This window comes from Anaerococcus sp. mt242, from assembly GCF_016798225.1.
In the GTDB taxonomy this organism is placed as follows: Bacteria; Bacillota; Clostridia; order Tissierellales; family Peptoniphilaceae; genus Anaerococcus.
Genome location: NZ_JAEUYX010000004.1, coordinates 57,672 through 115,342 on the forward strand (window position 1 = coordinate 57,672; position 57,671 = coordinate 115,342).

At 35.2% G+C, this 57,671-nt stretch carries 53 protein-coding genes and 1 tRNA gene (2 of these 54 cut by a window edge); 11 read left to right on the top strand and 43 right to left on the bottom strand.

Annotated features, from left to right (window positions below):
* A protein-coding gene (locus JNO63_RS03200; protein WP_203127050.1) for a glutamate-cysteine ligase family protein crosses the window boundary here: on the bottom strand, window positions 1–1,068 show its 5' portion. Its footprint begins 222 nt before the window's first position; only the first 1,068 of its 1,290 coding nucleotides appear in the window; its start codon is at window positions 1,066–1,068; its stop codon lies beyond the left edge, outside the window.
* Between the two features lie 102 nt (window positions 1,069–1,170).
* Between JNO63_RS03200 and JNO63_RS03205 the strand changes: the two genes are divergently transcribed.
* Window positions 1,171–1,626: a methylated-DNA--[protein]-cysteine S-methyltransferase gene (locus JNO63_RS03205; protein WP_203127051.1), complete on the top strand. Its 456-nt coding sequence runs from the start codon at window positions 1,171–1,173 to the stop codon at window positions 1,624–1,626.
* A 34-nt stretch (window positions 1,627–1,660) separates the two neighbouring features.
* Here JNO63_RS03205 and JNO63_RS03210 read toward each other — a convergent pair whose 3' ends face one another.
* The 9 genes from JNO63_RS03210 to JNO63_RS03250 form a co-directional block, all read right to left on the bottom strand.
* Window positions 1,661–2,284, bottom strand: coding sequence for a Type 1 glutamine amidotransferase-like domain-containing protein (locus tag JNO63_RS03210; protein WP_203127052.1), 624 nt, complete (start codon window positions 2,282–2,284; stop codon window positions 1,661–1,663).
* Between the two features lie 32 nt (window positions 2,285–2,316).
* The gene (locus tag JNO63_RS03215) at window positions 2,317–2,742 is read right to left on the bottom strand and encodes a hypothetical protein (RefSeq protein ID WP_203127053.1); all 426 of its coding nucleotides are present in this window, start codon (window positions 2,740–2,742) and stop codon (window positions 2,317–2,319) included.
* 107 nt (window positions 2,743–2,849) lie between these two features.
* Window positions 2,850–5,282, bottom strand: coding sequence for an ATP-dependent Clp protease ATP-binding subunit (locus JNO63_RS03220; RefSeq protein ID WP_203127054.1), 2,433 nt, complete (start codon window positions 5,280–5,282; stop codon window positions 2,850–2,852).
* A complete protein-coding gene (locus JNO63_RS03225) occupies window positions 5,264–6,250 on the bottom strand; it encodes an ATP--guanido phosphotransferase (protein WP_203127055.1) in 987 nt (328 codons plus the stop codon). Before JNO63_RS03225 ends, JNO63_RS03220 begins: the two co-directional genes overlap by 19 nt.
* Entirely contained in the window at window positions 6,247–6,831 is a 585-nt protein-coding gene (locus JNO63_RS03230) for a UvrB/UvrC motif-containing protein (RefSeq protein ID WP_203127056.1), read from the bottom strand. The genes JNO63_RS03225 and JNO63_RS03230 overlap by 4 nt, the downstream gene beginning before the upstream one ends.
* 2 nt (window positions 6,832–6,833) lie before the next feature.
* Window positions 6,834–7,295 carry a CtsR family transcriptional regulator gene (locus JNO63_RS03235; protein WP_203127057.1) on the bottom strand — a complete coding sequence of 154 codons (462 nt, stop codon included), beginning with the start codon at window positions 7,293–7,295 and terminating at the stop codon, window positions 6,834–6,836.
* 436 nt (window positions 7,296–7,731) lie between these two features.
* Window positions 7,732–8,427 (bottom strand): zinc metallopeptidase, encoded by a 696-nt coding sequence (locus tag JNO63_RS03240; RefSeq protein ID WP_203127058.1) that lies wholly within the window; start codon window positions 8,425–8,427, stop codon window positions 7,732–7,734.
* Window positions 8,428–8,713: 286 nt separating this feature from the next.
* Window positions 8,714–9,367, bottom strand: coding sequence for a potassium channel family protein (locus JNO63_RS03245; RefSeq protein WP_203127059.1), 654 nt, complete (start codon window positions 9,365–9,367; stop codon window positions 8,714–8,716).
* 8 nt (window positions 9,368–9,375) lie between these two features.
* A complete protein-coding gene (locus JNO63_RS03250) occupies window positions 9,376–10,725 on the bottom strand; it encodes a TrkH family potassium uptake protein (protein ID WP_203127060.1) in 1,350 nt (449 codons plus the stop codon).
* Between the two features lie 171 nt (window positions 10,726–10,896).
* Here JNO63_RS03250 and JNO63_RS03255 point away from each other — a divergent pair, with 171 nt between their 5' ends.
* Window positions 10,897–12,606, top strand: coding sequence for a DUF2207 family protein (locus JNO63_RS03255; protein WP_203127061.1), 1,710 nt, complete (start codon window positions 10,897–10,899; stop codon window positions 12,604–12,606).
* A gap of 70 nt (window positions 12,607–12,676) precedes the next feature.
* Complete coding sequence (locus tag JNO63_RS03260) at window positions 12,677–12,868, top strand: ferredoxin (RefSeq protein ID WP_203127062.1); 192 nt, start codon at window positions 12,677–12,679, stop codon at window positions 12,866–12,868.
* A gap of 42 nt (window positions 12,869–12,910) precedes the next feature.
* On the opposite strand, the gene JNO63_RS03265 is transcribed toward JNO63_RS03260, so the two are convergent.
* Window positions 12,911–13,366: a hypothetical protein gene (locus JNO63_RS03265; protein ID WP_203127063.1), complete on the bottom strand. Its 456-nt coding sequence runs from the start codon at window positions 13,364–13,366 to the stop codon at window positions 12,911–12,913.
* A 76-nt stretch (window positions 13,367–13,442) separates the two neighbouring features.
* Between JNO63_RS03265 and JNO63_RS03270 the strand changes: the two genes are divergently transcribed.
* Both JNO63_RS03270 and JNO63_RS03275 read left to right on the top strand, forming a co-directional pair.
* Window positions 13,443–13,949, top strand: a complete 507-nt coding sequence (locus JNO63_RS03270) for an LURP-one-related/scramblase family protein (RefSeq protein WP_203127064.1) — start codon at window positions 13,443–13,445, stop codon at window positions 13,947–13,949.
* 11 nt (window positions 13,950–13,960) lie between these two features.
* Window positions 13,961–14,983 (top strand): M42 family metallopeptidase, encoded by a 1,023-nt coding sequence (locus tag JNO63_RS03275; protein WP_203127065.1) that lies wholly within the window; start codon window positions 13,961–13,963, stop codon window positions 14,981–14,983.
* 601 nt (window positions 14,984–15,584) lie between these two features.
* On the opposite strand, the gene JNO63_RS03280 is transcribed toward JNO63_RS03275, so the two are convergent.
* The 5 genes from JNO63_RS03280 to JNO63_RS03300 all read right to left on the bottom strand — a co-directional run bounded on the left by JNO63_RS03280 (window position 15,585) and on the right by JNO63_RS03300 (window position 21,589).
* On the bottom strand, window positions 15,585–15,887 hold the full coding sequence (locus JNO63_RS03280) for a GIY-YIG nuclease family protein (RefSeq protein ID WP_203127066.1): 303 nt from the start codon (window positions 15,885–15,887) through the stop codon (window positions 15,585–15,587).
* A 545-nt stretch (window positions 15,888–16,432) separates the two neighbouring features.
* The gene (locus JNO63_RS03285; RefSeq protein ID WP_203127067.1) at window positions 16,433–17,443 is read right to left on the bottom strand and encodes an NAD-dependent epimerase/dehydratase family protein; all 1,011 of its coding nucleotides are present in this window, start codon (window positions 17,441–17,443) and stop codon (window positions 16,433–16,435) included.
* A 3-nt stretch (window positions 17,444–17,446) separates the two neighbouring features.
* Entirely contained in the window at window positions 17,447–18,052 is a 606-nt protein-coding gene (locus tag JNO63_RS03290; protein ID WP_203127068.1) for a DJ-1 family glyoxalase III, read from the bottom strand.
* Between the two features lie 1,166 nt (window positions 18,053–19,218).
* Window positions 19,219–20,658, bottom strand: a complete 1,440-nt coding sequence (locus JNO63_RS03295) for a hypothetical protein (RefSeq protein WP_203127069.1) — start codon at window positions 20,656–20,658, stop codon at window positions 19,219–19,221.
* 394 nt (window positions 20,659–21,052) lie between these two features.
* On the bottom strand, window positions 21,053–21,589 hold the full coding sequence (locus tag JNO63_RS03300; protein ID WP_203127070.1) for a hypothetical protein: 537 nt from the start codon (window positions 21,587–21,589) through the stop codon (window positions 21,053–21,055).
* An 897-nt stretch (window positions 21,590–22,486) separates the two neighbouring features.
* On the opposite strand from JNO63_RS03300, the gene JNO63_RS03305 reads away from it, so the two are divergent.
* The gene (locus JNO63_RS03305; RefSeq protein ID WP_203127071.1) at window positions 22,487–23,383 is read left to right on the top strand and encodes a hypothetical protein; all 897 of its coding nucleotides are present in this window, start codon (window positions 22,487–22,489) and stop codon (window positions 23,381–23,383) included.
* Window positions 23,384–24,266: 883 nt separating this feature from the next.
* Here JNO63_RS03305 and JNO63_RS03310 read toward each other — a convergent pair.
* From JNO63_RS03310 to JNO63_RS08690, 4 genes are all read right to left on the bottom strand, one after another.
* Window positions 24,267–25,049 carry a hypothetical protein gene (locus tag JNO63_RS03310; RefSeq protein WP_203127072.1) on the bottom strand — a complete coding sequence of 261 codons (783 nt, stop codon included), beginning with the start codon at window positions 25,047–25,049 and terminating at the stop codon, window positions 24,267–24,269.
* Between the two features lie 77 nt (window positions 25,050–25,126).
* Window positions 25,127–26,509 (bottom strand): hypothetical protein, encoded by a 1,383-nt coding sequence (locus JNO63_RS03315; RefSeq protein ID WP_203127073.1) that lies wholly within the window; start codon window positions 26,507–26,509, stop codon window positions 25,127–25,129.
* A 128-nt stretch (window positions 26,510–26,637) separates the two neighbouring features.
* Window positions 26,638–27,321, bottom strand: coding sequence for a peptidoglycan amidohydrolase family protein (locus JNO63_RS03320; RefSeq protein WP_203127074.1), 684 nt, complete (start codon window positions 27,319–27,321; stop codon window positions 26,638–26,640).
* 9 nt (window positions 27,322–27,330) lie between these two features.
* The gene (locus JNO63_RS08690; protein WP_308669832.1) at window positions 27,331–27,519 is read right to left on the bottom strand and encodes a YvrJ family protein; all 189 of its coding nucleotides are present in this window, start codon (window positions 27,517–27,519) and stop codon (window positions 27,331–27,333) included.
* 1,032 nt (window positions 27,520–28,551) lie between these two features.
* Between JNO63_RS08690 and JNO63_RS03330 the strand changes: the two genes are divergently transcribed.
* Window positions 28,552–28,646: transfer RNA gene (locus JNO63_RS03330), tRNA-Sec, on the top strand.
* On the opposite strand, the gene selB is transcribed toward JNO63_RS03330, so the two are convergent.
* The 17 genes from selB to prdC all read right to left on the bottom strand — a co-directional run bounded on the left by selB (window position 28,647) and on the right by prdC (window position 47,499).
* A complete protein-coding gene (gene selB, locus JNO63_RS03335; protein ID WP_203127076.1) occupies window positions 28,647–30,506 on the bottom strand; it encodes a selenocysteine-specific translation elongation factor in 1,860 nt (619 codons plus the stop codon). It abuts the tRNA gene before it with no gap.
* Window positions 30,496–31,848, bottom strand: coding sequence for an L-seryl-tRNA(Sec) selenium transferase (gene selA, locus JNO63_RS03340; protein ID WP_203127077.1), 1,353 nt, complete (start codon window positions 31,846–31,848; stop codon window positions 30,496–30,498). Before selA ends, selB begins: the two co-directional genes overlap by 11 nt.
* 637 nt (window positions 31,849–32,485) lie before the next feature.
* Window positions 32,486–33,733, bottom strand: coding sequence for a glycine/sarcosine/betaine reductase component B subunit (locus JNO63_RS03345; RefSeq protein WP_203127078.1), 1,248 nt, complete (start codon window positions 33,731–33,733; stop codon window positions 32,486–32,488).
* A gap of 142 nt (window positions 33,734–33,875) precedes the next feature.
* Complete coding sequence (locus tag JNO63_RS03350; RefSeq protein ID WP_203127079.1) at window positions 33,876–35,018, bottom strand: aminotransferase class V-fold PLP-dependent enzyme; 1,143 nt, start codon at window positions 35,016–35,018, stop codon at window positions 33,876–33,878.
* The gene (locus JNO63_RS03355; RefSeq protein ID WP_203127080.1) at window positions 35,008–35,283 is read right to left on the bottom strand and encodes a DUF3343 domain-containing protein; all 276 of its coding nucleotides are present in this window, start codon (window positions 35,281–35,283) and stop codon (window positions 35,008–35,010) included. The genes JNO63_RS03350 and JNO63_RS03355 overlap by 11 nt, the downstream gene beginning before the upstream one ends.
* Window positions 35,264–35,872: a sulfurtransferase-like selenium metabolism protein YedF gene (gene yedF, locus JNO63_RS03360; protein WP_203127081.1), complete on the bottom strand. Its 609-nt coding sequence runs from the start codon at window positions 35,870–35,872 to the stop codon at window positions 35,264–35,266. The genes JNO63_RS03355 and yedF overlap by 20 nt, the downstream gene beginning before the upstream one ends.
* Window positions 35,873–35,885: 13 nt before the next feature.
* A complete protein-coding gene (gene selD, locus JNO63_RS03365) occupies window positions 35,886–36,899 on the bottom strand; it encodes a selenide, water dikinase SelD (RefSeq protein WP_203127082.1) in 1,014 nt (337 codons plus the stop codon).
* A gap of 10 nt (window positions 36,900–36,909) precedes the next feature.
* Entirely contained in the window at window positions 36,910–38,061 is a 1,152-nt protein-coding gene (locus JNO63_RS03370; RefSeq protein WP_203127083.1) for a double-cubane-cluster-containing anaerobic reductase, read from the bottom strand.
* Window positions 38,058–38,831: an acyl-CoA dehydratase activase gene (locus tag JNO63_RS03375; protein WP_203127084.1), complete on the bottom strand. Its 774-nt coding sequence runs from the start codon at window positions 38,829–38,831 to the stop codon at window positions 38,058–38,060. Before JNO63_RS03375 ends, JNO63_RS03370 begins: the two co-directional genes overlap by 4 nt.
* 239 nt (window positions 38,832–39,070) lie before the next feature.
* Window positions 39,071–40,006 carry a sulfite exporter TauE/SafE family protein gene (locus JNO63_RS03380; protein ID WP_203127085.1) on the bottom strand — a complete coding sequence of 312 codons (936 nt, stop codon included), beginning with the start codon at window positions 40,004–40,006 and terminating at the stop codon, window positions 39,071–39,073.
* 490 nt (window positions 40,007–40,496) lie between these two features.
* Window positions 40,497–41,471, bottom strand: a complete 975-nt coding sequence (locus tag JNO63_RS03385; RefSeq protein ID WP_203127086.1) for a sulfite exporter TauE/SafE family protein — start codon at window positions 41,469–41,471, stop codon at window positions 40,497–40,499.
* 12 nt (window positions 41,472–41,483) lie between these two features.
* Window positions 41,484–42,491 carry a proline racemase gene (locus tag JNO63_RS03390; protein WP_203127087.1) on the bottom strand — a complete coding sequence of 336 codons (1,008 nt, stop codon included), beginning with the start codon at window positions 42,489–42,491 and terminating at the stop codon, window positions 41,484–41,486.
* A gap of 261 nt (window positions 42,492–42,752) precedes the next feature.
* Entirely contained in the window at window positions 42,753–43,469 is a 717-nt protein-coding gene (prdB, locus tag JNO63_RS08695; protein ID WP_274379860.1) for a D-proline reductase (dithiol) protein PrdB, read from the bottom strand.
* A complete protein-coding gene (locus tag JNO63_RS03405) occupies window positions 43,469–43,702 on the bottom strand; it encodes a CBO2463/CBO2479 domain-containing protein (RefSeq protein WP_203127090.1) in 234 nt (77 codons plus the stop codon). Before JNO63_RS03405 ends, prdB begins: the two co-directional genes overlap by 1 nt.
* Complete coding sequence (gene prdA, locus JNO63_RS03410; RefSeq protein WP_203127091.1) at window positions 43,695–45,629, bottom strand: D-proline reductase (dithiol) proprotein PrdA; 1,935 nt, start codon at window positions 45,627–45,629, stop codon at window positions 43,695–43,697. Before prdA ends, JNO63_RS03405 begins: the two co-directional genes overlap by 8 nt.
* A 132-nt stretch (window positions 45,630–45,761) precedes the next feature.
* Window positions 45,762–46,184 (bottom strand): hypothetical protein, encoded by a 423-nt coding sequence (locus JNO63_RS03415; protein WP_203127092.1) that lies wholly within the window; start codon window positions 46,182–46,184, stop codon window positions 45,762–45,764.
* A gap of 10 nt (window positions 46,185–46,194) precedes the next feature.
* On the bottom strand, window positions 46,195–47,499 hold the full coding sequence (gene prdC, locus JNO63_RS03420) for a proline reductase-associated electron transfer protein PrdC (protein ID WP_203127093.1): 1,305 nt from the start codon (window positions 47,497–47,499) through the stop codon (window positions 46,195–46,197).
* A gap of 455 nt (window positions 47,500–47,954) precedes the next feature.
* On the opposite strand from prdC, the gene JNO63_RS03425 reads away from it, so the two are divergent.
* Window positions 47,955–50,624 (top strand): cation-translocating P-type ATPase, encoded by a 2,670-nt coding sequence (locus JNO63_RS03425; RefSeq protein WP_203127094.1) that lies wholly within the window; start codon window positions 47,955–47,957, stop codon window positions 50,622–50,624.
* Window positions 50,625–50,712: 88 nt separating this feature from the next.
* Here JNO63_RS03425 and JNO63_RS03430 read toward each other — a convergent pair whose 3' ends face one another.
* The 4 genes from JNO63_RS03430 to JNO63_RS03445 all read right to left on the bottom strand — a co-directional run bounded on the left by JNO63_RS03430 (window position 50,713) and on the right by JNO63_RS03445 (window position 53,620).
* Window positions 50,713–51,633 (bottom strand): nucleoside hydrolase, encoded by a 921-nt coding sequence (locus JNO63_RS03430; RefSeq protein ID WP_203127095.1) that lies wholly within the window; start codon window positions 51,631–51,633, stop codon window positions 50,713–50,715.
* A gap of 72 nt (window positions 51,634–51,705) precedes the next feature.
* Window positions 51,706–52,461 (bottom strand): hypothetical protein, encoded by a 756-nt coding sequence (locus tag JNO63_RS03435; RefSeq protein ID WP_203127096.1) that lies wholly within the window; start codon window positions 52,459–52,461, stop codon window positions 51,706–51,708.
* A 66-nt stretch (window positions 52,462–52,527) separates the two neighbouring features.
* Window positions 52,528–53,088, bottom strand: coding sequence for a chromate transporter (locus JNO63_RS03440; protein ID WP_203127097.1), 561 nt, complete (start codon window positions 53,086–53,088; stop codon window positions 52,528–52,530).
* Window positions 53,081–53,620 carry a chromate transporter gene (locus JNO63_RS03445; RefSeq protein ID WP_203127098.1) on the bottom strand — a complete coding sequence of 180 codons (540 nt, stop codon included), beginning with the start codon at window positions 53,618–53,620 and terminating at the stop codon, window positions 53,081–53,083. Before JNO63_RS03445 ends, JNO63_RS03440 begins: the two co-directional genes overlap by 8 nt.
* Before the next feature lie 139 nt (window positions 53,621–53,759).
* On the opposite strand from JNO63_RS03445, the gene JNO63_RS03450 reads away from it, so the two are divergent.
* The 3 genes from JNO63_RS03450 to JNO63_RS03460 are packed head-to-tail and all read left to right on the top strand — an operon-like array spanning window position 53,760 to window position 55,849.
* Window positions 53,760–54,212 carry a hypothetical protein gene (locus JNO63_RS03450; RefSeq protein ID WP_203127099.1) on the top strand — a complete coding sequence of 151 codons (453 nt, stop codon included), beginning with the start codon at window positions 53,760–53,762 and terminating at the stop codon, window positions 54,210–54,212.
* Entirely contained in the window at window positions 54,205–55,179 is a 975-nt protein-coding gene (locus JNO63_RS03455; protein ID WP_203127100.1) for a CehA/McbA family metallohydrolase, read from the top strand. The genes JNO63_RS03450 and JNO63_RS03455 overlap by 8 nt, the downstream gene beginning before the upstream one ends.
* Window positions 55,180–55,189: 10 nt before the next feature.
* Entirely contained in the window at window positions 55,190–55,849 is a 660-nt protein-coding gene (locus tag JNO63_RS03460) for an HAD family hydrolase (RefSeq protein ID WP_203127101.1), read from the top strand.
* A 72-nt stretch (window positions 55,850–55,921) separates the two neighbouring features.
* Here JNO63_RS03460 and JNO63_RS03465 read toward each other — a convergent pair whose 3' ends face one another.
* Both JNO63_RS03465 and JNO63_RS03470 read right to left on the bottom strand, forming a co-directional pair.
* Entirely contained in the window at window positions 55,922–57,283 is a 1,362-nt protein-coding gene (locus JNO63_RS03465) for a class II fumarate hydratase (RefSeq protein ID WP_203127102.1), read from the bottom strand.
* Window positions 57,284–57,292: 9 nt separating this feature from the next.
* Window positions 57,293–57,671: the 3' portion of an aspartate ammonia-lyase gene (locus JNO63_RS03470; protein ID WP_203127103.1), read on the bottom strand. Its footprint extends 1,034 nt past the window's final position; the window shows 379 of its 1,413 coding nt (coding positions 1,035–1,413); its start codon lies off the right edge, out of view — the gene reads right to left on this strand; its stop codon occupies window positions 57,293–57,295.

Genomic DNA, 57,671 nt, shown 5'->3' on the forward strand with positions numbered 1-57,671 from the left:
TGCCTTATCTTTTAGTTTTTGTGATCTTTCATAAGTCATATCAGCAAATAATTGAGATAAAAACTGTAAAATTTCCTCATCATAGAACATATTTTTAATAAGGGCAACTGCTGCAAAATTGTAAGGATAAGGAACATTATCAGGCATCCTTACTTCTATATATGTTTTAACCCTTACATCAGGAAATACTATAGAAAGAGCGTGGTTAATCATATCTAGGCTCATATCTTCATTATCAAAAATTTCTTCAAAAGGAGTATTGCCTGTGTAAATATCCTTGCCATCTTTATGAATAAATATACTATCAGTAGCTAATATTTTTGCTGCATATTTTTCGTATGATAAGTCGCTATCAAAGGCAAAATCATAGATGCCAGAACGATTTTTGTCACAATTATCCCATATACTTTGGCGAAGATTGTGTTTTGGATAAACCTCTCCCTCAAAAATATAGGCATTATCAAAAGTACTATATAAAAATATAGAAACTGCATTGGCAACAAAGAATTTCTTCTTAAAATCTGCCTCATCTTTGTAATCTATTGCTACCTGTAGGCTTCCAGAGCCTTTCATCATATTAAATGGGCTTGATCCTCCAAAATCCTTAAAATATTGCGCCATATACTTATATCGTTCTTTAGGAATGAATGGTAAGTCATCAATCTTTGACTTTGGTTGGTAGCCTACTTGGGCTAATAATTGATTTTTCTTATCAAAAATAGGAACAATCTGTCCCATAACTTTTTTATAATTATCAAAAAGTTCATCAACAGTTTTTTTAGCCCCATAAGCTACTTCAAATTGGGCAGCAGGCTCTATAGAAATAGCAAAATCACTTGCTGAAATACCCATGATATTCTCACCCTCATAAACTCCCTCATAGCCAAGTTTTTCAATCTCAGTTAGAGAATCACGGACACCACCCTTTTCTCCATAAGTGATAGTTTCCATAGTTTCAGCATTTATAGGAAAGTGCTCCACCTCAAAACCTACTTTGAAGTCTTCCACACTCTTTTCCCCAGATTTTATATAATCAACAATCGCATCAATTTTTTTATCGTAGTTCATAATAGCCTCGATTCTTAAATTTCATTTATATTATTATACATTAATATTTAAAATTTTTTATTAATGCTTTTTATATTTAAAATTATATATTAAAATATAGCTATGAAAACAGCATTTTACACAACAGATATTGGGATAATCAAAATATCCTATAAGCAAAAAATAACAAAAATAGAATTAGTTGACCAAATTAACGAAAATAATGATAAAAGCAAAGAAACTAACGAAATTATTGACCAAATAAATGAATATTTAGACGGCAAAAGAAAAGAATTTAGCATTTATGATTTATGTAAAACCCATGGCACGGATTTTCAGCAAAAGGTCTGGCAAGAACTTTTAAATATCCCCTATGGACAAACAAAAACCTATAAGGATATAGCAAAAAATATAGGTAATGAAAAGGCAGTCAGAGCAGTTGCAACTGCCATCGGCAAAAATCCCCTAATGATAATCACCCCCTGCCACAGAGTTATTGGCAGTGATGGAAAAATGCACGGTTATGCTTATGGACTTGATGTGAAAGAAAAATTACTTGACCTTGAAGATAATAATTAAATCACAGACAAAAAAGTAAGATAACCCTACTTTTCTAGTACTCCACCCCAAAATCTACACTAAATTTATCTCCTCCTTTATGAATAATGGCGCTTTTGTTATCTATTGCTATTAGCTGGAGCCTTTGGCTATAAATCGTGTGGATTTTTTCTGCTGCTTCTTTGAAAGGTTCTTCGCCCCAGTGTGGGAGGGGATAAAAATTTACTAAGTTTAGGGCCTTTGTTGATTTTAATTCGGAAGCGGCTTTTGGATCGTCCATGTATTTTATATATGCTATATCAGGGCTTGCAATTACTGATCCTGCTGATTCTCCAATATAGAGCATGCCCTCATCTACTTTTTCTTTGATTAATTCTAATAAATTTTTCTTTTTTAATTCTTGAAGCAAATAAAAAGTATTGCCGCCAGATACATATAATATTTTAGTATTTTTTATAATTTCTTTGACTTTTTTCTCATCTGTTTGACTTACTTCAAGCTCTGTTATTTCAAATCCCTGCTCTTTAAAATATTTGCGTGCATCCTCTACATACTGGGTGTATGGCGAAACTTCTGCTGCTGTTGCTATAAATGTTATTTCTTTTGCTTGATATTTTTTAATAAATCTTTCAAAGGCATTTTTTGATCCTACTAGACTTGATGATAAAAATATGTTCATTTTCTCTCCTTACTTATATATAGAAATTTCGATCAATTTTTCCTGATTCTTTTTCTACTTAGCATAATTATGACAAATAATATTATTAATAACAGCTCTACTATCCTTGCAAATATTGTATGTGGGGTAAACTGGACTTGCATTATTGCAAGTGATAATAGGGTCAAAAATCCATTTAAGATTTTATAAATAATGCCAAAACTTGTTTTGGTGTAGCTATAAATTGTATAAATTATCAGCATTATGGGATAGACTATTATAGAGTTTCGATAAAAGTTCACATTTGCCAGATAGTGCTCATAGTCTAACTTATAATAATTTGCCAGGTATTGTTCAAAAGATTGAGTACTCGATATAGCTCTTGCATGAAAAATGGTAAAAATAATTATTAGTATGGATATAATTAAAATCCCAATGCTTAATTTTCTTTCCTTTTCTATGTTTTTTATTCTTTGCATATATTCACCTTTTTAGTATTTTCTAGTCTATTATTACCCAAAAGCAGGTATTTATTTGTAAAATAAAACCACCCCATAGGGTGGCTTTGAGTAGCTATTTCTCATGATTATTCTGCTGTTTCAGTAGCTAAGGCTTCCTTTTTTTGCCCTGCTACATTTTCAAAATTTAGTTCATCATCTTTTACTGATAGGTGGATGATTGCATCTCTGTTGAGTTTATTATCTAGGATATCTTCTGCTAGTCTATCATCTATCATTTTTGTGATGTGGCGTTCTAGTGGTCTTGCACCGTATTCTTCGTTAAATCCTTCTTTTGCTAGTAGTTTTACAACTTCATCATCATAAGTAATGTCAATATCTATGTTGTTTAATCTTTGTCTAGTTTTTTCTAACATTAGTTTTGTGATTTCTTCAATGTTTGCTTCACTTAGTGGGTTAAACATAATTACTTCATCTAATCTATTTAAAAACTCTGGAGCAAAGGCATCTTTTACCTCACGTTCTATGATTTCACGGGTACGATCTGCATTTTTTTCTTCAGTTTTTCCTGTTTCAAAACCTATTGCTTGTTTTTCGTTTAGACTTGATACACCAACGTTACTTGTCATGATTATGATTGTATTTTTAAAGTCTACTGTGCGGCCTTGACCATCTGTTAGCCTACCGTCATCTAAGATTTGTAATAATAAATTAAATATATCTGGGTGGGCTTTTTCGATTTCATCAAATAGAATTACAGAATATGGATGATTTCTCACTTGTTCTGTTAATTGTCCGCCTTCTTCATAGCCTACATATCCTGGAGGAGATCCTACTAGACGTGATACTGCAAATTTTTCCATATATTCACTCATATCCATACGGATTAGGTGCTCTTCTGATCCAAATATATTTTCAGCTAAGGATTTTGCAAGATAAGTTTTTCCTACACCTGTTGGTCCTACAAATATAAATGATCCAATTGGTTTGGATGGGTCTTTTAGTCCAACTCTAGCACGTTTTATAGCATGGGCTACTGACTCTATTGCTTCTTCTTGACCAATTACTGTGCCTTCTAGTTCCTTATCAAGGCTAGCGTATTTTTCTTTTTCATCTTCAGTTAATTTTGTAACTGGGACTTTGGACCAAGATGCAACAATGCTTGCAATATCATCAAAGCCTATAAATAAGTTTGGTTTATCCTTATTTTTCTTTTCGATTTCTGCTTCGATTTCAAATCTGGCTTGGTTGATTTGATCGCGCAGTTCTGCTGCTTTTTCAAAGTCTTGGTCTTTTACAGCTTGCTCTTTTTCATGAACTAGCTCATCAATTTTAGCTTGTGGATTTGTATCTGTTTCTTCTTCTTGATAAGCCTTAATGCGTACCTTACTCATAGCTTCATCGATAACATCTATTGCCTTATCTGGCAAAAATCTATCGTTTATATATCTATCTGTTAGCTCAACTGCAGCCTTTATAGCTTCATCAGTCATTTCTACCCCATGGTGGGCCTCGTATTTATCTTTTACACCATAAATAATTTTTCTGGTGTCTGATAATGATGGCTCTTCTACTTGGATAGGTTGCATACGACGAGTTAGGGCGCTGTCTTTTTCTATATATTTTCTGTATTCTTCTATAGTTGTAGCACCGATTATTTGGATATCGCCTTTAGCAAGGACTGGTTTTAGGATATTTGCAGCATCCATTGATCCTTCTGCCGCTCCTGCACCAAGCACCATGTGAAACTCATCTATAAACAATATTATGTCATCACGGGTTGCTAGCTCATCAAAAAGTTTTTTAAGTCTATCTTCAAAATCCCCACGGTATTTTGTTCCTGCAATCATGCTTGCAAGATCAAGGCTTAGTATGGTTTTATCCTCTATTATTTTTGGGACTTCCCCTTCTACAATTCTTTGGGCAAGACCTTCTGAAATAGCAGTTTTACCTACACCTGGCTCACCGATTAGGATAGGATTATTTTTTGTTCTACGCATCAAAATTTGGATGACACGTTCTATTTCATTATCTCGGCCTATAACCGGGTCGATTTTGCCTGACTCTGCTTCTTCGTTCAAGTCACGAGCAAATTTCGAAACATTTTCTGTTAGCTCACTTGCTGCTCCAACCATTTCCGGTTGGTCATTTAGTAACTCTTTTAGATTTCTTTTTACTACTTCTTTTTCAACTCCTGATAACAAAAACATAATGTTTGTTAGGGAGTCTTCGTCTTCTAGGATTGCAAATAATACATTTTCTTCTCCTGCAGAAGATTGACCGTATTTATTTGCATTTAGCCTTGCTAGTTCTAATATTTGTCTTACTTTTTTGCTGTATTCTGTTGCAGGGCGCATGGCTTGACCTTTACCAATGTTATTAATTACAACTTGGCGTAGCAAATCATAGTTTGCCCCAGCAGCCTCTAATGCTTTTGTCGCAACAGAACCTGTTTTCATTAATGCAAGGAGCAAATGCTCTGCACCTATATAATCGTGGTTTAGAGAGTAGCTTTCGCGCCTTGCCTGTTGGGTCAATTTATTTAATCTATTAGCTTCCATTGCCTCTCCTTAATATATGAGTTTAAAAACTCTGATCTTTCCGGGTCTTTTTTGCCCTTGTACTTATCTTTTGTTAAGTTAAAGATTAAATAATCTAGCTCATTGCTTGTTAAGTCAGTATTAAATCCAAGTTTGTTATATTTTTTTAGCTTATAAAGCTCATTTGCGATTGTATTTAAACTGCTTAGTTTGCCCGAGTTTAGAATATTTAAACTTATTGCTATTTGTTCTATTATGTCATCATCAGAAATATTATTTAGTAACTGATAATCTCTTCTAAATCTTCTTTCATTTCTTACAAGGGCATCAATATTTGCACTCATTTGTAGGACATAATCATCCATATCATCGCGATAATTACCAAAATTTTTTACAAGATAGATATCATCTACATATCTATCATAATATCTTGGGATATATCTTGTGCCGTACATGCCATGGCTAAGTAAACCTTGTTTGAAACCATAATATGATTCTTCAGCATCTACTAGGGCAAATAAAAACATTTTTAATCTGATTTCTAGTCCTGCACCATTATTTCGCCCATCACTAGTCAGATACCCATATTTGGCCTTAAAGGCAAAGTCAAATTTATTATCTAATTCCTTTTCAACCTCTATTGCTTTTTGATATGCTTTTTTGACATCCATATCAAAATTACGAATATTTATGGCAATATGATCGCGATCATTGATTGTTAAGATGTAATCATCTTTAAAAACTACTGCAATTTGCGCAAGTTTACTAGTCACATCTTCTGATAGGACCATATCATTTATTAGTTTATTTAAAGTATTATCATCTATTTCATTTAGCAAAACTAATTCATTTGGATAAATATCCCTCATCATTTCCACAATCTTTTCACTATCTTCATAGGTCATAGTCGTTGGAAAATCAAAACCATTTATATTTCGTCTAATAGAAAGATTTGAATTTAGAATTATATCTTTTGCATAATCTATCAATTTTTCACCTTCATATTTAAATCATCTAATTGCTCTTTTAAGTCAGCTGCTTGTTCATAATCCTCAGTTGCTATTGAATGGTCTAGCTTTTCTTGGAGGGTTTTAATCTCAAGAGCTATTTCCTTAAATTCACGGTCTTTTTTAGGTAGTCTACCTGTGTATTTATCATAGTTATTATAGGTTTTTAAAACTTTTTGGGTTAGACTTTCATTTAATTTAAAACACTCTTCACAGCCAAATATGCCTTGGCGGATATTTGACTCAAGATTGCCACAATTTGGGCAAGTTTTCTCATTTAGTCCCTCCACATATGAATATGGTTGGTTATTTTGATTGTATTTATATTCATAATATCCATCGATCATATCATCCAGTGATGGTACAAACTTTTGGATAAGACTTTCTAACTTTTTGTTATTTATATTAAGATTATGAAATCCTTCTTCGTTTAGATCAGCACCATCTCCCATATCTGTGTAAGATTTTAAACAATCATTGCACAAATAAAAGTCATGCTCATGTCCATTTACTATAGCCTTAACGCTTACAGCAGCGTCTTTGCCACATTTTTCACATTTCATAATTAACTCCTCGCTAAAACACTTAAAAGAATATTTTTTATGATATCAGAACGTATGCCATTGCGATTTTTGCTATCAACTCCGCAAAGAGCCTTATCGCTAGTGGCATATTTTGCTAATAAAAACTCATCCTTGGTAAAGTATTTTTTACTATATAAATCCTTAAACAAGCTATCGGCATTTGCTTCAGTCATCTGCCCATTTAAGTTTTTTATTAAATATGATATATAATTATCTTCTTCTACTATGGTAATAATTTTTATAAAACCATTGCCGCCACGTTTGCTTTCTATAAGATACCCGTTGTGAGGGGTAAATCTTGTTGAAAGCACATAATTTATCTGGCTAGGTGCACAGTCAAATTGCAAAGCCAAATCATTGCGTCCAATCTCAAGCATCCCATCAGTAGATTCTTCAAGCATAGCCTTTAAAAATCTCTCAATATCTGATGTAAGACCTGCCATAAACTCACCAACTTTCCTAAGTGTCTTTTTATTTTACAATTATATATTGAAAGGTCAAGAAAAATCTCTGACCTTTTGACTATCTCTGACCTATTTTGTTAAAAAATAAGAATCACTAATTTGATTCTATATAAATTGTACTTTTTTACTAGTATTTTTCAAGATAACTGTATGGGCAATTATAATTTAAACTCTCTAAATCAATGTATTATATAGGCCAAATTTAATAAAAACCGGCTAAAAAAATGCCGGCTCTTACTATAGGTTGGTTTTGTTTAATTTTCACCATTTAAAAAGTCAATCGCATCTTGGCGTAGCTTGCAGCTCCATTTGCAAGAACTGATTCATCTACATTAAATCTCTCATTGCGGTGTGGATAGTCTGCTCCAATTCTTTTGCGAAATATCCAAATGGTTGGTTAGAATTTGTCTATTTATCAATCTCTGTTTCTATTGCCAAATAGTAAAAACATTCTTAAAAATTGTAAGGCTGTGGCAAGGGTTGCAGCAACGTATGTGAAAGCTGCTGCCTTTAACATACCAGCAGCATATTGATTTTCTTCTCCAACTAGCATTCCTGATTCTTCTAGTACTGCTAAGGCGCGTCTACTGGCATTAAATTCCACTGGCAGAGTTACTATTTGAAAAACAAGTGTTAGGGCAAATAATATAAGTCCAAAGTCTATCAAATTTTGTCTAGCCAAAAACATACCTATAAGTAAGATTGGCATACTAAGTCTTGATCCAAAGTTGACTGCTGGTACTAGCCAAGATTTTACTCTAAGCGGAGTGTAGCCCTCTTTATACTGGATAACGTGTCCTAGCTCGTGGGCTGCTACTGCAACTGATGCAATCGATGAATCATTTATAGACTCGGGAGAGAGAGCAACTTCTTTGGTTGCTGGGTTAAAATAATCTCCCATGGCATTATTTATTCTCTTTATTGTAATATCGTCATATCCCCTGGTGCTCAATATATAATCAGCGGTTTGCTTACCTGTAATGTGTTTTTTAGTTTGGATTTTGCTATATTTGCTAAATGCTCTTTGAACATTTGCCTGAGCAATCATAGTTATAATAATACCAATGATTACTAAAATATAAGTCCTATCAAATCCATAATAATAAGGCATAATATTCCTCCTCATCTTTTTAAATTATTATACCTTTGATTTATAATATTTAAAAGTAGAGTTAAACTTTATTAAAAATGAGCATAGAAAAAGGGCTATCATCTAGCCCAATTTCCTTTTAGAAAAGAATAAGTTAGTCCTAGTTTTCTAAAGGGAAAACTTTTAAGGAATTAATAATGAAAAACCTAGCTATGTAATAGCTAATATTATTATAACATAAAAAATAATTTATGCAAACATTTTCTCGAAATTATTTTTCTTATCCTTTTTAGCTTATTTTAAAGGATTACTCTGTCAATCTCATAGTCCTAGCGTTTTCTTTGCTTCCAATGAGCACTAAATTGTCATTTTCTTTTATAACTAAATCCGGATCTAGGTCCATTATCATCTCACCATCTCTTAAAAATCCAACTACGTTCATTTGATATTGATTTCTAAAATCAAGCTCTCTTAAAGTGTGTCCCACCCATGATTCTTTTACCTTTATTTCTATCATAGAAAAATTATCAGAAAATTCAATAAGTTCAACAAGATTTGGATCAGCTATCACTCTTGCTAATCTTTCACCCGTATCTCTTTCTGGAAATATAATAGCATCTGCCCCTATTTTTTCTAGAATTCTTGCATGGGATTTGCTTGTTGCCTTTGCAATTACTTCTCCAACACCGCTATCTTTACAAATAAGAGTAGCTTCTATAGAAGCTTCTAGATCTCTACCAGTAGCTATGATAGCCACATCGTAGTTGCTGATACCGAGTGATTTCATAGCTTCTTCTTCTGTTATATCCGCTTGGATAGCACTAGATACGTAGTTAGCAATTTTTTCTATCTTATTATAGTCTCCATCGACAGCTGTAACGTAAACTCCTCTTTCAAATAAGTTAGTAGCTACTGCTTGTCCAAACCTACCAATTCCTAATACAATAATATTTTTTTTCATAATTTCTCCTAACCTAAACTTATAAATGTTTCTGGATATTTTATCATCTTATCTTCTGCTTTCAGTCCAAAAGCATAGGCCATAGTCATAGGACCTATCCTACCTAAGTACATACAAAGACCTAAAAGTATTTTTGCTATCCTTGAAAGTTCTGGAGTAATACCCCTAGAAGCTCCAACCGTTGCAAGAGCGGATGTTGTTTCATATAAGATATCTATAAAATTAAAATTATCCGTTATAGAAATAGTAAAGCTTACTAAAAGTACTATTGTAAGGGATATCATAAAAATAGATAGAGCTTTTTTTATACTCTCATCAGATATACTACGACCAAAAACTACAGGTTCTTTTTCATTTTTAATTACAGAAATAGTTGCTATAACTAAAACACCAAAAGTAGTTGTCTTTATACCACCAGCTGTAGAACCTGGAGATCCACCTATAAACATCAATCCTATAAGTAAAAGTGAAGTAGATACCTTTATTTTAGATAAATCCACAGAATAAAATCCTGCAGTTCTTGCTACAACTGATTGGAAAAATGATTCTAGCATACCCGGACCAAATCCTTCACCATCTAGGACACCACCTTGTAGTGACTCCAATAAATAAAAACCAAAGGCCCCTACTAATATCAAAATCAAAGTAATAACTAAAACTAGCTTTGAATTGGTAGAAATTTTCTTTAAATCTCTCCTATAAAAAATCTCACTAGTAACCATAAAACCAAGACCACCAATAATTATTAAAAGCATAATGGTAATATTTACCAAATAATCTGCCCTAAGAGGATAAATAGAATCACCTAAGATATCAAAACCCGCATTACAAAAAGCAGAAATCGAGTGAAAAACTGCATACCAGATGCCCTTGCCCAGACCATAAGTTGGGACAAAACGAAAGCTTAAAAATAATGCTCCTAGGGCTTCAACTGAAAAAGTAAAGATTAATACATATATAAAAAGATTAATCATTCCAGCCATGCTTTCAATATTAAATTGGTCTCTTAAAATTTGCCTAGACTTTAGGCCGATTTTTTTTCTAAGTATCAATGGCACCAAGGAAGCTATAGACATAACTCCAAGTCCGCCAATTTGTATTAAAATAATAATAACAACATGGCCAAGAGTATTCCAATACATGCCCGTATTTACAGGAGTAAGACCAGTTACACAAGTTGCACTCGCTGCTACAAAAAATGCATCAATGATGCCTGTTCTTTTTCCACTTTGAGTTACAAAAGGAGTTGACAAAATAAGACCACCCAAGGTAATGACAATCAAAAATCCAATAGTAAATACACGCGCAGGACTTTCTGTAATCTTATCAAAAGCTTTTTTTAAAATGTTTGTCTGCATAAATTTACCTTTCTTAATCAATAAAAGCCCACCAAAAAAGTTTTTTGAGGGCTTAATCTAATGCAATTTTACAAGATGTTTTTACCCTTGTCAATAAGATTTGGATAAATATTTTTACTTTTAATTAATGGGTATAAAATAGTTGAAAATCAAAGATTTTAAGGAGGATAGATGAAAAAAGTACATAAAATAATAAAACTATTAGTACTCAGCATAGTAATTTTATTGCCAACAACTGTATTTGCAGATGACTTTGACCATATAGATATAAATGTAGATATCGACAAAAATGGTATAGGAAGTGTTAGCGAAGATTGGCAAATAGATGAGACTGACAATGACTTTACAGAAAGATACAAAAAAATCGAAAATCTAAAGGGACTAAAAATCGATGACTTTTATGTATCCATGGATGGCAAAAAATTTAACGAAAAAAGTCCTTGGAATGTAGATGAAGATTTTGAACAAAAGGCCTATAAATACGGCCGTATCGATGAGGATGATGAAGTTGAGCTTTGCTGGGGGATTAGTAATCGAAGCAAAGACAATCTTTATAAGCTAAATTATAAAATAAATCCAATTATAATCGGCCTAAATGATAGCGATATGCTATTTTTTGAATTTGTAGGAGCATATCTAGATCCAAAACCAGATAATTTTACCATAAAAATCAACTCATACGATCCAATGGATGAAAATGTAAAAATGTGGGCCTTTGGTTTTGAAGGAGACATACACAATCAAAACGGATCTATAATTGCAAAAACAAATGGTGCAATCAGCAAGGGTAGAATCTTGCTAAAATTCCCAAAAGGGACTTTCAATACTAGTTATAGGGAAGATAAGACCTTTGATGATTACAAAGATCAAGCCTTTGAGGGAGCAGATTTTGAAAATAGTGAGGGAACTGCTCAAATGACAAAAGAATCTGATTTCCCAATCCTTATCGGTGCAATCATTGCCCTATTAGGTGTAGGATTTGCTGCTTTTGGAATAAAAAAAGCAGTTGAAGAAGCAAACAAAACTAAGTTTAGCAATATAAAAGAAATACCAGATGTAAAAAACATCAAAACATATAACTATGACAAAATCCCATACGAGGGAAACTTAGAAGACCTATATGTCATTGTAACAAATGCCTACCCAAATTCTCAAAACTTTGACCGCCTCATTAATGCTTTTTTCTTAAAATGGATAAATGAGGGTGCCTTAACTTTCATAGAGGATAAAAAAGACCATGGTATCTTTAAAAAATCTCTAGATCAATTATCCATAAACCACAAACCTAAAAATATGGGCCAAATTGAGGAAGATTTATTTGGATATCTAATGGGTGCGGCAAATGAAAGAAGCGATGGCAAAATCACCCAATCATCATTTCAAAATTATATGAAAAAAAGAAATAAATCCTTAGTAAATCTCATCCAAAGAATAGATGACCTAAGTATGAAAGCTCTAATAGAAAATGATTATGTAGAAAAAATTGAAAAAGTAAAAAGAAATGGAAAAGTTAAAGTAAAAAACCACTTAACCCAAAAGGGTATGGAGCTTTATAAAAACTTTGTAGGATTTAAAAATTATCTAGAAAATTATGACAAAATCGATGTTTCCAAAATAGAAGATATGGAAATCTTGGATAAATATATGATATTTGCAGCCCTATACGGCATAAGTGAGCAAACTTACGATAGTTTTGTAGATATATATCCAGATTACACCTATTATGGGCTTTATAATTACCACATGATCCATCATATCAGCCACTACTCCCATGCAGCAAGTTCTGGAGGAGAAAGTACATCCTTTGCTGGTGGCGGTGGCTCAGCATCCTTTGGTGGAGGAGCTGGAGGTTTTGGTGGAGGTGGCGGCGGTGGCCGTTAAAGAAAGCAAAATCTATCAGCAATTGGGTATATAAATATTAGAAAAATAGTAATAAATTTAGGAGGTATATATGAAATTTTTTGTAGACCAAGATGAATGTATCGGATGTGGTATGTGTGAAACAATCTGTCCAGACGTTTTTTCTATGAATGATGACAATGTATCAGAAGCTATCAGTGGCGATATTCCCGAAGAATTTATCGAATCTGCCCTAGAAGCAGAAGAATCTTGCCCAGTTAGCTGTATCTCACACGAAGAATAATAAAAAATAAAAGTCTAAAAAGCAGTTTGCTTTTTAGACTTTTTATTTATAAACAACTGGAACATTATGGTTTTTAAAAATCTTTAAGATTTCATCCTTTTTTCCAATAGGAAATCTCCAAGTGTCGATAGAATTGGAATTGATAACAAGAGTAAAAACAGCTTGGGCATCCTCAGTAGTAAAATTGACTTGTTTTAGGTCAGAAAATTTGTGTCTTTGATTGATAAAAGAAATATTGCCTTGGAAAATAAATCCATCTGGCAAAAATCCCCTATTAAATCTAGCTGCCAATACATAAATTGACATGACTATACACATAATCAAAGTCTCGCCTATACGAAATTTTACAAAATACGCAAATGCACCAAAAATCAACCAGACAAGCACTATGGAAATGATATCCATTTTGTTGATGTCAGGTCTTAGAATGATATCCTTACCCCTATAAAAAATGACACCAGCAAGGATTAGAAAAACCGCCGTAACTAGATAAATCATATGTCCCCCTAGATTTGTTAATTCTTACAAATATTATATAATAGAAAAAAGTTTAAAGGAAGTAAAGGATAAATATATGAAAAAATTATATTTTAAGGAAAAATTTTTCAAAATTACCGACCATTATCCAATTTTGGATGAAAATGGCAGAGAAGCCTATTACCTAGACCAAGATTTTACCTTTATTGGCTACAAATCAGCAGTAAGCAACCAAAACGGACACGAAATTTTTAATATCGACCGTGAAATATTAGCATTTTTCCCAAGGTATACCGTTTCATTTGCTGACGATTCCTCTATGGTTATTCAGCAAAAATTCGAGTTTTTCAAACACAGGGTCCATGTTTATATGAAGGATGAGACCCTAGACCTAGTAGGAAATATTTTCCATTATGATTTTGATATCAAAAACGGAGCTGGGCAAAATATAGGAGCAGTCCGCAGAAAAATATTTACTCTAACAGATACCTACGAACTAACTATATTTGACGAAAACTACACAGAAGAGCTAATCGCCCTTGTCATTTGCCTAAATGATATGATAGACCGCGAGCAAGCATCATCAGCTTCAAGTGCCAATTAAGGAGAAAAAAATTGAAGGAAGAAATTTTAAAATATATAGAAGAACTTTGTAACACTCCATCACCTACAGGCTACACAAAAAGAGCCGAAGCATATTTGATAGAAGAATTTAAGAAAATGGGCTATGAACCATACCAATCCAATAAGGGTAATGTAATAGTCCCAATCAATCCAGGAAATGAAAACGGATTATTAATGTCAGCCCATGTCGATACCCTAGGACTAATGGTCCGTTCTATAAAATCAAACGGCAGACTTAGAGTAACAACACTTGGAGGATTCCCTCTATCATACGCTGAGCAAGAAAATGTGACAATCATTACCAGAAGCGGCAAAGAATATAGTGGAGTTTTAAGAATAAATAATCCAGCAGTCCACGGTTCATCCGACCCAAGAGAGATTAAACGTGATGATGTCAACATGGAAGTAGTCATAGATGAGATTACAAATTCAGCAGAAGATACAGAAAAACTTGGTATAGCAGCAGGAGACTTTATTGCTCTAGACCCAAGATTTAGGGTAGATAATGGATTTGTAAAATCCCGCCATCTAGATGATAAGGCAAGCGCCGGAGTTTTGATGGCCCTTTCCAAAGAAATCAAGGAAAAAAATATAAAAATAAATCGTCCACTCTACTTTGCATTTACAATCTATGAAGAAGTAGGCCACGGAGCAGCAAGCGGCCACCCAGCAGGCATCACAGATATGATAGCAGTTGATATGGGAGTAGTTTATGATGACCTAAAAACAGACGAAACCAAAGTATCAATATGTGCAAAAGACAGCTCCGGTCCATACAACTTTGACCTAACAAACGAGCTAATAGCAACAGCAAAAGAAAACAATATAGACTACGCCATAGACATCTACCCATTCTACGGATCAGACGCGTCAGCAGCAGTATCAAGCGCAAACGACTTCCGCCACGCATTAGTAGGAAGCGGTATCGCAGCAAGCCATGGTTATGAGAGAACACATGTAGATGGGTTAAATGGACTTTATGAATTGTTAAAAGCGTATTTGGAAGAAAACTAGGACTTGGGTCCTGGTTTTTTTGTGGTGAAATTTAGGGTTTTTTATTTAAATTGCGAAGCCGAAGGATCTCCTGGGAATTTTATTTTCCATTTCGACTAAGCGAGTGGAACGGAGCGCATGGAGAAATCTGTGTTTTAATTTTTTTTTATTTTGGTCATATAGATAATATCTATATTTATTTTGATACTTCGATTATTGGAGGGCCACTTTAAGGGGGTTCGTCCTCATTCAGCCGGACGGGCTATCCCCCTCCAAAGTATCTTGCTTCGCAAGACCATTCCATGGAGGGTCCTCCATTAGCCGGACGGGCTTGTTTCAAACCACCCCGCAAACTTCACCCCTAAACGGTCCCTACGCGGGATGCGTTTTTTAAGGTAGGAATCGCTTTGCGATGTCCGTTTGAGAGGAAAGAGTTGGTTGCTTTTGCAACCTTTTTTGTATTTGCGCTGACGCTGGATCTCTCCGCTCCGCTTCACTTCGGTCGAGATGACAAGCAATTAAGGGAATGATTATCCCTCAGATTTGTCATTTCGACCGGAGAAGACGGCAGGCTTCGGAGTGGAGAAATCTAGCCACTGCATTTTTCAAATGACATTTTTATTTACTTTTTCCCACCACCCCATTCTTTCAACAAATCTTTCCATTCTGGATTTTGCATATTGACCAGTCTATCTTTCTTATGCCTACTCCAATTTTTAAGTTGTTTTTCTCTAGACAGTGCAGCGTAAACGTCTGTGGTGGATTCTACATAAACTAACTTATAAATATTATAATGAGAAGTAAATCCATTTGCTTTCTTCTTGCTATGCTCATCCATGCGTCGGTAGAGGTTATTTGTTACACCTATGTAAAGAGTGGAGTTGGTGTAATTTGTAATCATATATACGTAATATAAGCGCTCCATTATTACTCCTTTGTCTTTTTTATATTTATAGCCAAATATATCATTGAATCCTCATTTTTTATATAAACTTAAGATAATGATTGCGCTGACGCTGGATCTCTCGGCTGCGCTCGAGATGACAGGTAATTGAGGGAATGACTATTCCATAGACTTGTCATTTCGACCGGAAAATCCGTTAGGATTTGGAGCGGAGAAATCTTTTCTATTTTTCCTTTCTTACTCGTCTGTCATCCTGAGCGGATTATAACGGAGTCGAAGGATCTCCTTGGATTTTAATTATTGTTATTGCGTTGTTTTAGGATAATGCAATCCTTGGAGACCCTTCGGCTGCGCTCAGGGTGACAGTGGGGCTTTTTTTGTGGGTATGAGGACAGATGGTTATGGTGATGATTATCCCCAAACTTGTCATTTCGACCGGAGAATCCGGTAGGATTTGGAGTGGAGAAATCTTTCGCGTTATTTTCTTGACTTTGCATTCATACCGTATCGCTACTTTCCAGATTTTATCCCAACAAAAAAAGAGGCTTTTGCCTCTAGTTTTTTTGCTATTTTTCTTCTCTCCTAAAGTCTGATGCCCTTAAGGTTTCATCTATTATTTCATCTACGTTTTCTTCTCTTACTCTTAGTTCATCATAGGCTATGTTTGTTGGGAGTTTGAATTCCATGCTGTTTGCTCTTAGCATATTTACTTGTCTGATACCGTGTTCTATGCCCTCACGGTCGGTTAGTTTTTCGTCTTCTTTGTAGGCTTCTTCTAAGTCTTCGAAATTCATTACTTTTAGCTTTGTCGTTTCTGTTTGTCCTAGGACTTCTAGAATTTTTTTGTAGAAATCTTCGTAGCTTATATATCCTGTGGCCACTGCATAAGTTTTTCTGTGATTGCCATTTTCTAATGCGCTGATAGCTGCTTGTCCTACCGCACTTGCTGTGATGATGGCAAATCCTCCGCTGGTTACTGGCATAAATTCTTGATTTCTAAGCATATCTACAAACATTGACCAAAGTGGTACTTTGCCTGGCATAGTACCAAATATTTGTGGCAGCCTTAGGACAGACACATTCATCGCTCCCTCGCCTTCATACATTGCAGCCTTTTCTTGGAGGAGTCTGGTTTCTACATATGGTTCTTCTTGGTAGAGATTTTCTCTTAGATATTCATTTTTTTCTGCAAATTCTGATGTATATGAGCCAAATAGAACAAAATTTTTGACCCCTGCTTCTTTGGCTAGTCTTGCTATTCTTGCAGTTGGCAATACGTTTTTGTCATAGAAAAATTTCCTAGCTGGCTTTTCTGGGACTATGCGTTCATCAACCCCGCCTGCATAGACAAAAGAATCGCAACCACGGATCATCTCGATTATTTCTGCATCAGAAAGTGCAAAAAAGTTTTGGACTATAAACTCTACATTTGTATCATCAGCAAATTTTAATTCGTCGGGCAAATCTACCACATCCACAGTCCTTACCGCATAGCCACGGGCTACTGCTTCTTTTATGGTAGGATACCCCAAAAATCCTGCCCCGCCTAGTACAAAAATTTTATTTACACCATTCATAGTCTATTCCTCATCATTTGATAGATAATCATAAGAAATGCCGTAATAATTTTCAACAGCCTCGTATTGAGTACCGTGTTTTAGCTCTTTTACTGCATCCGCACCCTTTATAATTTCAACTAAGCGCATAGCAATATAAACAGTCACTGCTGCCCCACGACTGGTTGTGATATTTCCATCAGTTACGACTAATTGGTCATCTACATACTCTAGGCAATTGTCGATATCATCTTTCATATCTGGAAAAGATGTAGCGCGTTTGTCAGCCAAAACACCTGCACGGTTTAGGACAATAGGTCCAGCACAGATGGCCGCAATGATTTTATTTTCATCATTAAAAGTTTTTACAATGTCGATTACACGATCATCATCACGTAGAACTTCAGCACCCTTGGTGCCACCAGGGATATATAGCCCATCAAAATCTTTCGGGTTGATGTCAGAAAGATTGGCATCAGCTTTTATAATAATATTTGATTTTGTAGTAATATCAGTGCCCTCATGGATAGAAACAGTGGTCACATCAATATCAGCACGACGCAAATAGTCAATAACAGTGATGGCCTCCACATCCTCAGAGCCGTTTGCTAAAAATACTAGAAATTTCATAAAAAAAGTCCTTCCTCTTCTAAAATAAGCTTTGTCTTTATTGATATATACCCAGTTGGGGAAGATATTTGCTAAATGTCTTTTTAATAAATTTGGTTTTTTGGAGTTTAATTTGTTTATTTGGGGAATGATTATCCCTCAGACTTGTCATTTCGACCGGAGAAAATTTTTGATTTTCGGAGTGGAGAAATCTTTTTTACTATTTTATTGATGACGCTTCGCTGGATCTCTCGACTGCGCTCGAGATGACAAGAAATTAAGGGAATGATTTTCCCCCTAGACTGTCATTTCGACCGGAGAAGGCGGTAGGCTTCGGAGTGGAGAAATCTTTTCAATTTTGTAAATACTCTGTCTGTCATCCTGAGCGGAGTGTAACGGAGTCGAAGGATCTCCTGGGAATATCATTATCCATTTCGACTAAGCTAGTGGAACGTAGCGCATGGAGAAATCTGTTTTTTATTTAATTTTATTTTGGTCATGTGGGTAATGTTTTTATTTACTTTTATACTTCGACTATTGGAGGGCCACTTTAAGGGGGTTCGTCCTCATTCAGCCAGACGGGCTATTACCCCCCTCCAAAGTATCTTGCTTCGCAAGACCATTCCATGGAGGGTCCTCCATTAGCCGGACGGGCTTGTTTCAAACCACCCCGCAAACTTCACCCCTAAACGGTCCCTACGCGGGATGCGTTTTTTAAGGTAGGAATCGCTTCGCGATGTCCGTTTGAGAGGAAAGTGTTGGTTGCTTTTGCAACCTTTTTTGTATTTGCGCTGCGCTGGATCTCTCCACTCCGCTTCGCTACGGTCGAAATGACAGAGGGCTGGGAGAATGGTCATCCCCTAGATTGTTATTTCGACCGGAGAAGCCGTTAGGATTCGGAGCGGAGAAATTTTTTTACTGTTTTGGAGTAGCGCTGCGCTTAGTCGAAATAAGACTTGGCTGGAGGAATGGTTATTTGGTTGTATTTCGTGGCATTTGACTTTCCTTGATTCTTCTTTGGGAGAATCGGGATAGGTCATGAAAAAAATACTCCCACCTTTATTTGGTGGGAGCATTTTCAAGTGAGTACCGCGGTTACTATTATTTTTTAAATTTTAAAGTCTTTTCGAGTGCACTCTTAGTGTGACTTTTATTTAATTTTTAAGTTTTATAAGCTAATGTTAAAATTAGTTATTTTTTTTGCTTGCTGCGTAAGCTACTGAAGCTGCTGCTAATACACCTGCAACGCCAGCTACACCAGCGATACCTGTTTTAGCGTTTGAACCAGCTTTTTTGTTAGCTGTTCTTTTTACAACTTTTGTTGTATCTTTTTTGTCGCCTTTGTTTTCAGCTGGTTTTTCGTCGTCTTTTTTGTCGTCGTCAGCTGGTTTTTCATCATCTTTTTTGTCATCGTCAGCTGGTTTTTCGTCGTCTTTTTTGTCGTCGTCAGCTGGTTTTTCGTCATCTTTTTTAGCGTCTTTATCGATTTCTTTCATAAGATCTTTCATTTCTTTGTCGTTTGTTTCAAGTTCATCGATAAGAGCGTCAACGTCTTCAGATGTAGCTTCTTCTTCTGCAGCGTAAGCTGTTGAGAATAGAGATGCTGTAATGTTGTTAGCTTTAAGGATTTTTTCAGCTTTTTCTAATGCAACTCTTTGTTCAGCAGCAATTTTGTCAAGTTTTTCAATGTTTGCTGTTGATGTGTTTGGCATGAATTGTTTTAAGATTTCAACTGCTTTTAGAGTTTCTCTAGCGTTTTTAACTGTTTCTTGAAGTTTAGCAAGTTGTTCATCTGTTATTTTATCTTTAGATGGAGTTTTGTCGTCATCTTTAACTTCGATACCGTTGTTTGTAGCTGTTACGATAACGTTGAATGCTTCCGCAAATCCTTTTAATGCTGCAACGCTAGCATTGCTTTTTCCTTCAAGTCTATCTGATTCTTTTTTAGCTGCTTCATATTCTTCTTCAAGTCTATCTTTTTCTTGAGAAGCTGTTGTGTATTCTCTGTATTTTTCTTGAGCATCTTTAACTTTTGAATCTGCTTCTTTTAGTTCTTTGTAAGCTTTTTTAGCTCTATCGATTGCTTGATCAAATTCACCACTTGCAAGGTTAAGATCTGCTTTTTCTGTAAGGTCATAGTCTTTTTGATCTTCTGCTTTTACAGTGTTATCTTCTACGATTCTAACTTTTCCATCGTTAAGAGCAAAGTTTTTCTCTTCTGTTAGAGCTTCACCATCTTTTTTCTTGTTAAGATTATCTAAAGCAATATCAAAATTTGATTGAACTTCTGCTTTTCCTATTACATTACCATCAGCATCAACAATGTTTTGTGTTTTGAATTCATCATAAGCTTTGTTGTATCTTTCTACAGCTGTGTCATAAGCTTCTTTTAAAGAGTCTGTATTTTTTTTAGCTGCAAGGTATGCATTATAATCTTTGCTAGCTTCTTCTAAAGCTCTTTCAAATTGAGCTTTTGTTAATGTTTTTCCATCAACTTCTACTTTGTCTTCAACTGTTTTTGGAAGTTTTGTTGTAACATAAGTTGTGTCTTGTGCAGCGTTAGCTACTACTGGTGTAACTAATGCTAGTGCTAATGCACCTGATGCAATTCTTTTGTTTAATTTCATTATAGTATCTCCTTGTTAGTTCTTTAACTACTATTTTATTTGCGTAATAAATAGTACTCACTTTACACTATCTATATTACACCACCATCTACATTTTTGCAACACATTTGATGAATTTCTCAATATATCTAAAAAATATACTTACAAGAATATCCACATTTGCTACAAATTTGTGCTGCTTGTGTATTTTTTAATGTTTGTAATATAGGCTAGTGTTTTAATAACCGAGCTTCCTTTTTGCAATATGTCTAAAGTTTGTTTGTTTTTCTTTAGATATGCTGGAAAAGCTGGGCTTATTTTGTTTATAACTATCGATATTTATTGCACTCATGTTTATGGTTATCACCCATTATTTGATATTGATAGTTATATTTATTTTAGCAGTTTTTTGCTGTTAGTCAAGGGGTTTTTGTTGTATTTTTGTAACTTTTGGGTTGGTTTCGCGGCTAACTGTGGCGCGGATGGTCTCTATGGCGTCGAAGAAGCCTACGGATGAGATGAGCTGCTCGCGATAGAGCATGGTTTTGGCGTTGTTTTTGTTGGTGTTTAGGGTGTCAAAGGTATTGAGGGTTTCGATGGTTTCTCCTGTGGTGAGGTGGATGCTGGTGTCTTCTATATGGTCTACGAAGGTGACGTTGACGAAGCCTCTGGTGTCTTTGTCGTAGGTGGATGTGCGGTATTTGAATCCAAAGAAGACGTGGTTTGCGTCTATGATGTAGGGCATATTTTTGCTGAGTTGGAGGGTATTTTTTATGATGGCGTCCATTTCTTTTTTGTTTTTTCCGTGGAGTTTGTAGAGCTGGTTTAGGTAGAGGGTGGGTGTTTGCTCTATTAGCTGGGTGGTGGTTGTGGTATAGAGTCTAGCGCCTATGCCGAAGTTTTTGATTTCTTCTGGGAGGATGGCGATTTGGGTTTTTGGTTGTGGGTGCATGGTTGGCTCCTTTCTTTTTTATTTTATATTATTTATTTTGTATTTATTTTGGTTATGTAGGTGGTGGTTTTATTTACTTTTGTGCTTCGGACATTGGAGGGCCACTTTAAGGGGGTTCCGATACCCCCTCCAAAGTACCCTCCAAACCTCCCCACAAACTTCACCCCTAAACGGTCCCTGCGCGGGATGCGTTTTTTAAGGTAGGAATCGCTTCGCGATGTCCGTTTGAGGGGATATTGGTGGTTGCCTTTGCAACCTCTTTTTTGTATTGGCGCTGCGCTGGATCTCTCCACTTCGCTTCACTACGGTCGAGATGACAAGGGCTGGGAGAATGGTTACTTAATAGTTTGTCATCCTGGGATTTTTATTGTTTTAATTGCCTTGTTTCGGATTAATGCAATTCTTGGAGACCCTTCGACTGTGCTCAGGGTGACAGTGGGACTTTTTAAGATTAAGAGGACAATGGTCTTGGGGAATGGTTGTTCCCTAGACTGTCATTTCGACCGGAGAAAATCTCTGATTTTCGGAGTGGAGAAATCTTTTTTACTGTTTTGTGGTGGCGCTTCGCTGGATCTCTCGACTGCGCTCGAGATGACAAGTACTGAGGGAATGGTTATCCCTCATTTGTCGTTTCAACCGTGGGAAATCTTTGATTTTTTTAGCGGGGATTTTTTAGTCTTTTATTGTCTTTATATGCCATTTAGTGTACCATCTATTGTCTATTTTGTCTATGGCTTTTTATAAATTTATTGATTGAATGTTGTTTTTTAAATGATAGAGTTTAACATTTTAATCAAATATATTTGCCCCGCGATTTTTGGGTATAAATGGCATATATAATAAAGATAATAAAAAGATTTTATAAATATTTTCTAAAAATATTTAAGGAGGGATTTTATGGCTGATTTGGATAAGAGAACTGGGGGCAGTCCTGTGGAGCAGAGTAAGGACACTGATGATATCCTTGATAGTCCTTATGATGATGTTTCTGAGGTGAAGGATAATTCTATCGATGAGCTTAAGGAGCGCAAGCTTGACCGTGGACAAGAGCTTTATACTGGTTTTGGTTTTGGCGGTGTGAATGCTGGTGATGTGGAGATTGATGATATGGCGGCATCTGATGCGGTCCCTAGAGTAAGTGATAATCATGGTGAAAAAGCTTTTGTAGCAGATAACAAAAAGTCTCATCATGTGGAAAATAGCGAGAGGGTGGCTATCAAGACTATTAATAAAGAAGATAATAAGGTTTTTGAGCCTGCTGGTAATGGTGTGGTGGATGAAAAAACTGCTGTGCCTGCGAAAAAACCTGAAACTAAGACTATTGACAGGATTGATGAGCCAAAAATTGGCCAAAATGAGCTAGCGAACAATAAGTCTTATCGCGAAATACCTAGGGATACGAGGGTGGTGATTGAGGCAGACCATGGCAATATGGTATATAGGGAGAGTGAGATTGGCCACAGTCCTCATCTTATAAGAGATACTTATATAGAAGAAAGTGTAAGCCATCATCCAGCTGCTATTGATCTAGCAGTAAATGTGGAAAGTGCTCATGATACTCCAGCGGATTATCAGCTAAATGGTGTGTATTATGGTAGTGATTATAGAGGGATGAGAAATTATATAAGTGAGCCATATCAAAGGGATATTTATAGTATCAAAAAACACTATAAGTCTCAGGCAAAGGCAAATAAAAAAGGCCTATCCCTTAGCAAAATCGCTTTTGGTGCGGCTGCTGTGGCTGGGATAGTGTGGCTTGTAAAAGATGATGAAAAGGATAACTTTTGGAATTAGGATGATTGGGTAGAATAAGGTAGGTTGCTTAGGCAACCTCTTTTTTTGTGTTTGCGATGCCACTGGATCTTTTATGAATATAATTAACCATTTCGAATAAGCGAGTGAAATGTAGCGCATGGAGAAATCTGTTTTTTATTTTTGTTTAGTTTTGATAATGTAGGTAATGTTTTCATTTACTTTTATACTTCGAACTCTGGGGAGCAGGGCGCTAGGGGCAACTAGCCCGTCCGGCTGATTGAGGACATGCCCCTTATGCCCTTCCCCAGACCCCCGACCCATTGCACCCCGTCTGCCACTGCGTGGGGCAATGAATAGTAGAAGTTCGCTAGCGAATTCTTTTTTTGGATATGGTAGGTTGCTTACGCAACCTTTTTTATATGCGCTTACGCTGGATCTCTCCGCTCCGCTTCGCTACGGTCGAGATGACATGAGACTGTGGGGAATGGTTATTTAATAGTTTGTCATCCTTGGCTTTTTGTTATTTTAATTGCCTTGTTTCGGGTTAATGCAATCCTTGGAGACCCTTCGGCTGCGCTCAGGGTGACAGTGGGACTTTTTTTGTGGAAGTGAGGATAGAGGGCTTGGAGAATGGTTATTCCCCTAGATTGTCATTTCGACCGGAGAAGTCGATAGACTTCGGAGTGGAGAAATCTTTTTTACTGTTTTGTGGGGACGCTGCGCTGGATCTCTCGACTACGCTCGAGATGACAAGGACTGTGAGAATTATTATCCCCCAGATTTGTCATGTCGACCGGAGAAGTCGTTAGGATTCGGAGTGGAGAAATCTTCTTTACTGCTTAAATCTACTTATTTATTCATCCATTTCATCCATTTTTTTCAAAAAAATAGAGAGGATCGCTCCTCTCTTTTATAATTTCAATTATTTGTTATTTTCTTTTTTAGAAACGGCAAATCCTGCTGTTGCTAGGGCTGCTGTCATTGCTACTGCGCCTGTTGCTATACCTGTTTTTGGGTTTGATCCGCCTTCTTTGTCTTTTTTAACTTCTGCTTTCATTTCTGTTTTTCCTTTTGCTGGGAATACTTTCTTTTTGTCGTTTGCGTTGTTGTTTTTTTCTGATTTTGTATTATTTTCTCCTGCTGGGAAGATTTTTTTGCCACCATTTGCTGGAGTTGTTTCTTTGTTTTCTCCAGATTTATTTCCGTTTTCTTTGCCTGGGAATACTTTTTTACCACCATTTGCTGGGGTTGTTTCTTTGTTTTCTCCAGATTTATTTTCATTTTCTTTGCCTGGGAATACTTTTTTACCGCCGTCTGCTGGGGTTGTTTCTTTGTTTTCTCCAGATTTATTTTCATTTTCTTTACCTGGGAATACTTTTTTGCCACCATCTGCTGGGGTTGTTTCCTTGTTGCCAGTTGGGTTTGTTGTGTTATTGTTTGTATTTTCTGCTTCTTTTTCGTTTTTAGCTGGGAATACTTTTGTGCCGCCGTCTGCTGGTGTTAGTGTGCTGTCTGTTTTTGTAAGTTCTTTTTCTTCTCTTCCATCTCTTGCTCTTGCTGTTTCAGCAACTCCGCCTTCTCTTGTGTTTACTGTTTGATCTCCAACTTCTGCTGGGATTGTTGTGTCTGCTGCGTGTGCGTTTTGTGCACCAAATCCTAGTACTAGGGTCGCTGATAAAGCTGCTGTTAATAATTTTTTGTTCATTATTTTCTTCTCCTTGTTTTTATTGTTACTAATATTTTATTGGTATTTACCCATTTTTGCAATTTATAAATCTTCATTTATTTATTTAAAAGGTAATCGTATTCTGCTAATGCGTAGTCTGCTTCTTTTAATAATTTTTGTGATTTTGTTAAAAGCTCATCAATTTTGGCTCTGTATTTGGCTACTGTTTGTGGAGCAATTTCTTCTAGGATGCTGATGGCTCTGACTGTTTGTCGATTGTTTTGGATAGTTTCTTCGAGTTTGTCGCGTTTTGCTTTTAGTTCTGATATCTTGTGTGTGCCTTTTTTGATGTATTTTAGATCTTCTTTTAGCTCTATTGTGTCTTTTTTGACAATTGGTTCTTCTTTGATTTTTATTGTGGTGGTGTATTCTGTGCCGTCTTGGTTTTGTATTTTTACTGTTGCTGGATTTTGAAGTAAGTCTTCTAGTAGTTTGATTTTTTGATTTTCTGGTTTTAGGACAATTGTTTCTATTGCTTTAGTTTTTGTTTTGTTTGTTGTGCCTTGTTTTTGTGGGCTAGTTTTTTCTTTATCGTTGTTTGTAGTTTGTTTTTCTGTTGGATCTTTAGCTTCTGGGTCTTTTTTATTTATTTCTTCCTCTGGCTTAGGCTCTTGTGGTTGACTTGGCTCTTTTACTTCTGTTTTGTCTGCTATTTCTTTGTCAGGATTTGGAGTTTCGCCATTGTTTTCTTTTTCCAAGTCTTCTTCATTTGCTATTGGATTTTCTGGAGTTTGTATTTTTTCTTCACTTGCAGGGTCTTTTTGATCTTCTACCGAGTTGGCATTTGGGTTAATTTCATTTGCCACTTTACTTTTTATGTTTTCTAGTTCCTCATATGAGCTTGCTTTTTCTACTTCCCTAGTAAGAGTATCTCTTTGTTCAAGAGTTAAATCTCCATTTAGATAATGACCTACTACCTCATATCTGTATTCAATCTTATCTAGATCAAATAAAGTTTTTATATTACGGTTTTTGTAATCATTAATAAGCTTTTGATGTCTAGACTGTTGATCATAGGCTTTATCAAATGATACTCTTGCTTGGCCTAATTTAGCTTCTAATTCTTTTGTTTCTTGCTTTTTGATATCTAGTTGGTTTTCTTTATCGCGTAGCTGGGCTTCAATATCTGTTTTATCTTCCGGATTATTGGATAAATCTTGTTTTAATTTATTTATCTCGTTTTCTAAGTTATTCACTGCTTGCTTAGATTGGTCAAAAGATTGTTGTGCTGCACTTTTTTGATTTTCCACTTCTTTTGTATACTTTTCGGCTTCATCTCGCAACTTTGTTTGAGTTTCTATACCATTATTTTTTCTTTCAATAAATTTAGCTTGTTCAGATTCTGTCATTTGAGTAGATGCTGCTAGTGCTTGGGTATTTGTTGTAGCAAAAGCTAGGCCTAGTGAAAGGGCTGCGATAAAGATTTTCTTAGATTTCATTATTTTCCTCCCAGATAGATATGTATTATAGCTATATTCTATAATACCCATTTTATTTTAGCTAGTGGCTATATATTTTGCGCTTAGGAAAATTGGGATTATGTTTTTATGTATAAAAAAAGGATGGACTAAATATCCATCCATTGTTTGCCCTTACTATTTTTGTAGGCTACGTATCTACGGCTGCCGCTGGCGTTTCCAATATAGGAAAGCCAATGGTAGCCGTTTGCTATAACTATTTTGTCATAGTTTATCTTTTGTCCTCTATGATAGGTCGCAACTATTTTTGCTTGAGTGCTTGGTGCAGTTCTTACATATGTTGAGGCGTGGACAGTGGCCGTACCACTTTTGTGGGTGGGTTTTTCAGAGTTTTTTACAATTGGTCTAAAGTATCTTTCGCGATTGCTCCTTTTGCAGTCCAGGAAATACCTTAGGAAATTTCTCTCGCCATTGATACTAACTGTACCGTTTACGGCATTGCAATGGATAATCTCTCCTTTTTTAAGAAATATCCCCGTATGGCCGCTAGCCCCGGCTGACTTGCCTTCTATGCCGCGGATAAAAATATCGCCCGGCCTTATTTGTTTGTAAGAATAAATTTCTTCAAGAACTGTACCTTTGAGCTTATATAATGTTTCTGTGTTGCCAATGATAGTAGCCTGGGACAAAAAGCCCCCAGCTATCAGTGCAAAATATACAAAAGATGAGCAATCAAGATAGGCTGGACCAAGCCTTTTTGGATAGGCCATAGAATAGCCGACCCTCCTGTGTTTGCTTTTTGCATATGAGAGCATTTTCTCAATCGAGTGCATAATTCTCCTTTAATTTTGATTTTTAAGTTCACGTATTTCTTTGAGTATCTCGTCTAGTTTGAAGTCGAGTTTGTAGATTAATATTAGGCTAAGCACAATAGGAAAGCCCAAATCGCCGATTAATTTTGTAATGTCCATAGTGGTGTGGCGTTTTTTGTTTAAAAAATACGGAAAAAAGATTCGGAAAGGATATATCATATTCCTTTTTAATCCATGATTTTTGATTAAGATGGTAAACTTGTTTGTTATATTTTCTTTATTTGGTAATTTAGTTTATTTCTTGCTTCGTTAAATTTATTCGATTTTTGCCTAGCAGGGTGCTAGTGGCTAACTGAGGGCAGACTCAATTTGCGCTAACGCTGGATCTCTCCACTTCGCTTCGCTACGGTCGAGATGACATGGGCTGGGGAAATGGTTATCCCGTGGTTGTCATTTCGACCGTAGAAAATTTTAATTTTTTGAGTGGAGAAATTTTTTTAGTTTTAAATTTATTTTGGTCATATGGGTGATGATTATATTTACTTTTATGCTTCGGACTTTGGAGGGCCACTTTAAGGGGGTTCCGATACCCCCTCCAAAGTACCCTCCAAGCCACCCCGCAAACTTCACCCCTAAACGGTCCCTCCGCGGGATGCGTTTGAAGGTAGGAATCGCTTTGCGATATCCGTTTGAGGGAATATTGTTGGTTGCTTACGCTAGATCTCTCGACTACGCTCGAGATGACAAACCATTAAGGGATTGGTTGTTCCCTAAGATTGTCATTTCGACCAGAGAATCCGTTAGGATTTGAAGTGGAGAAATCTTTTTTACTGTCTCATGGTGAACTCTTCCCTAAACCTCTTGCCTACGCTCTGGGTGACAGCTGGTGTTTTAGAAAAGTTATAACATAATTTTATTACCAAAAAATTTTTCAAAACATCTTTACCAAATTTTTCTTTTTTAGCCTTCTCCTTTCTTATTTATTCAGAGTCTTTGTTGTCTTTTTGATCTGTCTTATCATCGTCTTTTTCTTCTTTATAGATTAAGATTTTTGTCATATTTTCACCTCCTATGTATATATAGAAATTTCTGTCAATTTTTCCCGATTTTGGGCAAAAAAATAGCCCACCTTGGGCGGGTATTTGTTTTTGCCTTTTGGCGAGCTTTTTGTCTAAGTATTTTTATTCTTTTACTGCAAGTGATATATTTTGTTGTTTTTTTAGCAACTTATGGTATAATATAAGTTGCTATGGGAGCGGATGAGTGGCTGGTGTGCTCTGCGGTCTTCAAAACCGTTGTGAGAAGTGTACTTCTTGGGTAGGTTCGATTCCTACACGCTCTCGCCATTAGACTAATATTCTATAATCTTCCACTCTTTTTGTAATATTTTTCCTATCTAGGTATTCTAATATCACTATGGCTTGATTTCGGCTAAGTCCTGATATATCTCTAAATTCTTTGGCTTCTAGCTTATCATTTTCTTTGAAATAATCTTTTATCATATTCACTAATTTTGTATAATATTCGTTTCTTATTACAAATTCATCGATTTTTACTAGGTCATTTTTTAGTAAAAAGGCCAATAAATCCTTGTCTTTTTTATCAAATATGTCACTTTCTTTGGACAGTTTTGGCTCATTTGCCTTGATTTGACCCATTAATTCATCTATTCTTTTTTGATCGTTGGCAAGGCTTATGGCAAAATTTTTGTCTTTTACAAATCCTCTTTGTAGCATTATATGCTTGGTTAGAATTTTGTTTTTTAGCATGACTTCAAAGTCCTTGGTCTCTAGATTTAAGTCAAGTTTTTGTCTTAGCTCTTCTTTAGAAATCCCTTCATCTAAGGGGTTATTTTTATGGTAATCTTTGACCAGTTCGCTAATGTCACTTGCAATTTTTTCTAGATTTGGGTTTGCTATATAGGATTCTCCTATGATTTGGATATCATTATTGGCCGCCATTTGTTTTAAATCTGTATCAAGGGCTGATTTTTCAATGCCCATGTGGGTATAAATTTCATCAGCTGATTTGAACTTATCTAGGAAATCACTTATCTCATCAATCTCGCTAAATTCTTCCTTATTTTTTAAGTAATCTACATAATCTTTTGAATTTACTGTGTGATTTTGATCATTTGTATCGATTATTTCTCCCCCACCTATGGTTTTGACTGGTGAGTAAGACCTGATTACAAATTTGTCCCCTCTTTTTACATAGATTTCTTCTTCTAGACGGAATTCGCAAAGGGCAGTTTCATTTGACTTGATTTCCTTTTTATCAAGAGGTACAGCTCTTGCCAACACTTCTTTTGTTCCGTGGAAAAATCTTACCCTAGTCCAATGCTCGATTTCTATGTCATCAAATTTTGATAGGGAAAGCTTAGTTTGAACATTTTTTACCCTAATCAGCGAATCATTTTGGGCAATAATGTCTCCACGTTCGATTTCATTTGATGAAATATTTGCTAGATTTAGGGCAATCCTTTGGCCCTTGTGGGCAATATCTATAGGTATGTCGTGGTTTTCGATTGATCTTACTTTTACTTTTTTGCCAGATGGATAGAGCATATATCCGCCATCTTTGTGGATTTCGCCCTCAGTTAGGGTACCGGTAATAATTGTCCCAATGCCTTGTAGGGTAAATGATCTATCGATATTCATCCTCATTGACTTGCTGTCTTCTTGCTTTTGTATATCAAGGATTTTTTCTTCAATCAAAACTTTTAGCTGGTCAATATTTTCTCCAGAAACAGAGTCTACAGCTATGATTGGAGCATCTTCCAAAATGGTATCTGCAAAGGACATTTCTATGTCAGCCTTTACCAAATCGACCATTTCAGGAGTTACCATATTTTTCTTTGTTATTACAATTATTGCATTGTCCACTCCCATATAGTGAAGAATTTGGGCGTGTTCGATAGTTTGTGGCATGACCCCATCATCTGCTGCAATTACTAGCAAAATTATATCGATGCCAACAACACCTGCCATCATATTTTTTACAAAATTTTCATGACCCGGTACATCGATTATGCCTGCCTTTTCCCCATTGGATAGGTCAAGGGCAGTAAAGCCTAAGTTTATAGATATGCCGCGTTCTTTTTCTTCTTTTAAATTGTCAGTTTCATTACCAGTCAATGCCCTGATTAGGGTAGTTTTGCCGTGGTCAATGTGGCCTGCTGTTCCGATTATATAATTATTTTTCATAATAATCCTTTACTGTCTGATAAATGTCATCGATTTGCCTATCAAAAATTGTAAGAGCATTTAGGTAAAGAGCTCCGTCATGGACTGTTGAGATTATGTGATTTTCTGATAGTCTTAAATGACTTTCTAGCCTGTGGATGTCTGTGTCGGTAATCTTTACAGAATAGGTTTTTTTGACATCTAGCGGATATGACCCACCACCGATTTTGCCTTCACTTTCTACTATTTCTGCATTTATGCCATCTATTTTTTGGATTTTTCTTAAGAGTTTTTGACATCTTTTTTTGACAGTTTCAGCATCCTCAGTAATCATTCTGATAGTTGGATTTTCTGTTTTCATAGTCTCAAAATCCAAATACTCGATAAGGGTAGCCTCAACAGATGCTAGGGTTAGTTTGTCCACCCTAAAAGCCCTTAGAAGTTGGTTTTTCTTCATTTTTGCAATGTAATCTTTTTTGCCGACTATGATACCTGCTTGGGAGCCACCGATTAGTTTATCACAAGAAAAACTTACCAGGTCAATGCCATCGCTTAGGCAATCTCCAACAGTTTTTTCGTAGGAATAGCCATAAGGAGTAAGGTCAATAAGCGATCCACTTCCTAAGTCCTCGTAAAGAAGGATGTCACGGTCGCCGATTAGTTCTTTTAAATCTTTGGTATCTACAGATTCGTTGTAGCCCACCATTTGGAAGTTTGACTTATGTACTTTTACAATAGCGGATAGATTTTCATCATCAATTTCATTTTCATAATCATAAAGATGAGTTCTATTTGTCGCCCCAACTTCCACAACATTTGCCCCAGATTTCTTCATAATTTCTGAAATACGGAAAGATCCGCCAATTTCAACCAATTCTCCACGAGAGATAAGGGCGTTCTTGCCCTGGCAAAAGGTATTTAAAACTAAGAAAACTGCTGCAGCATTGTTATTTACAATAAGTGCATCTTCAGCACCAGTTAGTTTTTTGACAATATCAACAAGGTGGGTATAGCGTGATCCACGCACTCCATTTTCAACATCATATTCCAAGTTTGAATAAGACGCGCCAATTTTTTCGATACGTTCAAGGGATTTTTCAGACAAAACTGCACGACCTAGGTTGGTATGTAGGATAACCCCCGTTGCATTTATCACATTGTAAAGTGAATATGGGCTAAAAGAATTGATTTTGCTATCAATATCCGCATAGATATCAGCCGTTTCAAAGTCTTCCTTTGCCGCAATCTTCGCACGGTAATCATCCAAAACCTTATTTGCAATGTCCTTTACAATCACAGGATTTTCATCATATCTATTTAAAATCTCATTCATTTGAGGTAATTTTTTGTACAAATTTTCCATACTGCCTCCATATATGGTTATTATACAATATTTTACTAAATTTGTAACAAAGTAATGGGGGACTTTTTAGAAAAGTTTGCAAAATCTTTTTTCTTTTTTGGTAATTGACTTTTTCTTAGTATCTTAAATATTTCTTCGTTCTCCGGGGGTTGGCTTTAAGGGCGTTTCGATTCGCCCTCCAAAGCACCCCCCAGACCCACATGCAAACTCACCCTAACGACCCCTACGCGGGGTGCGTAATTTTAAGGAAAGAATCGCTACGCGATGTCTATTTTAAAATTGCAGTATGTTGCTTACGCAAATTTTTAATGTTAAGCTTCGATTAATATCTAGACTTCAATTGCGATTATAGCGTATTATAATTATCCAAGGCCTTAAGTAAATTAATACGCAAAAAAGCATTTGCATAAAGCAAATGCTTCTAATTTTTAAAAAAAGAATTCGCGGAGCGAACTTCTACTAATCATTGCCCCACGCAGTGGCGGAGGGGGTAAAAAGGTTTTAGGGGGTCCAGGGGGAAAGGGACGTAGGGGTCTCCGCAACCCCTCGTCCCTATCCCCCTAGGCTAAGTGTAATAATCTGTAATAATATTATCTTAAAGCTATAAATTTACCTAATAATAAAATTTCGATTCACTTTAATAAAGTGAATGAATAGCCCCATCTCTTGCTTCATTAGGTGTCAAAAATACCGGACTATTTTTTCTAATCCTCATATTTTCTCCCCCGATAATGCCTGCTGGTTCATCTGGCTTTACAAATGTATCATACATACAGCCCACACCTGAAACTATTTTTACAATACCTATTTTGTATTTTCCTGGTCTTTTGATATTGTAAAAGTCTTTTGTTTCATCATATTTGCCCTCGTATGATTTTAATACATCTCTTATTTTTCCAATAATCTCATCGACTATTTCATGGGCTTTTATAATCCCATCTGCTGTTCTGCCTTCGCCTTCTTTGAAGGTGAAATCTATATGGAAAATATAGTCATCTACTGAAGGTGTGCCTGCCCTGTCAAAGCTAATTTTTTCTTTTAATGTACCGTCACAAGAGCCCATGTTTGCAGGTTGGAGGTCGTAGGCTTCTTCTACTCCTGTTATCATTGCTACAACACCTTTCAGCTCTACTGTTTCGCCCTCGCCTAGTTTGCCTGATTTTTTGCCTGCTATTGGCATCACATCTAGGTTTGTGTTGGCTTCTTTTTCGTAATCTCCTGGTTTTATGACTTCTACACTCATATCCACTATTCTTTCTTGGCCATCTAAGGCATTTTTTGCAATGTTTTCATCGATAATTAGAGTGTGGCCGTCAATTTTATTTTCTTCGCCAAATTTTACTTGGTCTATTTCTATGTAAGATTTTGTAAGTTTGCCTTCTTTTTTCTCATTCGGATCCTTTTTCTTGTCCCATTTTTTGCCACGTTTGGCCATTTTTTTGCTAAGTTCTACCATAGCTTTCATGGCATCTATTTCTGCCAGGGAATTTTCACCAAGTATTTGGGTTTCAAATCCTGATTCTGTTTTGTTGTAGTCAAGCACTAGGTCTACATATTCATTTGTAGCTACAAATGTTGCTTGTTGGCCAATAAATGAAAGTCCTGCTGTAGCCACTCCATTTTTTTCTAGTTCGCCTATTACATTTGTAAAATCAATGTGGTGGTTGCCCCAGCCATCTAGGGCTACAATTGCTGCATCAAGACCCAATTCTTTTGCCATTTTGCCTGTTTCTACAGATGTTCTATCCTTATCTGCTTGCTTGTCAGACACTCCTTTTACAAGCACTCCTACAAATTCTAAGCCATCATAGGATGAAACTACATTTACTATTGGACACCTGTAATGGTGCATGGTTGTCATTTTTGTACTAGGACCAAATCCCATTTTTGCCTCCTAATTTATTCTAATCATATAATTTTGTATGTAAGAAAACCTTTTATCTAATAATATTATAACACGTTCAGTTTTCTTGACAAGATTTCTACAATTTGAAATTAGCAATAAAAAAAGCCTAGTTTATCTAGGCTTAATTGTTGTTGTATTCTTCAGCTATTTCTTTTACTGCTTTGATTGTAGCATCTATTTCCTCTTCTGTATTGAAATATGAAAAAGAAAATCTAACTATACCTTGGTTTTCTGTACCAAAGTGTTTGTGAATTAGTGGGGCGCAGTGGGCTCCGGGTCTGGTTTGCATATCATATTTTTCATCCAAAATTAGGGAAAATTCTGAGCTATCCATATCGGATAGATTAAAGGAGACAATTCCTGTAAAATCTCCCTCTGGTTTTTTAGAATAAATCTTAATGCCCTCTATATTTTCAATGCCCTCGTAAAATCTTTTGGTCAATTTTTTTATTTTTTCATTTATATTTTCTATGCCAGTTCCTAAAAGAAATTTAAGGCTAGCATCCATGGCTATTTGGGAAAGAAAATTGCTTGTCCCAACTTCAAAAATAGCTGGAAAATCTTTTGGGTGGCACTTATCAAAAGAATTTACCCCTGATCCACCTGCAAAAACATTTGAAAAATCAAAATCTCCCACCTTTATTATCCCACCAGTTCCTGATGGGCCGTAAAGGGACTTATGGCCTGTAAAAACAAAAATGCTATTTGTATATTTTGACAAATCTACATCCACACATCCTGCTGTTTGTGCCATGTCGATTATCATTACTAAATTATATTTTTCTGCTAATTCATGGATTTTATCCAAGTCATTGAGATTTGCTAGTAGATTTGATGCGTGGTTTGTTACTATAAATCTTGTATTTTCTTTGATAAGTTCTGGAATCTTATCAAAATCTACTTCACAGTTTTCATCAAAATCTAAAAATGATAATTCTGCTCCTGATTGGTAGAGGGGCCTTAGGACAGAGTTATGCTCGGTTGTAGTGGTTATTACATGGTCATTTTCTTTTATTAAAGATTTTATGATCATATTTAGACCGAAACTAGCATTTTCTGTAAGGGCTATATCATTTGGATCTGCTATATGAAATATTTTTGCCAAGTCCATTTTGGTCTTATATATCCCCATCATAGAATTTTGTGAAAGGGCGTGGCCTGATCTTGATGGATTGCCGTAGGATTCACTTTCTAAAAGCTCTATATATTTTTCCTTTAGTGACGCTGGTTTATGTAGGGTTGTGGCGGAGTTATCAAAGTACATATTCTTCTATCACTCTCTTTTTGCCCTCATGGTAGAGGGTGTATATTTTATCATAGTCTGATTTTTCTAGGATATTTAGGGCATTTTCCAATTCACTTTTGTCCACACGCAAGCAAAACCCACATCCAGCACCAATTTCGGTAGGAAGTGGGATTAGTCTTGCGCCAGCTAAATGCTCAGTTTTTTCAAGAGCAGCCATGGCAGCTGATGTGGTATCAAACGAAAATATGATATGCTCTATTTCCTTAGCAAGGGTAGATGGCATTGTTTGATCTCATTGCTTCTACGATTTTGTACATATTGGTAATTTCACCAACTGCGAGCTTATCTTTTTTGCCATAGTGGTCTAGGCAAAGTCCGCAAGAATATACTCTAACTCCACGGTTTTCAAGATTTTTTAAGTCTTCTATTGTTTTTTCGTTTTCTGTTGTAAGGAAAACGCCCCTGTTATAGAAGATGATTTCTACTGGTAAGTGGTCTTGTTCAGTAACTGAGTAGATAAAGCCTTCTAAAAGTTGTTTAGAGAATTCTTCATCTCCATCTCCTATTTTGTCAGAGTTTACTATTACTATATAGTTATCGCTTGTAGCTTGGTTTACAGAGTAGTCTTCTATAACACTATGCTCTCTTGATGCTTCTGTTTTTTCTAGGCTTACCTCGTATTTTCTATCTGCTAGCTTTCCTACCGTGTAGTCAATTTTTAGCTCATGAGCCATTTTCGCTAAGTTTTCTGTAGCTACTTCGTTATCTACTAAGATTTCGAAAGTTTTTTCGTCTGGGTTTTCTCTTAGGGCTTTTTTTGTTTCAATAACTGGGATTGGGCATGCTTTGCCTAGTACGTCTATTTGTATCATTTTAATCTCCTTTTTATTTTACAATGATAGGGTAAGATCTTTTTGCTTTTACTTCCCCTATTTCATATATATCCATATTTTGCTTTTTAAACTCTTCTATGATTTGATCAGCAGTATCTCTATCAACTGCTACTAGTAGTCCACCACTGGTTTGTGGGTCAAATAATACTTCGCTCATAGCAAAATCATCCTTGTAAAATTCAACAACATTTTTTAGATAATTTCTATTATTTTGCCCACCAGTTGTGAATAAAAATTCATTTGCTAAGTCAAGGGCAGGCTCAAGAACTGGAACTTTTTTGCTATCGACTATGATAGAAAAATCATCTCCCGCCATTTCTGATAAGTGGCCTAAGAGACCAAATCCTGTAACATCAGTTGCTGCGTGTATGTCGTAGTTTACAAAAATATCTCTTGCATATTTATTTAAAAGTTTCATTTGGTCAGTGCAGGTTTTAAAGTCCTCATCACTCACCATGCCTTGGTTGTAGGAACCTGTAATTAGCCCTGTACCAAGTTTTTTTGTAAGTAAGATTACATCCTTATCTTGCGGAGTATTATTTTGCCAAATTTTATCAATAGCAACTTTCCCAGTTACTGATAAACCATATTTGGTTAGGTTATCGTGGATAGAGTGGCCACCTACTAGGGAAGCCTCTGCTTCACTTACCTTGTCATTGCCCCCACGGAGGATTTCTCTTAAAATATCAAAATCTTCTTCTAGTGGGAACATGGCAATATTTAAAGCACTTACTACCTCTCCACCCATGGCATAAATATCACTTAGGGAATTGGCCGCAGCAATTTGCCCAAAAAGATATGGATCTTCTACCATAGCTGGGAAAAAGTCCAATGTTTGGATTATTGCAGTTTCCCCGTCAATATCTATAACAGCAGCATCATCTTTGCCATCAAAACCTACAAGAACATCATCACGTCTATATGGATTGATATCTTTTAATAAAGAATCCAGATTTCCTGCAGCGATTTTGGCATTGCAGCCACCGCAAACTTCTATTTTACTCATACTCTTCCTTTTATAACATTTCTATAAAGGCAGCCATTCTTGTGTTTAGCTGACCAATGTCAGCTTGTGAAAAGTCAGTTTCTACAAACATATATGGGATGCCTTTTTCTTCCGTAACAAATTTTTTTATTTTTTCACGCTCAACTATATATGGATGGCAGGCAACGAGATCCATTTCTATAACTCCATCTGCATTATATTTATCAATGAGTCTGCCAAGCAAGTCATAGCGATTTGTATCTGGTGTCATGACTGAGCAACCAATATCTAAATATCTACGAGCAATGGCCTCATTTATATCGCCAGTTTCTAGATCAATATTGTTATCAAAGTTTTTCTCACCAGAACAGTTTTCAAAACTTACTACAACTGCACCATTATCTTCAATAGCTTTTATAACTTTTTCTGTAGCTCCACCCATTGGACATCCTGTGATGATAATTCTAGGTTTTTTCTCTAATTTTTCTGGATCATATTCATCACGGATTTTTTTTGCAATGGCATTTATCTCATCAGCTACAATAGTTTTATCCATCTTAAATTGTGATCCATAGGTAACATGGAAAAAGTCAAGGCCAGACATAGGCGCTGGGTCTAGTTCCATAGTATCTGCCAAATTTTTTTGAGCATCTCTTATATCATTACCCACCTTTGACCATTTTATAAGCTCATCATCAGTTATTTTTGTAGCAAGCTTATCTTCCAAATACGCTCTAAAGTCTATTATTTCGTCTTTCCAATAGCGGAGAGCTTTTTCGTTTTGTGTTTGTGGCAAGTGCATGATATACATTGGCTTGATATCATTCATCAACTCATACATTTTCTTTTTGCCATCACAAGTTGTCTCGCCCACAACTATGTCTGAAAAATAAAAAAATGGGCATTTGTCTGTTTTTGCAAAGCCATATGATGATTTAATAAGCGGGCAAAGATTGGCTGGCAAGTCTTTTTCTGCTTCTGGAATAGTTTCATCACTTGTTGAGCAAAGTCCAACTGTACTTGCTCCCGCTGCCCAAGCCACTTCTTCGGGAAAATATGTACAGTAGGCTCCCACTAATGGAATCCCCTTATCTTTTAGCTCTTTTACTTCTAAAAATGCGTTTTTTCTCTGGTCTGCAAATTCTTCAAAAACTTCTGGTAAATCTTTTACAATATCTGTCATCTTTTTTTCTTCTCCTTTGCAAGTAAGGCTGCACCGTAAGATCCGGCAAATTTGCCATTTTCTGTAGTATGTACCGGTGTATTTAATTTTTCACTTAAAACTTTTGCAAAATATGGGACATTTGAAAGGCCACCTGTAAGGATTACCTCATTTTTTATTTTTGCTCGTCCTGCTAGCTGGCTTACTTTTTTGGCAACAGAATCAATGACTCCTGCTGCTATATCTTCTTTATTTCTGCCCTCACCTATATAATTTATGACCTCAGATTCTGCAAAAACTGTGCACATGGCGCTTATTTCTATGGGATCACCATTTTTTGCAATATCAAAAAGTTCTTCTAAGGTCAGATTTAATTTATCTGCCATAATTTCGATAAATCTCCCAGTTCCTGCTGAGCACTTATCATTCATCAAAAAGTCAGCCACAAATCCATTTTCAAGGCTAATTACCTTTGTATCTTGGCCGCCCACATCTATAATTGTTGTAGTTTTTGCTCCCGAAAGCTCGCGTCCTCCCCTAGCATGGCAGGTGATTTCTGTAATTTCAAAATCAGCATAGGCAACAGAAATACGACCGTATCCTGTAGCAACAATACGGCAATCTTCACTTTCTGGATATATATTATAATCATTTTCTAATCTATCTTTGATCAGCCCCGCAGTTTCCTTGCTGGACCAACCAGTTGGCATTACAAAATGGGTTATGTCCTCATTTTTTATAAGAGTTATTTTTGCAGCAGTAGACCCGATGTCTATCCCTACATAGTCCATTTTTCCTCCAATAAAACTTATTAAATAAAAAACGTTCTCACAAAGAAAATAGTGTACTAGCTCTATGGCTTATTTTCATGTATAGATTCAGTTTTTAAAAAATTTAGCTAAGTGTACTTACTGGAAAAATCCAGTTTAGCCCTAGATTTACTAAACTTTTTATTATAATATTGTCAATTTTTTGTTTAGGTCTTTTAACACAAAAAAAGACGGGTTTTACCCGCCTTTATGAAGAATATTTAGTTTGCTTCCATTACTTCTTGAGTAATTTCTGGATCCATTATAAATGAATCTTCTTCTTTTTTGCTTTTACTTTTTCTAATCATATTAATAGCTGTGTAGTAGATTACAAATATGATTATGATTTTTAGAGCATCGATATTTGCATTTTTTACTCCAAGATAAGCAGCGATTACTCCGAGAAGACCAAATAGATTTATAAATAGTCCTGATGATCTGTCATAAGCTTCTTCTTTAATAAACTTCATACCAGCTGTTGGCATAAGTATTGCACAAGAACCCATCATGATTGGGAATGCTGATTTGATATTCATACCTAGTAAAGAAACCATTGCCATGCATGGTGCGTATAGACCAACTCCTGCACACATTAGAATGCCTAGAATAAAGTTACCAATTACTGCAACTATTAATTTGAATCCAGATAGGCCAATTGCAGTATTTTCCATATCAAATAATCCTAAATATGGGTGAGTGATAAGCATAGCACTTGCTGCAAGGAATAGAGCAACCCCCATTACAAATTGAACTTTTTTCTCATCCATTTTTGCTATAATGCCCGCTCCAATATATGAACCAATAGTTGCTGATGCTATCATTAAAACTAGAGTAAGTGGATCAACTGGTATAGCTGATGTAAATAAAATTGCTTCCAAAAGTGTAGGTAGTGAGCAAGAAGCATTTAAAGTTCCAGGTATAAGTCTATCATGGACTTTAACTCTCATTGCTCCAAAAAGGGCAACAATATTTCCAAAAGAACCTATACCAATTGTATCTCCAAAGTTTGCTAAAAATCCTATAAATGATTGCTTAATTTTATCAGATTTTGAAGTTCTCTTTATATCTTCTTTGTTTTTTACAAGGTCGCGACCTAAAAAAGCTGTATATCCAACAAAATATGCGTAATATAATCCTTTTAAAATACTAATTATCATTGCTATCTCCTTAATATTTAATTTTTTGTATTTAGTTTTTGAAAATGTTTTTATAAAATAATAAATTTCGCAAAAAATTATGCTTTTAAGCTGATAGCTACTGGCACTTTTGATATTCCGTCGCCTGCACGTCTTACTGTTTTTATAGCAGCAAGTCCATAATCGGCGTTATTTTCTTGATGAAATTTCATGGTAACTCCTTAAAATATAAATTTGCCAGCCATTCTATGTACTGATTTTAAAAATGTATGCATAAAAAATACACCAATAAAAATAATTTTAGAGATGCAAATGTTATGTAAACGATATTATATGTTAACATTAACATTTTAAAATGACTTTGTCAATCATTTTTAAAAACTTTTTTTAAAGTCATAATCTTTACCAATTATTGGTTAATTTTTCTCTAAACTTACATTATATGATGAAATTCTAAAACTATTTTTGCACAAAAAAAGACAAGGCAATAGCCTCATCTTTTAATATTATTTTATTTTGATTCATAAACTTCTTTTGTATCTTCTACCTTATCATCTGTTGCTGTTCTAGTAGTAGTTGTTGTTTCTGTTGTTGTAACAGTTTCTGTTGTTCTTGGAGCCTTACTTTTCTTAATCATTGTGTAAGCTGTGTAGTAAATAACTGCAATAATAACGAATTTAAGAATGTCGATATTTGCATTTTTTACTCCCCAATAAGCTGCAACTACACCTAATAGACCTAATATATTTATAAGAACGCCTGCTGTTCTATCATAAGCGCCTTCTTTTATAAACTTAACAGATCCTGCTGGCATAAGTAGGGCACAAGAGCCCATCATAATTGGAAATGCTAATTTGATATTCATACCAAGTAGAGAAACCATTGCCATACATGGAGCATATAGTCCAACACCAGCACTCATTAGAGCACCAAGGATGAAGTTACCAATTACAGCAACTATTAGTTTCCAACCTGTAAATCCAATAGCATCATTTTGCATTTCAAATAATCCGAAATATGGGTGAGTGATAAGCATAATTGTAGCTGCTAAAAATAGGGCAATACCCATAACTCTTTGAATTTTTCTCTCATCCATTTTTGAAATAGCACCAGCACCTAAGTATGAACCAATTACTGCTGCAGCTATCATAAGTGCAAGTGTAAGTGGATCCATATCTACTGCAGATGTAAATAGAATAGCTTCAAATAATACTGGTAGTGTACAAGATACATTTAGTGTACCTGGTATAAGTCTATCACTAATATTTACCTTTAGGGCATTAAATAAAGCTACGATCGGTCCAAATGATCCGATTCCTAGGGTGTCAGCAAAGTTTGTTACAAAACCAATTCCTGCAAGTTTTGCTTTATCTTTGCTTGATGTAGCCCTAAGGTCTTCTTTATGTTTTGCTACATCAACTCCTAGAAGGCCCGCAAAGCCTACAAAAGCGATGTAGAATAAGCTCTTTAATACTGTCAAAATCATGTTTTTCTCCTATTATGAAAGGATGAATCCGTGGTTTAGTGGGTCTTCTTCGTTGAAAATAAAGTTATTAAATCCTGTAATATAAGCTGAACCTGTAATTTGTGGAACTATTGCATCAAAATCCCCAACTTTTGTTTCTTCTACAATTTCACCTTCAAAAATTGTTCCAAGGATTGATTCATAGTAGAATTTTTGACCTATTTCTAGTTCACCTTTTGCAAATAGTGTAGCAAGTTTTGCAGATGTACCTGTACCACATGGTGATCTATCAACTTGACCTTGACCAAATACTACGCAGTTTTTAAGAGTTGCATCTGGGTTATCTGTTTCTGACCACCATTCTACTAGGTCAACTGTTTTGATGTGTTCTAGAGTAGGGTGTTGGATTTCAATTTCTTCATTGATAATATCTCTTAATTGGATACCGAGGTCTCTTAATTTTGCTGCATTTTCCGGAACAATTTCTAGACCTATTTGTTCAACTTTTGCGATTGCAAAGAATGATCCACCAAATGAAATATCAAATTTTATTTTGCCATAGCCTGGAAGTTCTACTTCTTGGTCTTGTTTATAAAGGAAAGATGGTACGTTTTTAAATGAAACTTTTTTAGCAACTCCATCTTCTACTGTAACATCTCCGCGGATAATACCAGCTGGTGCTTCTTGAACTATGTGAGTTACAGGCTCAACAGCTTCTACGATTCCTGTTTCAACAGCAATAGTCATAGCCCCAATTGTTCCATGTCCACACATATTTAGGTATCCACCACCGTCCATGAAGATAATTCCATAGTCAGCTTCTGGATCTACTGGGTCTACTAGCATAGAACCAAACATTTCATTATGTCCTCTTGGTTCAAGCATAATTCCTGTTCTTACCCAGTCCATGTTATCTTCTAGCCATTGTTTTTTTTCTGGTAATGTTTCACCTGGAACTTTTGGAAAACCACTTACTACTGTTCTTACAGCTTCACCTGCTGTGTGTCCGTCTACAGCATTAATATTTTTTTGAAATTTCATGATGTCTCCTTATAAAAAATAATACCTGTTAAATAATATGTAAATATAAAAGCTTGTTGATTTTGTAGGAAAAGCTTAAATATGTCAACAAGCTTTGTATATAAGTAAACGATTTACTTAACCCTTGTAATGATACTTAGAATATTTTTTGTCAATCAAGGGCAAAAATTTTTAATTAGGTTTTTTATTAAAAATCATATCAAAAGGAAGATTTCTCTTCCCCTTAATATTGATTTTGTATCCTAAATTTAAAAAGTAAATCTAGATTGATGCCTCATATTCGTAAGGAAGTGGAACTATGTGTCCTGGGCTATCTAGTGTTTCTAGAAGCTCTAAACTTTCTTTTACGATTGCTGTTTGCATTTCTACGTTGTGTGGTTCACCAGCGTTAGCACCCATTGGAACTCTTGGAGCAGATACTCTTGGAGCACCATTTTGTCTAGCTACTGGTGGTAAAGCTGCGATTAATACTGTTGGTACACCAGCTTCTTCAATTGCTCTCTGCAAAATCACGGCAGAGCGGTGGCAAGTACCTCAGCCAGCAGTTAGTATAGCAGCGTCTACGTTCTCATCCAAAAGTCTTTTAGCGATTTCTGGACCTACTTCTTCTGTGAAGACTTGTACGTTTCCACCACCACCCATTGTACCAAAGTTTTCTGGTGCAACAGCTTTGATGAATCCTTCATCAGCTAATTCTCTTAATCTATCAATTGGGAACATACAGTTGATATCACGGTTAACGTCTGAGTTATCGTATCCACCGTGTGATACCATCATATCTTCTGTTTTTCCATCTCCAGGGATTATTCTGTAAGATGTATCACCAGCTAAGTTAAATCTTTTGTCACTTTTCATGTGTACGCCGGCACATGTAACAAGTGCTACTGTCATTTCAGATAAATCTTTGTTAACTTCAGCCCAAACTGGATCTGGAGTAATAGGTACAAAGATTTCTGATTTTAAACCTTTTACAGCCATTAATTATTCTCCTTTTCTTCGTATTCTTCAATTACTTCTGGATAAGTTAACATTACCCCTACAATATCGCCTACTTTAGCAGGTTTATCACTAATTATCATTCTTTTTGGTATGTGTAGTTCCCCAAGTCTACCAAAAAATGATATGTGGACTCCTCCATCGGAGACATCCATTATAGTGCCTTGTAGGTAATTTAAATTACCCATTGGATCGTCATATTGATTCTTAGACATCTGTTGGATCGAAATCGTCTGCTTCGTAGATTTCTTTACGTTTTTTACTCATTTTTAGTGAAGTTTCGTTTGGAACTAATTCGATTTTTTGACCAGTTTGTTCTTCGATAGCTTTAACGTTAGCTTCTTTAACATCTGGTGTCCATTTTCTGTTTGGTTCTTCGATTTCTTCACCTTCGATTTTAGCTCTTAGCATTTCTAATGCTCTTATTGCATCTTCTTCTGCTAGACAGTTATTTTCTAAGATTTCGTTTTCGATACCTTGACGAGATTTGTTGTTATCAACCATTGCGTTCATGTGTTCGTTACCAACTACTAGTTGTCCTTGAACTGCTGAGTATGTCATACCAACTACTGGTACTCCACGTTTACCAATTTGATCAATGTGGCTTGCAAAGTCGATGTGGTTGTTACCAAATCCTTCTGTTGTTACGATTGCACCTTCTAAGTCCATTGTATCAATTGCTGTTCCTAGGAATCTTGATACATATGTTTTATCTGTGTTTGCTTGAGGAGATCCTACTAGCATTACACCACAAACATCATAATCTGGATCTTCTAGAGCTTTTAATACTAGTGGTTCTCTAAAGTAGTGTCTAGATGTTTCTTTTGATGCTGGTCCTATACATGTTAATGCGTGGATAACACCGTCTAGTACTTGAAGTGGGTTTACAATTACTGGTACGTTACCTAAGTCTACGTTAGCTTTTGCTCCTTCAGTACCTACTGGTTCTGTTGGCCAGATGTAGTTATCGTGCATCGCACCTTGTCCCATGATTTCTTTTACTAAAAGAATTTTGTGTTTACCTGGGTGACGAACGTGTTCAAATTCATCTACTCTTTCGATTGCTGATTCTTCTAAGTCTTTAAGGGCATTTCTGATTTCTTGAGTAATGATATCAGTTGCTCTGTGTGCTGACATTGGTCCTGGTCTTTCCATGTTTGTACCAGCTTTGATTGTAACGTCAGTTTTGATTAGAATATCTCCATCATCTGGTGATCCTGGTCTGTTGAACATAATGTTTCTGTCCATTTCACCTTCTGAAGAACCGAACTCACCGATTTGTACTCCGTTTTCATCTGTACCTGTTACTACGATTACAGCACCTTCAACAAGTCTTGTTGTACCTTCACCAAGTTCTGCACCATCTAATTTTGTTGCAATTGGTTGAACGTCCATGATTGTGTTTGAGTATTCGTCGTAGTTATCTGGTGTGATGATGTCAAGTTTAACATCTACTACTAATTTTTCTGAATCGATTGCTTTTTGAATTAAGCTTTCATCAATTGTAATTACACCATTTTCAACTTTTGTTTCATCACCAAGTTTTACTTCTTTGATTTTTACGATTTCTCTTTTTAGTACAGATTTTTTTACATCAGCTTCGCTTACGCTTGCTTCTGCTGCACTTCCGTCAACTTCTGATGGATTTGCTACTAAAAGATCGTTATCGTTTGAAGAAACTGCGCTTGCTCCATTAGCTGCTGCTGATAATGGAATTTCAAGGTTGATGTTTTTACCTTCTCCAATATGGATTTTTACTACTCCGTTAGCAAGTTTTGGTGCAAATGTACCAGCTTCGCTTAATCCTGCATTTGCTTGATTAGCTGCTGCTGTTTGTGTTTCAGCTGGGCTTACTTCTTCACTTGTTTCTTCTTCCTCTTCTACTGATTCTTTGTAGTTATCAGCATTTGCTGGAGTTAAAGCTGTTAGTGAGTCTGCTGTTGTATTAAGTGTCGCTCCCAATACTTGACCGATTGTTAATGTGTCTTCTGGAAGTTCAAGAATTCCCATATCAACCATTTCATCAAATAATGCTGGGTCTTCTAAGTTATGTTCTGATAGCACTGTTCCTGCTTCTGCTCTACAGCAAAGAACGGCAGGGTCATTTTTATGCTTTTCAGCCATTTCTTTTGATAGTGACATATGTCCTCCTTAATAAAGATATTTATAAATAACTACTATTGTAGTACTTACCTATATTTACTGTTATTATACTATTTTGTAAGTATTTTAACAATAATTTAACTAAATTTTATGATGATTAAAATCATTAAATTAGAACTCGAATTCTAATCTAATATCTCTTCCTTCTTCGATTGAAATTACGAAACCATTGCTGCTTGTTTCGCTAAAGTCAAAGCTAATATCTACATCTTCACTACTTGTTGCTGCAAGTGCTTCTTCGTTTGAAACTTCTTGGCTAGTTTCTTCTACTGCACTTACTACTTTTGATGTATCTACTAGATCTGGTGTGATAGCTGTTAGTCCTTCTACAAGTCCTTTGGTTTCAGCACCTAGAACTTCGCCAATTGTTAGTGTATCTTCAGGAATTTCGATTAGTCCTAAATCTACTAATTGGTCAAACATTGCTGGATCTTCTAGAAGCGATTCATTTACTGTTGTGCCTTCTACTGATCTTAAAGCTAATACAGCTTTTTTATCAAGATTTGCTTGAGCTTGTTCATGTGTTAATGCCATATTTGCTCCTTTACTTCATTGCTCTTGTTCTTTCCATGCCCATTGAATCTTTAGCATGGTCTGTAGCATGGTGCATTTCTACTGGGATATTTGCAACGTTTGCTGCTACTGTGTTTGAACAATCTGTACAGTGTCCGATCAAGATATCTTTTGCACCGTTTTTGTAAAGATTTAATACTTTTTCTGCTTGACCTGGGCAAATACCTGGGTTTTGACATTTAAATACGCCTGGTTTTACTTCCATAGCATTTTTACAAGTTTCATATCCTACTAAATCTTCTTCTTTTACACCCATCATTTCTGCAATGTGAAGTAATCTATCTTTGTTTGGTCCACAAGCACAACGAATGATGCCAAGTTTTTCTACTTGTTCACATGGGTCTGCTACGATGATTCCACCAACTGTTTTTGATAAAATTTCTTCTTCAAGCATTGAATGACCTGTATATGGTCCACCGATGATGATTTCTCCAGAGTTTTCACGAACTCCACCAAATTCTTCGATGATATCAGAAAGAATTGTTCCGATTGGATATGTTCTTACTGCATATTCGTTTTTGCCTAAATCATTTAGATTTCCGGCAACTGTCATCATTTTGTCAATAAGTGGTTTGCCATCTGTGTATGCATCATAAACTGCTATAGTTGTTTCTGAGTTCATTACAACTGCATCAGCAACATTTGGTAGGTCAGTTACACTTAGTAATTGGTTCAAAACGTCTCTAATGATAGCACGTTCTTCACCAACTGGATACATATTTTTAAGTGGGAAAACTCTAATGTCTGTAATATTATTTTCTTTAAGAAGTTTTGTTAATGCTTTGATTTCTTCTGTATGAATTATCTTCATAGCAATAAATGCCATTTTTGCATTGATTCCTTCTTTAACTAGTTTTACAGCATCTATAAATTTTTGTGGGTCTTCTTTAATTTGTGCAATGTTATGCTCAAGGATTGGCTCACATTCTGATGCATTTATTAAAAGATATCCCTCACCCTTTAAATCTGTGTTAAGTTTTACATATGTTGGGAAACCTGCACCACCAAGTCCGATAATACCAGCTTCTCTAGCAACATCAGCAAGACTATCTTTTTTCTCTATTTTTAAATAATCCTTATTATCATCTGTTTTTTCTATGTAGATGGCTTCATCAGTTACTTCGCTAACTTTACCATTTACAGATGAATAAATTGGTACTGATAATTGTTCAGGGTCAAAATCAGCAATTTTTTGGCCTCTTTTAACCTCATCACCGCTATTTACAATAGGTGAAGCAGGAGCACCAATACCCATTCTTAGGTTAAATTTTAACATTATATACTCCTTTTACTTTGTTATAGTAAATTAAAAACACACTCATGATTGCGTTTATTTGATAAAGACGTCTCTTTACCTATACTAATAGTATGTTTTTTTATCAAAAAAGTCAAGCATATTGAATACGTTTGCTTGCCTTAAAAATAGGGAAATAAACTTTGTTAAAAATAATCTTTTATAGTTATCTTGATAATGTTTATTAATAAATTTTATCAATCTTTTTATAATTTTTTCAATATGACATATTATCAAATATCCTTTAAATTTCATGTTGTGTTTTTCATCATTTTAGCTTATAATGAGAGTAGCAAAAGGGAGTAGCCCAATTATTTAATCGTCAAAACGAATTTTATTCCGGTTAAATAAACCCTCATACGGTGGCAAGACTTTTGGCAGTTTTCGCCAAAAGTCTTTTTTATTACCATTTTTGCAAAAATTTTATAGGAGGAAATATGGACTACCAAGGTTCTAAAAGAGATTTATTAGAAAAAATAAATTCCGATCCTAAGACTGGTCTTTCTTCTAGCGAAGCACAAGCTCGTTTGGATAAATATGGCCCAAATAGAATTGAGTCATCAAACAAAAAGTCAATGCTAGAAAAAATCAAAGAACAAATCTTAGATCCGATGGTTATCTTGCTTATAGTAGCATCAATCATATCAGCTTTTACAGGTGATACTGTTGAAGCAATCATCATTATTGCAATTGTAATTATCAATGCTATTATGAGTATTTATCAAGAAGGACAAGCAGAAGATAGTGTAGCAGCCCTTCAAAAAATGAGCAGTCCTGAAGCAACTGTTGTCCGTGATGGAAAACGCGGAAAAGTAAAGGCAGAAGATCTTGTGCCTGGAGATATTGTTACTCTTGAAACAGGTGATATTATCCCAGCTGACATCAGACTTCTAGATTCTAGAAACTTACAAATTGATGAATCATCATTAACTGGTGAGTCAGTAGCAGTAGAAAAAGATGCGGATGAAGTTTATGATACAGAAGTAGGTATTGGAGATCGCAAAAACTCAGCCTTTTCTTCATCAATCGTAACCTATGGACACGGTGAGGGTGTAATCACCGCAACAGGCCATGATACAGAAATCGGACACATTGCAACAAGTCTTGATTCTGTAGCTGATAAGGAAACACCACTTCAAAGACAATTAAAAGACTTATCTAAAAAACTTGCAATTCTTGTTATTATAGTTTGTATCCTAGTATTTGTAGTAGGATATTTTAGAAGCAATATGTCATGGCTGGAAAACTTTATGGTTGCAGTTTCACTTGCAGTAGCAGCAATTCCAGAAGGTCTTACAGCTGTAGTAACAATTGTATTATCAATTGGTATGAACCGCATGGTTGAACGTAAAGCTATTGTTAAAAACTTAGTTTCTGTAGAAACTCTAGGTTCTACAACAGCAATTTGTTCTGATAAAACTGGTACACTTACTCAAAATGAGATGACCATTACAAAAGTATTTACAGATTTTAAAGAATTTGATGTAGCTGGATCTGGCTATACACCAGAAGGTGATATAACACTTGAAGGCGAAACTATCGCAGATCATGACCAAATCAAACTTCTAATGACTGTAGCTTCATTATCAAATGATGCAAATTTAATTGAAAGAAATGGACTTTATGAAATAACTGGTGACCCAACAGAAGGTGCTATGCTAACCCTTGCTGAAAAATGGGGCATTGTCCAAGAAGATTTAAATGAAGCTCATCCAAGAATTGATGAAATCCCATTTGATTCTGATAGAAAAATGATGACAACCTTCCACGAAATGGATGGCACATACTATGCAATGACTAAGGGTGCGCCAGATATTATAATTGGAAATTCTAGCAAAATTATGATAGATGGAAAGCTAGAAGAATTCACAGAAGATATGAAAAGACAAGTTTTAGAGGAAAATACAAAACTTGCCAAACAAGCACTCCGTGTAATGGCCTATGCATTTAAACCATATGAAACATTAGAAGGAGAAGAGCTTACAACAGAAAATATCGAACGCGAAATGGTATTTGTAGGTCTTACAGGTATGATCGACCCACCAAGACCAGAAGCAAAAGCTGCAGTTGCTGAATGCCACAACTCAGGAATCGATGTAATAATGATAACTGGTGACTATTTTGAAACTGCTCTTGCCATTGCAAAAGAACTTGGAATTGCAGAACGTGAAGACCAAGCTATGCAAGGAAGCGATTTAAATAATAAATCAGAAGAAGAAATTAGAGAAATTGTAAAGACAAAAAGAATATTTGCCAGAGTTTCTCCACAAAATAAGGTACAATTAGTAAATGCCCTACAAGCAAATGGAAATGTTGTTGCTATGACTGGTGATGGAGTAAATGATGCTCCTGCGATTAAAAATGCAGACATTGGTATATCAATGGGTATTACAGGAACTGACGTTGCAAAAGATACTGCAGATATGATCTTAGTAGATGATAACTTTGCTACAATAGTAAATGCTGTAGAAGAAGGTAGAGTAATCTTTTCAAATATCAAAAAATTCGTTGGATTCTTACTTTCTTGTAATATTGCCGAAGTTTTAATAGTATTCTTATCAATCCTATTTGGACTTCCAAGCCCACTTACACCAATTCAACTACTTTGGTTAAACCTAGTAACAGATGCTTTCCCAGCACTTGCCCTTGGTGTCGAACCAGCAGAAGCTGATATTATGGAGCGCCCACCTCGCGATCCTAACGAGTCAATCCTAGCTGGTGAAACTGGTAAAAATGTAATCTTACAATCAATTGCAATTACAATTTCTGTACTTGCAGCCTATGTCATTGGGCTAAACTACATCTTCCCAAATAATATTGAAGGTGCTCACACAATGGTATTTGCAACGCTTATTACAAGTGAGCTTTTAAGAGCATTCTCTGTAAGAAGTGAAAGATATACATTAAAAGAACTTGGTTGGTTTAGCAACAAAAACTTATTAAAGGCAAATCTATTATCATTTGCCCTACTACTTTTAGTTATGTATGTACCACCACTAAGAAGACTTTTTGAACTTCAATTTATTACTTGGGAATGGTGGATAATAATCCTATTATCTTTCCTACCACTCATAATTGGAGAAATTAGAAAAAGAGTTAGAAGATAAAAATAAAACCTAAGCTTTAAAGCTTAGGTTTTTTATTACATAAATTTAGAAATTATAATTTAAAGTAATCGAGCACTTCCATCTTTACTTATAAAAGAACATCCATAAAAATTTTCTTAAAACTATCTATATCAATATCTGAAACAAAGTTTATATTTTTATAAGCAGTAGAATGTGTTCTTAAATCAGCTACTGTCATACCACGAGTAAATTCGCCCCTTGTTTCTACATCCATATGGATCATTTGGCTTTCAAAAATTTCTGGATTTGTATGGTACATAACTGCTAGGGTATCGTGCATAAAGGTTGTGTAGTTTTCCTCTGCTCCTGCTTGGTCTATTCTTATATCCATAACAGATGATAAGATTTCATTTATTTTTTTATCAGACCTTTTAAAATCCTTGTGCATATCTATATCATAAGAAGTTTTTGTTGTTACATTTAGACCTAGCATATTGATTTTTATTCCACTATCAAAAACAATGGCAGCGGCTTCTGGGTCAGCAAAGATATTAAACTCTGCAGTAGCTGTCACATTTCCCATACCGATTGCTCCGCCCATTATAGTAATTTCCTTTATTTTTTCTTTTAGGTCAGGACGGGCCAGTATAAGACTTGCAATATTTGTAAGAGGGCCTACGGCAATGATTAAAGTCTTATCATTTTCTTCTAAAACTTCTGCCATAGCCTTAATTGCCGATTGATTTTCTAATTTTGCAAGCTCATCATCCTTAAATTCGTATCCTAAAAGTCCATTTTCTCCGTGAAATCCTTCTGCCAAAATTTGCTTACCCAAGATTGATTTATCAAGACCCTTAAAAATAGGCACTTGCCAATCCATGGCAAAGACTAAACCCCTTAAATTTCTAGTTGTATGTTTAAGTTTTACATTTCCTGCAACTGAGGATAACATTTTTACATCAAAGATTTCGCTTTTGTTTAAAAAGCTTAGGGCAAAGGCATCATCTATGCCAGGATCTGTGTCAAAAATTGTAGGTACTTTTTTCATTTTTATCTAATCTCCTAAATATAATTTTTTTTACAAAACAAAAGACGGAATTAAATCCGCCTCCTCCAATGATTAATAAACCCAAGTTTTCCAAACTATATCTTCGCTTGGGCTATAAAGAATTGGGCCGTAGGCACGATCTGGGCTTGCTTTTTCTTTTTCAGGTCCATTCATTGAATTGATTTGATTTTCTAAAGCTGTTCCCTTTCTTGTTTCTAGGGGTATTGGTGCACCATCGAGGAATAAAATGTACTCATCATCTACATTTAATTGTTTAGTAAAGTCAACTGTAGCTTTTTGCGGCATTTCACTATCCACACCCTCTTTTGAAGTTATATATAGATTTTTTAATTTTAGTTTGTAGGATCTATCACCGACTTGTTCTACATATTGAAATTCACCGTCAAAACTTGATACATGAATTTCATCTGTTCCAGCTTTTTTTGCTGCATCAGCTAAGCCAGCATCGTAGCCATCCCCACTTTTAGTAGCAAAGTATTCTCCATTAAATTTACCTTCTTTTAAAAAATTGATTGTAGTATACATTTGTGGGCTATCTTCGCTGATGCTGTCGATTTTTACAGTTTCAAGTTGTTTAAATACAGAAACGCCTTCTTCCAATTGATCACGAAGGACTTCTTCTTGGATATCTTTATGGTTTTCTAGGTCTTCTTCTATAGTTTGTCTTTTTAATTCTGGTACTGGATTTATGATTTCTTTTCTTTTTAAAGGTTCTGTCGGCTCTTTTTTTGCTGTTTGATCAGCATTTTGATTGCCACAGGCACTTAAAATTACTGCTAGGCTTAAAACTAATATATGCTTTCTCACATTTTCTCCTTAAAATATGTTATTATTCTTTTCTAATATTGCCTATATATTATACTTTTTTTCACCCTACAATCCAACAATAATCCCAATTATAGCACTTATGCCAATTACTAGCAGCGGGTGTAGATTTTTAAATTTTACTAGGGCAAAAAGATAAATTGCAAATAAAATCATTGGTAAAAATTTAAAGAGGTCCATAATATTTCCTGTTTGGCCAAATAAAGGAATATTAAAAAGTGTCATGGCAATAACTGATGCCATAGCTCCTAAAATCAAACCAGCAGTTGCTGGACGTATAGTTTCAAACATATCATGGACTATTTTTGATGACTTAAACTTTGCCATCATCCTTGCAATTATCAGCGTAATGATAATTGGTCCAGTTATCAAAGCAATAGTTGCAAAAATCGCTCCAAGGATACCATAGGATTTAAATCCTGCAAAGGTAGAAATATTTATACCTATTGCACCAGGAGTAGATTCTGAAACTGCAATCATATCTAATAGTTCTTCCTCACTAAACCAACCAAAATTTTTGGCCATTTCTTGTAAAAATGGGATAGTAGCCATGCCACCACCTATGGCAAAGAGCCCCGCCTTAAAAAATTCCCAAATCATTCTAAGCATTTTTTCCCATCCTTCCAAGCAAAATTCCAAAGATAGCAACCGCTATTACAATAATTACAGGAGATATTTGTAGAAAACCAATAGCTATAAAAGTTAATAAAAATATGGCAAATTTTAAGGGAGTATTTGCATTTTTCTTAAGCATTTTTAAAACTGAATAAAAAACCAAGGCAGAAACACCCACACGTATTCCTGCGAAAGCATGTTTAATCCAAACAATATGGCTAAAGGCCTTTAAAAAATTTGCAATAATTAAAATAATAATTATAGATGGGCTAATAAATCCCAGAGAAGCTATAATACCTCCAAGATTTCCAGCTTGGGAAAAACCACAAAAAGTTGCAGTATTTACAGCAATTATCCCTGGTGTGGATTGACCAATTGCATAATAATCCAATATTTCGTCACGCGTCGCCCAATTTTTATTATCTACAACTTCCCTTTCCAAAAGTGGGAGCATAGCATAGCCGCCACCAAAGGTAAAGAGGCCAATTTTGGCAAAAGTAAGGTACAAATCAATTAAAATATTCAAAATAAACTCCTTCTAATATTCTCTTTTTAAGTATAGCATAAAAGTTTTTATTAATTTAAATTTTACAAAGAAATAACATGGCCCTAATAGATTTTTTTTATAATAAATTTTGGTATTTAAAATTAGAAAAGGAATAAAAATGCAAATTATAGATGAAAATTTAAAATTAAATAAAAACGATAGTCTGACTCACAGGCGATTTCCTTTCAAACTTGAGGAAAATTTCGATAGAATAATTATAAAATTATCCTACTCCCCAACCCATGTAGGTCAGGGAGAAAATATAGAAGTTTTAAAAGAAGCTGTGGAAAAGTACTTATCTGATGAGATTTATAGTGTGGAGGACCGAAAGGGAACTCTTGATGCAAATATTGAAAATTTCCTAACTACTAGCCTATTTTATGAAGGAAAATTTGTTGGCGCCTACCACAATAAGGTAAATGACCAAGAAATAGTAGTTAGCCCAGAATTTTCTTCCAGAGGTTATAAAAAATTTGATGTAAGAGCTGGATCCTACGAATTTGTCCTATCCATGCACTCTTGCAACAGTGATGTTGATGCCAAAATTTCATTGGAGGCTATAAATGAGTAATTTAAAATATGTTCCAGTTTTGCTCCACTCCCACAGCCACCATTCTGATGGTCACTTAACCCCAGAAGAAGTAGTGAGAAATGCAAAAGATTTTGGATATAAGGCAATGTTTTTAACCGACCATAATACAGATGCAGGCGTGGATGAAATATTTGAAAAAAATTTTGATAAGGATATTTTACCTGTTTTTCATGGCGTAGAGTGGACTACTTTTTTTGGACATTTGCTCATTTTAGGCACTCATGATGCAGGAAATTATACAAAGGCTACACTAACAAATATTGAAGATTGTATAGATGAGATCAGTGCCGAATATCCTGATGCAGTATTTTCTATAAACCATCCTTTTGATATGGGTAATCCAATTTGTACTGGTTGTCATTTTGAATTTAATATAGATGATTATTCAAAATTTTCTTATTTAGAGCTTATAAATGGTGAAAATTCTGAAAATAGTAAGTCAACTCAATTAGCTTATAGATTTTGGGAAAAACTTTTAAATGATGGCTACAAATTAGCAGCCCTTGGTGGCCGTGACTGGCATGTCAAATCTAAAGATGATGATAGTGTGCCAATTAATATGCTTGGCATAAATGGCGAAATTAATGAAAAAAATATCCTTGCTGCCATAAAAAATGCAAATACTTATCTGACCTACGGTATTATTTTTAATTATAATTTTAAAAATACTGAGCTAGGTGATGAGATAAGCGAGGGTGATTTTGCTGGCAAAATTTCAATAGAAAAAAGCAATTTTAAAAATACTAATTATTTAAATATTGTCCCTAAAAAAATTGTAATTTTTAATAACGAAGACCTAGTTTTTGAAAAAGAAATTAATTTTGGGGAAGATATCGAATTTAATATAAATCCTAAAAAAGGGTATCTAAGATTTGAAGTCCTTGGGGATATGAAGGATACAGAAAATATAAGACTTGTAACTACTTCCCCAATTTTTGTAAAATAAAGGAGAAAAAATGAAATTATTATTTGATTGCGACGGTACAATCCTTGATTCTATGCACATTTGGGTAGACCCAATCAACGAAATTTTTGAAAAATATGGTTTTAGACTAGACACACTTTCTAAAGAAGAAAAAGGAAAAATCGAAGCCCTACCATTAGATGGTATGTGTCAATTTATTGCTGATGAATTGGCTGAAGATATGAGCAAAGATGATGTACGCCAATATTTTGATGAAATCATCAATGACAGCTACAAAAATTCACTAATGCCAAAAGATGGAGCCCTAAAAAAATTAGAAGAGCTTCACGATAAAGGCTATGAGATGGCAATTGCTTCATCAACTGACTCAATTTATTTAAAACTTGCCTTTGAAAGACTAAATATCGATCAATACTTTAGCTTTTTAACTACTCCAGACCTTGCAGATTCCAAAAAATCTGACAAAGAATACTGGCAATATGCGATAGATAAATTTGGAGTAGATGCAAATGAAGTAATCCTATACGATGATGCCCTTTATGCAATAAAATCTGCAAACTCAGTAGGAATCAACACTTGTGGAGTAAAAGACTTCCCATACAATGAAAATGAGTGGGAAGATATAAAAGAAAACGCGACCCTATATCTAAATGGTATTTGGGAAATAGATGCTGATAATTTGTTGGGATAAAATAAATTTAAAAAAGGATACCGTTAATTCGGTATCCTTTCTTATTTAGTATTAATATAATTTTTTATAACCTTACACCATCTTTGAAGGATCAATTAATTTATCAAATTCTTCTTCATCTAAAAACCCTAATTCTCCATTGGCTTCTCTTAAAGTAAGTCTCTTATCAAAGGCATATTTTGCAAACTCACTTGCCTTATCATAACCAATTTTTGGTGATAAAGCTGTCACTAGCATTAGTGAATTTTCTAGATTTTTATCTATATTTTCTTTATTTGGGCTAAGACCTTCTAGAAGATTTTCTCTAAAACATTTTATAGATTTTGCTAATAGATTTATAGATTGGTCCATATTGTAGATAATTAGTGGCATATAGGCATTTAATTGCAATTGGCCTTGGGAATTTGCCATTGTTATTGCAAAGTCATTGGCCATTATTTGGATAGCAACCATTGTTAGAGATTCAACCTGGGTTGGATTTACCTTACCAGGCATAATCGATGATCCTGGCTCGTTTGCTGGAATATTTAATTCATTAATTCCAGATCTAGGTCCACAAGATAAAAACCTAATATCATTTGCAATTTTATACAAATCACTTGCTAAAGTTTTTATAGCCCCATGGCTTGCTACTAAGGCTTGTTTGCTGGATAATTGGTAAAATTTATTAGTGTCTGAAGTAAATTCGCTATCCAAAAGTGCTGACAATTCCTTGGCTACATTTGCTCCAAAAGTATCAGATGCATTTAGGCCAGTACCTACAGCTGTCCCACCAATAGCAAGATTTCTTAAAGATTGGCTAGTTTCTTTTAATATTTCATAATCACGCTCAATCATGACTCTCCATGCAGAAATTTCTTGGGAAAGTCTGATAGGAGTTGCATCTTGCAGGTGAGTGCGTCCTGTTTTTATGATATCAAATTCATTTTCCTTTTTGTATAATGTTTCAATAACACCTTCTATTTCTGGAAATAAATTCTCTTTTAGATTTAAAAAACTTGCAACATGCATGGCTGTTGGGAAGACATCATTTGATGATTGGCTCATATTTACATGATCGTTTGGATGTATGATTTTTTCTCCCGCTTTCTTGTTTGCAAGATTTGCAATTACCTCATTAACATTCATATTTGTTTGAGTGCCAGATCCTGTTTGCCAGATACTTAGAGGGAATTGGTCATCATAATTGCCAAGCAAAATTTGATTGCATGCATAATTAATCAAATCTTTTTTCTCATCAGAAAGTTTGCCCTCCTCATTATTTATTTTTGCCGCAGCTTTTTTGACATTTACTAGGGCCATTAATAAAGATTTTGGCATAGTTTCAGTATCTTTTGGGAAGTTTTCGATAGACCTTTGGCTTTGGGCACCCCAAAGGGCATCAGCTGGGACTTCAATCTCCCCTATTGAATCTTTTTCAATTCTTTTTTTCATTTTTACCTCTTAAAATAATTCTTCCTCATCAAGGATTCCAGGTTCTATCATCTTTTTAAAGTCAAGTATTTTATCTAAATCTTCATCTGATAATAGATTTTCATCTAAGACTATATCTCGGATGCTTTCACCAGTTTTTAATGCTCTTTTAGCTATTTTTGAAGATTTTTCATAGCCAATGTGTGGGGCGAGTGCTGTGATAAGGCCTACGCTTTTTTCTACTTCTTCGCTTAATTCTTCTCTATTTGCAACAATATTATCAATACAATTTACTCTTAAAGTATATATTGCTCCTTTTAAAGTTTTTAAGGATTCAAAAAGTCTGTGGAAAATCACTGGCTCAAAGGCATTTAGCTCTAGCTGGCCTGCTTCAACTGCCATTGTTACT

What these genes read in the sequence shown, in the direction of transcription:
- JNO63_RS03205 (WP_203127051.1), top strand. Translation starts at nt 1,171, where the DNA reads ATGAAAACAGCATTTTACACAACAGATATTGGGATAATCAAAATATCC.
- JNO63_RS03210 (WP_203127052.1), bottom strand. Translation starts at nt 2,284, where the DNA reads ATGAACATATTTTTATCATCAAGTCTAGTAGGATCAAAAAATGCCTTT.
- JNO63_RS03215 (WP_203127053.1), bottom strand. Translation starts at nt 2,742, where the DNA reads ATGCAAAGAATAAAAAACATAGAAAAGGAAAGAAAATTAAGCATTGGG.
- JNO63_RS03220 (WP_203127054.1), bottom strand. Translation starts at nt 5,282, where the DNA reads ATGGAAGCTAATAGATTAAATAAATTGACCCAACAGGCAAGGCGCGAA.
- JNO63_RS03230 (WP_203127056.1), bottom strand. Translation starts at nt 6,831, where the DNA reads ATGAAATGTGAAAAATGTGGCAAAGACGCTGCTGTAAGCGTTAAGGCT.
- JNO63_RS03235 (WP_203127057.1), bottom strand. Translation starts at nt 7,295, where the DNA reads ATGGCAGGTCTTACATCAGATATTGAGAGATTTTTAAAGGCTATGCTT.
- JNO63_RS03240 (WP_203127058.1), bottom strand. Translation starts at nt 8,427, where the DNA reads ATGCCTTATTATTATGGATTTGATAGGACTTATATTTTAGTAATCATT.
- JNO63_RS03245 (WP_203127059.1), bottom strand. Translation starts at nt 9,367, where the DNA reads ATGAAAAAAAATATTATTGTATTAGGAATTGGTAGGTTTGGACAAGCA.
- JNO63_RS03250 (WP_203127060.1), bottom strand. Translation starts at nt 10,725, where the DNA reads ATGCAGACAAACATTTTAAAAAAAGCTTTTGATAAGATTACAGAAAGT.
- JNO63_RS03255 (WP_203127061.1), top strand. Translation starts at nt 10,897, where the DNA reads ATGAAAAAAGTACATAAAATAATAAAACTATTAGTACTCAGCATAGTA.
- JNO63_RS03260 (WP_203127062.1), top strand. Translation starts at nt 12,677, where the DNA reads ATGAAATTTTTTGTAGACCAAGATGAATGTATCGGATGTGGTATGTGT.
- JNO63_RS03265 (WP_203127063.1), bottom strand. Translation starts at nt 13,366, where the DNA reads ATGATTTATCTAGTTACGGCGGTTTTTCTAATCCTTGCTGGTGTCATT.
- JNO63_RS03270 (WP_203127064.1), top strand. Translation starts at nt 13,443, where the DNA reads ATGAAAAAATTATATTTTAAGGAAAAATTTTTCAAAATTACCGACCAT.
- JNO63_RS03280 (WP_203127066.1), bottom strand. Translation starts at nt 15,887, where the DNA reads ATGGAGCGCTTATATTACGTATATATGATTACAAATTACACCAACTCC.
- JNO63_RS03285 (WP_203127067.1), bottom strand. Translation starts at nt 17,443, where the DNA reads ATGAATGGTGTAAATAAAATTTTTGTACTAGGCGGGGCAGGATTTTTG.
- JNO63_RS03290 (WP_203127068.1), bottom strand. Translation starts at nt 18,052, where the DNA reads ATGAAATTTCTAGTATTTTTAGCAAACGGCTCTGAGGATGTGGAGGCC.
- JNO63_RS03295 (WP_203127069.1), bottom strand. Translation starts at nt 20,658, where the DNA reads ATGAAATTAAACAAAAGAATTGCATCAGGTGCATTAGCACTAGCATTA.
- JNO63_RS03300 (WP_203127070.1), bottom strand. Translation starts at nt 21,589, where the DNA reads ATGCACCCACAACCAAAAACCCAAATCGCCATCCTCCCAGAAGAAATC.
- JNO63_RS03305 (WP_203127071.1), top strand. Translation starts at nt 22,487, where the DNA reads ATGGCTGATTTGGATAAGAGAACTGGGGGCAGTCCTGTGGAGCAGAGT.
- JNO63_RS03310 (WP_203127072.1), bottom strand. Translation starts at nt 25,049, where the DNA reads ATGAACAAAAAATTATTAACAGCAGCTTTATCAGCGACCCTAGTACTA.
- JNO63_RS03315 (WP_203127073.1), bottom strand. Translation starts at nt 26,509, where the DNA reads ATGAAATCTAAGAAAATCTTTATCGCAGCCCTTTCACTAGGCCTAGCT.
- JNO63_RS03320 (WP_203127074.1), bottom strand. Translation starts at nt 27,321, where the DNA reads ATGCACTCGATTGAGAAAATGCTCTCATATGCAAAAAGCAAACACAGG.
- JNO63_RS08690 (WP_308669832.1), bottom strand. Translation starts at nt 27,519, where the DNA reads ATGATATATCCTTTCCGAATCTTTTTTCCGTATTTTTTAAACAAAAAA.
- selB (WP_203127076.1), bottom strand. Translation starts at nt 30,506, where the DNA reads ATGAAAAATAATTATATAATCGGAACAGCAGGCCACATTGACCACGGC.
- selA (WP_203127077.1), bottom strand. Translation starts at nt 31,848, where the DNA reads ATGGAAAATTTGTACAAAAAATTACCTCAAATGAATGAGATTTTAAAT.
- JNO63_RS03345 (WP_203127078.1), bottom strand. Translation starts at nt 33,733, where the DNA reads ATGGGATTTGGTCCTAGTACAAAAATGACAACCATGCACCATTACAGG.
- JNO63_RS03350 (WP_203127079.1), bottom strand. Translation starts at nt 35,018, where the DNA reads ATGTACTTTGATAACTCCGCCACAACCCTACATAAACCAGCGTCACTA.
- JNO63_RS03355 (WP_203127080.1), bottom strand. Translation starts at nt 35,283, where the DNA reads ATGCCATCTACCCTTGCTAAGGAAATAGAGCATATCATATTTTCGTTT.
- yedF (WP_203127081.1), bottom strand. Translation starts at nt 35,872, where the DNA reads ATGATACAAATAGACGTACTAGGCAAAGCATGCCCAATCCCAGTTATT.
- selD (WP_203127082.1), bottom strand. Translation starts at nt 36,899, where the DNA reads ATGAGTAAAATAGAAGTTTGCGGTGGCTGCAATGCCAAAATCGCTGCA.
- JNO63_RS03370 (WP_203127083.1), bottom strand. Translation starts at nt 38,061, where the DNA reads ATGACAGATATTGTAAAAGATTTACCAGAAGTTTTTGAAGAATTTGCA.
- JNO63_RS03375 (WP_203127084.1), bottom strand. Translation starts at nt 38,831, where the DNA reads ATGGACTATGTAGGGATAGACATCGGGTCTACTGCTGCAAAAATAACT.
- JNO63_RS03380 (WP_203127085.1), bottom strand. Translation starts at nt 40,006, where the DNA reads ATGATAATTAGTATTTTAAAAGGATTATATTACGCATATTTTGTTGGA.
- JNO63_RS03385 (WP_203127086.1), bottom strand. Translation starts at nt 41,471, where the DNA reads ATGATTTTGACAGTATTAAAGAGCTTATTCTACATCGCTTTTGTAGGC.
- JNO63_RS03390 (WP_203127087.1), bottom strand. Translation starts at nt 42,491, where the DNA reads ATGAAATTTCAAAAAAATATTAATGCTGTAGACGGACACACAGCAGGT.
- JNO63_RS03405 (WP_203127090.1), bottom strand. Translation starts at nt 43,702, where the DNA reads ATGTCTAAGAATCAATATGACGATCCAATGGGTAATTTAAATTACCTA.
- prdA (WP_203127091.1), bottom strand. Translation starts at nt 45,629, where the DNA reads ATGTCACTATCAAAAGAAATGGCTGAAAAGCATAAAAATGACCCTGCC.
- JNO63_RS03415 (WP_203127092.1), bottom strand. Translation starts at nt 46,184, where the DNA reads ATGGCATTAACACATGAACAAGCTCAAGCAAATCTTGATAAAAAAGCT.
- prdC (WP_203127093.1), bottom strand. Translation starts at nt 47,499, where the DNA reads ATGTTAAAATTTAACCTAAGAATGGGTATTGGTGCTCCTGCTTCACCT.
- JNO63_RS03425 (WP_203127094.1), top strand. Translation starts at nt 47,955, where the DNA reads ATGGACTACCAAGGTTCTAAAAGAGATTTATTAGAAAAAATAAATTCC.
- JNO63_RS03430 (WP_203127095.1), bottom strand. Translation starts at nt 51,633, where the DNA reads ATGAAAAAAGTACCTACAATTTTTGACACAGATCCTGGCATAGATGAT.
- JNO63_RS03440 (WP_203127097.1), bottom strand. Translation starts at nt 53,088, where the DNA reads ATGCTTAGAATGATTTGGGAATTTTTTAAGGCGGGGCTCTTTGCCATA.
- JNO63_RS03450 (WP_203127099.1), top strand. Translation starts at nt 53,760, where the DNA reads ATGCAAATTATAGATGAAAATTTAAAATTAAATAAAAACGATAGTCTG.
- JNO63_RS03455 (WP_203127100.1), top strand. Translation starts at nt 54,205, where the DNA reads ATGAGTAATTTAAAATATGTTCCAGTTTTGCTCCACTCCCACAGCCAC.
- JNO63_RS03460 (WP_203127101.1), top strand. Translation starts at nt 55,190, where the DNA reads ATGAAATTATTATTTGATTGCGACGGTACAATCCTTGATTCTATGCAC.
- JNO63_RS03465 (WP_203127102.1), bottom strand. Translation starts at nt 57,283, where the DNA reads ATGAAAAAAAGAATTGAAAAAGATTCAATAGGGGAGATTGAAGTCCCA.